Here is a 46,883-nt window from a genome sequence, read left to right on the forward strand (position 1 = left end):
CCGGGTCGATCCGGTGCAGCTGGAACAGGTCGATGCGGTCCACACCGAGACGGCGCAGCGACAACTCCGCCTGCTGGCGGAGGTATGCGGGACGACCGACCGGGGTCCACTGCCCGGGGCCCTGCCGGGTGAGCCCGGCCTTGGTCGCGATCACGATGTCGTCGGCGTAGGGACGCAGCGCCTCGGCGAGCAGGTCCTCGGCCACCTCGGGGCCGTAGCTGTCTGCGGTGTCGAAGAAAGTCACGCCCAACTCGACCGATCGCCGCAGCACGCGGATCGCCTCGTCGCGGTCACGCGGCGGCCCCCAGACGCCTTCTCCGGGCAGCTGCATGGTGCCGTAACCGAGCCGGGTGATCTCGAGGTCTCCACCGAGCAGGAAGGTGCCGCTCGCGTCGGCGGGGCGGGAAGTCGTCGATGTCGTCATGGCGAGTACGACGCCGTGGGGGTCGCAGGTATTCCTGCTCGTGATCGTCCCGCGCGCCACCACCGGTGGGCTCCGCACTACCACTGGGTAACATCGGGGCGATCCAGCGCGGCACGACGCCGCGACAGGCGAGAGTCAAGTGAGGGGCTGTGATGACGGAACGCGTCCAGGTCGGCGATCTGCAGGTGGCGGCAGTGCTGCACGAGTTCGTGGAGAAGCAGGCTCTGCCCGGCACGGGTGTGGATCAGGATGCGTTCTGGGCGGGTGTGCAGTCCCTCCTCGAGGATCTCGCGCCCCGTAACCGGGCGCTCCTCGAGGCCCGCGACGAGATCCAGGGCAAGCTCGACGCCTGGCACTCCGAGCACCCCGGAGCCGGCTACGACCGCGCGCAGTACAAGGCGTTCCTGAAGGAGATCGGGTACCTGCAGGACGAGCCTGCCGCATTCGCGATCACGACCGAGGGCGTCGACACCGAGATCACCACGACGGCCGGCCCGCAGCTGGTCGTCCCCGTCCTCAACGCACGCTTCGCCATCAACGCCTCCAACGCCCGGTGGGGCTCGCTGTACGACGCGCTCTACGGCACCGACGCCATCTCCGAGGACGGCGGCGCGGAGAAGGGCACCAGCTACAACAAGGTGCGCGGCGACAAGGTCATCGCGTGGGCTCGCACGTTCCTCGACGACGCGGTGCCGCTGACGTCCGGCTCGCACGCGGACGCCACGTCGTACGTCGTCGACGGGTCCGCCCTGGCGGTCACCCTGTCCTCCGGCGACACCGTCGGTCTCGCGTCACCGGACTCGCTGCTCGGCTACACGGGTGAGCCGTCCGCACCGACCGGCATCCTGTTCGTCCACAACGGCTTGCACTTCGAACTGCAGATCGACGCCGAGAGTCCCATCGGCAGCACCGATGCCGCGGGCGTGAAGGACGTGCTGCTCGAGTCCGCGGTCACCGCGATCATGGACTTCGAGGACTCCGTCGCCGCCGTGGACGCCGACGACAAGGTGCTCGGCTATCACAACTGGCTCGGTCTGATGCGCGGCGATCTCGCCGAGGAGGTGTCGAAGAACGGGAAGACCTTCACCCGCACCATGAATCCGGATCGCGTCTACACCGCTCTGGACGGCTCCGAACTCGTGCTGCACGGCCGGTCGCTTCTGTTCGTCCGCAACGTCGGGCACCTGATGACCACCGATGCGATCCTCGACAAGGACGGCAACGAGATCCCCGAGGGCATTCTCGATGCCGTCATGACGTCCCTGACGGGTAAGCACAGCCTGCGAGACGACGTCGCGCTGAGCAACAGCCGCACCGGCTCGCTCTACATCGTGAAGCCCAAGATGCACGGTCCCGACGAGGTCGCCTTCACGAACGAGCTGTTCTCGCGGGTCGAGGACGTCGTGGGCCTCCCCCGCAACACCCTCAAGGTCGGCATCATGGACGAGGAGCGTCGCACGACGGTCAACCTCGCGGCCTGCATCCTCGCGGCGAAGGAACGCGTCGTGTTCATCAACACCGGCTTCCTCGACCGGACCGGCGACGAGATCCACACCTCCATGGAAGCCGGAGCCGTCGTGCGCAAGGCCGAGATGAAGAAGCAGAAGTGGATCGCCGCCTACGAGGACTGGAACGTCGACACCGGTCTCGCGGCGGGCCTCGAGGGCAAGGCGCAGATCGGCAAGGGAATGTGGGCGATGCCCGATCTCATGCACGACATGCTCGAGCAGAAGATCGGTCACCCGCGCGCGGGTGCGAACACCGCCTGGGTCCCGTCGCCCACCGCGGCCACGCTGCATGCCACCCACTACCACCAGGTCGACGTCTTCGCCCGCCAGGAGGAGATCGCGAAGGCTCGCCGAGCCACGGTCGACGACATCCTCGAGATCCCACTGGCTGCCGACACCTCCTGGAGCGACGAGGACAAGCAGCGTGAGCTCGACAACAACTGCCAGTCGATCCTGGGATACGTCGTCCGGTGGATCGACCACGGCGTCGGCTGCTCGAAAGTTCCGGACATCGAGGACGTCGCGCTCATGGAGGACCGTGCGACGCTGCGCATCTCGAGCCAGCTGCTGGCCAACTGGGTCCATCACGGCGTCGTGACCGAGCAGGACGTCGTCGCCTCGCTGGCACGCATGGCGCCGGTGGTCGATCGGCAGAACGCCGACGACCCGACCTACCGACCGCTCGCCGAGAACTCGGATTCCAACATCGCCTTCAACGCCGCCAAGGACCTCATCCTCGAGGGAACCCGGCAACCGAACGGGTACACGGAGCCGATCCTCCACGCGCGCCGTCGCGAGTACAAGGCAGCGAACCAGGCATCCTGACTGGGAGGCCGGGAGCAGCACGAGAGAGGACGGGTACCGAGGGTGGGAGAGCATCGTCGCACCGCGTCCACGTCGGGTGGTCGTCGCGGTGTGAGCCGCGGACCCGTCGTGGTCGTCGTCGTCCTCGTGCTGCTCGTCGCGGCCGTCCTGGGCTGGTTCGCCCTGCGCGATCGGATCACCGACGAGGGTGAGCAGGCCGCGAAGGCCTGTGTGGAGGGTGACGCCGTGCTGGCCGTCACGGCCGATCCCGACATCGCCGACGCCGTGCGTACGGTCGCCGCGACGTGGGACGCCACGGCGCCGGTGGTGCGCGATCACTGCGTCACCACGACGGTGACCGAGACGGCGTCGGACGTCGCGGCAGCGGCCCTCGCGGCCGATCCGTACGACGCGGCGGCCGGTCCTCGTCCGTCGCTGTGGATCCCGGCGACCTCGGCGGATGCGGCGCCGCTGATCGACGCGCGGCGGGTCGACAGCACCCCGCGGTCTCTCGCCACCAGTCCCGTCGTCCTCGGCGTCGCGCCGACGCTCGCCGACACCCTGGGAGCGGCGGCCGTGGGGTGGGCCGACCTACCTCGTCTCGCCGCCACCCCCGAGTCGCTCGACGCCATCGGCGCCGTGGGCTGGGGATCCCTGCGACCGGCACTGCCGGCGGGGTCGACCACCACCGCGGCTCTGGTGTCGGTGGCTGCGGCGGTCGTCGATCCCACCGCCTCCACCGCGTCGCTGACCGCCGATCAGGCTGCGTCCGCGCCCGTCGTGTCGGCGGTCTCCGCGCTCTCCCGCGCGGCGACGGACGCGTCTCCCACACCGCCCGCCGATGCTGCGGCCGCTCTCGATGCGATGGTGCAGGGCGGCGACCCCGCGGCCGCCCCGGTCCACGCCGTCCCGGTCACCGAACAGCAGTTGTACAACCGAATCACGGAGGGCCAGCAGCTGGCCGCCTTCCGCCCGGCCGGTTCGACGCCGAGTGCCGACCATCCTGCAGTGGTGCTCTCGGACGGTGATGCGACCGGACGCGCGGCTGCGGCCGCGTTCGCGGAGTTCGCCCGCGGAGCCGATCAGCAGCAGGCGTTCCTGCGACAGGGATTCCGCGTTCCCACCGCCGAAGGAACCACCGAGGCGACACCTCCGTCGGTGGCGGGACTGACGTTCCCGGCGATCGGTCAGCCCGCCGCATCGCCCGAGCCGGCGGCGCGCACGGCGGTGCTCGACACCCTCGCGTCACCCACCCGCCCGTCGAGCACCACCGTCCTGCTCGACGTGTCGGGATCGATGGAGTCGATCGACGGGTCCGCCACGCGCCTGACCAACGTGACGTCCGCCCTGCGTCAGGTGATCGGCGCGGTTCCCGACACCAGCCGGATCGGCCTGTGGACGTACAGCCGGGCACTGGACGGATCACGGCCGTACCGGGTGGAGGTACCGCTCACGGAGGCGAACTCCGAGTCTCGCGCCGCACTGGACAGCTCTCTCGCCGGTCTGTCTCCCGCCACCGCCACCTCGACCTACGCCTCCGTGCAGGCGGCCTACGAATCGGCGGTGCAGAACTGGTCGGGCGACGGGACCAACTCGGTTCTTCTCGTCACCGACGGCCCGAACGACGACACCTCGATCTCCGCCGCGTCCTTCCTCCAGTCGATCGCGGCCGCGTCGGACCCTGCTCGTCCGGTCCGCATCGACGTGGTGTCGCTGACCCAGAACTCGGACATCGCGACGCTGCGCAGCCTCGCGGGCCAGACCGGAGGCGACCTCGTCGAGGTGTCCTCCTCCGACCCCACACTCACCGCCACGCTCGACCGATTGTCCTCCGACCGGTGACGATCTCCACCGAATGCCGAAGGGCTTCCCCGTGATTCGCATGCTGACGTTCGCCGTGCTCCTGGCGATCGTGACGTTCGTCCTGCACCGCCGTCTGGTGGTGGCCACCGGACTCACCGGCGCCGCACGCCTCGCCGCAGATGCCGTTCTCGTGGCGTTCTGGGCCGCCGCGGTGGTCGGGATCGGCAGCGGTGAGGTACTGGATCCCTCGTGGGCCCGCTACGTCGCGTACCCGGGTCTGACCTGGCTCGCCGCACTCCTGTACCTCTGCCTCGGTTCCCTGCTGATCGCCGTGGGCGCCCTGGTGGTGCGGATCGGAGCGCGTGTCGCCCACCGCGACGGGGTGTCCGCACGGCGCACCTTCGTGCGTCCCGCCACCGCCGTTCTCGTCCTCGGCACCGTGGTGGCCGTCGCGTACGGAGTCGTCGCGGCCGCCACCCCGAAGGTGACCCGGACGACAGTCGAACTCGCAGCACTGCCCGCGTCGTTCGACGGTGTGCGGGTGGGACTGGTGTCCGACCTGCACGTCGGCCCGGCGCGCGGCGAGGAGTTCGTGCAGGGGGTCGTCGACACCCTCATGGCGGAGAAGCCGGATCTCGTCATCATCGCCGGGGACCTCGTCGACGGAACCGTGGACCTCGTGGGCCCGGCACTGGCTCCGCTGAGCGAACTGTCGGCGCCGCTGGGTGTCGTGGTCACCAGCGGCAACCACGAGTTCTATGCGGGCGACGGCGGCGCGTGGCTCGACCTGTACGACTCGCTGGGACTGCGGGTCCTGCGCAACGAGACGGTCCCGCTCACCCGCGGCGTCGACACGATCGACCTGGTCGGCATCGAGGACCTCACGGCGCCGGAACCGTACGAGCCGGATCTGGCGGCAGCCCTCGAGGGCACCGACCCGGCCCGTTTCCAGCTGCTCTCGGCGCACCAGCCCAAGCAGGCGACGCAGGCGTCCGATCTCGGTGTGGACATGCAGGTCTCCGGCCACACTCACGGCGGACAGATCTGGCCGATCGTGTATCTCGTACCGCTGCAACAGCCCTCGGTCCAGGGCCTCGACACCATCGGCGACACCACGCTCTACACCACCCGCGGCGCCGGCGCCTGGGGTCCCCCGGTACGCATCGGCGCGCCGCCCGAGATCTCTCTGCTGGAGCTCCGGACGGCGCGCTGATCACATCGCGTCAGTGTCAGTAGGTCAGGCGAAGGCCTCGATCGGCGGGCACGAGCACACGAGGTTGCGATCGCCGTGTGCGCCGTCGATCCGCCGCACCGACGGCCACACCTTGGCGCGCGAGGTGCCGGCCGGGTAGACGGCCTCCTCGCGCGAGTACGGGTGCGTCCAGTCCGTGACGAGGCAGTGCGCCGTGTGCGGCGCGCCCCGGAGCGGGTTGTCGTCCACGGTCCACTCCCCCGACGCCACTCGTTCGATCTCCGCGCGGATGGCGATCATGGCGTCGACGAAGGCGTCGATCTCGTCGAGATTCTCGCTCTCGGTCGGCTCGATCATGAGGGTGCCCGACACCGGGAAGCTCATCGTCGGTGCGTGGAAACCGTAGTCCGCCAACCGCTTCGCGACATCGTCGACCGTCACCCCGGTCCGCTTGGTGATGGGCCGCAGATCGAGGATGCACTCGTGCGCGACCATCGAGCGATCGCCGGTGTAGAGCACCGGGAAGTACTCGTCGAGTCGGCGGGCGATGTAGTTCGCCGACGCGATCGCGGTGAGGGTCGCGCGCCGTAGACCGGCGGCACCCATCATGCGGATGTAGGCCCACGTGATCGGCAGGATCGACGCCGAACCGTACGGTGCGGCCGAGATCGCACCGGTCTCACCGAGACCCTCCACGAACGGGTGTCCGGGCAGGAACTGCGCGAGGTGGGAGCGGACGCCGATCGGACCGACGCCGGGGCCGCCGCCGCCGTGCGGGATGCAGAACGTCTTGTGCAGGTTCAGGTGGCTGACGTCGCCGCCGAAGCGGCCGGGGCGCGCCACGCCGACCAGAGCGTTGAGGTTCGCGCCGTCGACGTACACCTGGCCACCCGCGTCGTGCACCGCGGCGCAGATGTCGCCGATCTCGTGTTCGTAGACGCCGTGGGTCGAGGGGTAGGTGATCATGATGGCGGCCAGCGACTCGGCGTGCTCGGCCACCTTGGCGCGCAGGTCGTCGACGTCCACGTCACCGTTGGTGCGGCACGCCACCACCACGACCTTCATCCCGGCCATCACGGCGGACGCCGCGTTGGTGCCGTGGGCACTGGACGGGATGAGGCAGATGGTGCGTGCGTCGTCCCCGCGGCTGCGGTGATAGTTGCGGATCGCCAGCAGGCCTGCGTACTCGCCCTGGCTGCCCGCGTTCGGCTGGAGGGACACCGCGTCGTAGCCGGTGACCGCGACGAGCCACTCCTCGAGGTCGCTGATGATGCGCGCCATGCCGGGAGCATCGTCCGCGGGCGCGAAGGGGTGCAGGGCGTTGAAGCCCGGCCACGTGATGGGCTCCATCTCCGCGGTGGCGTTGAGCTTCATGGTGCACGAGCCCAACGGGATCATGCTGCGGTCGAGGGCGATGTCCTTGTCGGACAGCGCGCGGAGGTACCGGAGCATGGCGGTCTCGGTGCGGTACCGCGTGAACGCCGGGTGCGTCAGGAACTCCGACGTACGGGAGAGGGCGTCGGGAACGGCGATCGGCGCGGAGCCGGAGGCCGGCTCGACACCGAAGGCCTGCAGCACGGCCTCCACATGAGCGTCGATCGTGGCCTCGTCGCAGGAGATGCCGACGTGGTCGTCGTCGACGAGGCGGAGGTTGATCGCGGCGGTCGTCTTCGCGGCGGCGACCACCTCGGCCGCGCGGCCGGGTACGCGGGCGAGGACGGTGTCGAAGTAGTTCTCGTGCACCACGGTGACGCCACCGGCGCGCAGCGCGGCACCCAGCGAGGCCGCGTGGCCGGCGACGCGCCGCGCGATGGCGGTGAGCCCGTCGGCACCGTGGTAGCTCGCGTACATCGCGGCGACGACGGCGAGGAGCACCTGCGCGGTACAGATGTTGGACGTCGCCTTCTCGCGGCGGATGTGCTGCTCACGTGTCTGCAGAGCCAGGCGGTAGGCGGGCGATCCGTCGGCGTCGACGGAGACGCCGACGAGGCGGCCCGGCAACTGACGAGCGTGGGAGGTGCGCACGGCAAGGTATCCCGCATGCGGTCCACCGAAGCCCATCGGGACGCCGAACCGCTGCGACGTGCCGAAGCACGCGTCGGCCCCCTGCTCGCCGGGCGAGGTGACGAGAGTGGCGGCGAGGAGGTCCGCGCCGACGGCCACGAGGGCGCCCCGATCGTGCGCCTCGGCGATCACCGACGTGAGGTCGACGATGCGGCCCGATGCTCCCGGCGTCTGCGACACGACACCGAAGAACTCGCCCTCGGGCAGGCCCGCCGCGAGGTCGGCGTCGACGAGCTCGATGCCGAGCGGCTCTGCGCGCGTCGCGATGACGGCGCGGGTCTGCGGGAACAGGTCGGTGTCGAGGACCAGGCGGGCCGACTTCGACTTGCCGGCTCGGCGCAGCAGCGTCATGGCCTCCGCCGCGGCGGTGCCCTCGTCGAGCATCGAGGAGTTGGCGATGTCCATACCCGTCAGGTCGGACACCATGGTCTGGAAGTTGAGCAGTGCCTCGAGTCGGCCCTGGCTGATCTCGGGCTGGTACGGCGTGTACGCGGTGTACCAGGCCGGGTTCTCGAGGATGTTGCGCACCAGGACGGGCGGGGTGAGCGTGGCGCTGTAACCCTGGCCGATCATGGACGTCGCGACGGTGTTGCTCGCGGTCAGCGCGGCCAGTTCGGCGAGTGCCTCGTGCTCGGAGACCGGCGCGGGCAAAGCGTCCAGGCCGTCCGCGATGCCGTCGACGGCCGCGTCGAGGATGTCGGCGGGAACCGCGGCGGCAGCGAGATCGTCCAGGCTCGCCACACCGATGACGTCGAGAAGTCGCGCGGTCTGCTCCGCGTCGGGCCCGATGTGGCGGTCGACGAAGGTACGGAGTCCGGAGGTCGAGCGGGGTTCGGCGGTCACGTGATCTCCCGTGGTGGTGGCGAGGTGCACGCCCCACACGCAGGGAGGGACGCCCCTCTCCCTCTGTCGTGATGCCCGAGACCACCGGGCGCCTGAGAGATTCGGCCGCCGTGTACGGCGCCTTTCCCCGTGGGCGGGTGGACGATTCCACCACTTTCCAGAGGCGTCGGAGCCCGCACGGTCCCGGGTGCCTGAGAGATTGACGGAGAGGTGCTGCTCCTTCGGCGCTCGTCGGGCTCGGTCCTGTGACGGACCGTGTCCCGGCGAAGCTCTCCCGTGCGGCGTCGACGCTTACTCAGTATATGGGAGTGCGCGCCGGCAGGTCAGCCGGTCTTGCGGCTCGCGCGATTCTTGCGGCGGGAGGCGAGCTCGTCCTCGGGCGTCGGCTGGCTCTCGCCGCCGTCGGCACGCTCGGCGGGGAAGTCGGCGATGGCACCGGTCAGTTCACGCATGGCTCCGCTGACCGCGATCCCGAAGACGCCCTGTCCGCCCTGCAGCAGGTCGACGACCTCTTCGGCGGACGTGCACTCGTAGACGGTGGTGCCGTCCGAGAACAGCGTGATGCGGGCCAGATCCGCCACGCCACGACGACGGAGGTGGTCGACGGCGACGCGGATGTTCTGGAGCGAGATGCCGGTGTCGAGCAGTCGCTTGACGATCTTGAGTACCAGGATGTCCTTGAAGGAGTACAGCCGCTGGCTGCCGGATCCTGCCGCGCCGCGGATGGACGGCACCACGAGGCCGGTGCGGGCCCAGTAGTCCAGCTGCCGATAGGTGATGCCGGCGATCTGGCACGCACTGGGGACGCGGTAGCCGACCAACTCGTCCGGAACCGAATCGTCGGGGAAGAGACCGGGTTGCACCTCGTCCACGTCGTTCGATGCCAGCAGGCTCATCTGCTCCGGCTCCTGCGGCTGATCTGCCACGTGTTTCTCTCCCTCTCGGATGGTCCGCCTGGAGTCCTCGTCCGCGGACCTGTGCGGTACGCGCGGTGAGAACGACGATGACATCCGTGACGCTCGGCGAGGTCGAGAATACGCCCTCACCGCGGTGAGCGGCACGTCCTTCATCGACCCGAACGCTATGGACCGCGGAGCCGTGAGGCAACGCGCCACGCGGTAAGCCTCAACCTCAACTCAAGGGTGAGACTCGATCGTTATCTAACCGTCGGTCGCCTTGAAGTCGTCCGGCGAGATGGTGTCCAGGAATTCCTTGAACTTCTCCACCTCGTCCTCGCGCTCGTCGGGCATGACCAGACCGGCTTCGGCCAGAACGGGCTCCTCCGCGAAGATCGGCACGCCGGCTCGCAGGGCGATGGCGACCGAGTCCGACGGGCGTGCCGAGACACGCACGTCCTGGTCGAAGACCAGGTCGGCGTAGAAGGTGCCCTCCTGGAGATCGACGATGCGGACTTCCTTCAGGGATCGCCCGAGGGCCGTGACGATGTCACCGATGAGATCGTGGGTCAGCGGACGCGGCGGTTGCACGCCCTGCTGCTCCAGTGCGATCGCCGTGGCTTCCGTCTGGCCGATCCAGATCGGCAGGTACCGTTCGCCGTCCGACTCCCGCAATAGCAGAACAGGTTGATTCTGTGGCTGCTCCACCCGGATACCGATCACGCGCATCTCGCCCATCGCGCCGCCTCCCAGCTGCTGTGACTCGTCGCCCGCGCACTCGACGGGGCGGACGTGCTCTCCAGTGTATTGACCCGCGGCGCCGACGACCGGCCGTGCGAGCGGCCGACGCACGCCCTCGGGACTACTTGTCCAGTATCCCGTGCACCGCGGACTTGACCAACGACGTGTGCAAGGACAGCGACAACGCGGCCAGCTCCCGGACGAGCTCCTCGGCGCGGTCTCGCGCACCCGCGTCACGGCCCAGGGCCACCGGCCCGGCGACCTGAGCCAGCAGGTTCGCCTCGCGGTCCGCGGCGAGCTTGAACGCGCGCAGATGCCGCACCTCGAGCCCGTACTGCGCCATCGCCCACGCGGTGCGCACGAGCACCACGGCTTCCTCGTCGTAGAAGCCGGCCGGACCCGCCGAGACGAGGCCGCTCTTCTGCAGTTCGAGCAGGAACGGCTCGTCCACGCCCGCACGCTCGAGCAGGTCGGCACGACTCATCCGGACGCGCCGCTCCCCGAGAAACTCGGTGGGCGAGACACTTCCGGGCGCCAGAGCCAGGACACGAGGCCCCTTGGGCGCCGCGGCGACACCGTCGGGACCCACGGAACGGATGCCGTTGTCCAGCGCGTCCAGCTGCTCCTTGATGACCTTCAGCGGAAGGTAGTGATCACGCTGCGCCGTGAGGACGTAGCGCAGGCGCTCGCAGTCCTCGACGGAGAATCTCCGGTAACCCGACGCCGTTCGTTCCGGGGAGATCAGTCCCTCGGCCTCGAGAAAACGGATCTTCGAAATGGTGACGTCGGGGAAGTCCGGGCGCAGTCGATCGAGTACGGACCCGATCGACATGCCGCCACCGGACTGCTGCCCGACTGCCGTCATCAGCTACCTGCGCCGGCAGACGTCTCGCCGAGCTGACCGCCTGCGGACTGGCCCTTCGGACCGGTCAGGAACACGAGGCGGAACTTGCCGATCTGCACCTCGTCGCCGTTCGCCAGAACGGCGGAGTCGACGGGCTCACGGTTGACGTAGGTGCCGTTGAGGCTGCCGACGTCGACGACCTGGAAGTCCTCGTCGTCCTGACGGAACTCCGCGTGGCGACGGCTCACGGTCACGTCGTCGAGGAAGATGTCGCTGTCCGGGTGGCGTCCCGCGGACGTCGTGGGCTGGTCCAGCAGGAAGCGCGAGCCCGCGTTGGGGCCCCGCTTGACGACGAGCAGGGCGGAACCGACGGGCAGACCCTCGACCCCGGAGACCGGTGCGTCGGAGGAGCCCTGGGGCGCCGCTGCGGAATCGATCTCGTTCAGGAAGTCCGCTCGGAAGACCGAGGTGGTCTCCGCGGGGGACTCTCCGTAGACGCCGTCGTTGCCGTTATCGCTCACGTTTCTCCTCCTCGATCTGATCGCCCCTCACCCACGAGGCGATTCAGCACATTCTCTTGTCACGCTTGTCTGACGGTTCCGCGGTTCCCCGACCGGGGTGCCGCCGAACCACGTGAGGACCTTACCGACCGTACCTTGCACACACCGTCGCCCGGGCGTGCTTGCCCGCCCGCCGGGCACGGCTGTTACGTGGTCGTGATCGACGCGTACCCCTCGGCGTCCATCATCGCCTCGAGGGCGTCGTCGAGATCGCTCTCGGAGTCGACGGACAGGTCCACGAGCCAGCCGGCGCCGTACGGATCGCTGTTCACCAGTTCGGGGTCGCCGTCCAGTTCACCGTTCACCGCAACCACTTTGGCCGACAGCGGGGCGTAGATGTCGGAGACGCTCTTGGTGGACTCCACCTCGCCGAGCGACTCACCGGCCGACACCGCATCGTCCTCGGTGGGCAGCTGAACGAAGACGACGTCGCCGAGCTGCGACTGTGCGTAGTCGGTGACGCCCACGCGCACGGTGGTGGGGCCGGTCCGCTGGACCCATTCGTGCTCGGCCGTGTACCGCAACTCGGTGGGGATATCGGTCTGGCTCACGTGAACCGGGTCCTTTCGCAGGCGTTGTCGCGGTGCGGACGAGGAGAACCGCACTCGCGCTGAGCGTATTGGCGAGCTTTCCGCCTCCGCAAGGCGGGCGCTCCCCGGCTCATCGTGCGGCGAGCGGGAGGCGTCGGACCGGACCGAGCGCCAGGCCGAGGTACAGCGCGCCCGTGTAGAGGTACAGCGCGGTCCCCCACACCAGCAGGGCCTGCGCGGGAACCGCGATCACGTCGGCGCCGACCCAGTCCACCCGCGCGGCGAGGAGGAACGGCAGGGCGCTCATCAGAACGAACGTCGCGGCCTTGCCGAGGTAGATCACCTCGGGCGGAGCGAGTCCCCGCCGCCGGTAGAGCAGCAGGGTGAGTGCGAGGATGCCGTCCCGCGCGATCAGGACCACGGCCACCCACCACGGGAGGATGCCCGCGAGGGCGAACCCCACCAGTGTGGTGACGACGTACAGGCGATCGACGAACGGGTCGAGCAGAGCACCCAGGGCCGACGACTGGTCGAGCAGCCGGGCGAGCTTGCCGTCCAACCAGTCCGTGGCCCCGCTGAGCAGGAGCAGCAGCAGCGCCCAGCCGTACGCCTGCTCCCCCAGCAACAACCACAGGAACACCGGCACCCCGAGCAGACGAACGACACTCAGAGCATTGGGCACCGTCAGGATGCGATCGCCGACGACACCGGCGACCACGTCGCGAGGGCTGTCGGACGCCGGATCGGTCATCCCCCGAGCTTTCCACACGGGCGCGCCGTCCGGACCCGACGAGCCGCTACCGCCAGGCGAAGACCGGCTGCTCGTAGTCGTGCACGCGGGTGTGCCGCCCACCGAGCACCACCTCGCGGAACTGGTGCACCACCGCGCCCGTGGGCGCGTGCACCAGGCTCGAGCGGAAAGGCCACTGCACCACCGGTCGCGGCGACTCGGCGATCGACACGAACCGGGCGTCGACGTCGAGCTCGTCCGCGGTGACGCGGTAGAGGAACTCCACCTCGTCAGGATTGGGCACCGCGTCCCCGGTCCAGTCCGCGATCCACACCACGAACGGACGGATGACGTAGCCGGAGCGGGTCCGATAGTCGTCGAGCGTCCCGAGCACGGAGTCCGGGCCGACTCGGATGCCGACCTCCTCGTCGAGTTCGCGCAGGGCGGCATCGACCGGTGTCTCGCCGTCGTCGACACGCCCGCCAGGCAACGCGAACTGGCCCGGATGCGCGCGCATCCGGGAGGGCCGCTTCGTCAGCAGCACGTGCCGATCGCCGGGCTCCCCGCCGACGGCCACCACGACCGATGCGCGTCGTTCGTCACCGCCCTCGATGAGCCGACTCTCGAAACCGTTCAGCGTCCGCACGATCTCTGCACGTTCGAGGCGCGTGTCCATCAGGCGACACTAGCCAGGCTCACCGGGCCGGTGCGCGCAGCGCGCGCACGGCCGGCGCCGCCGAGTACGGCAAGATGCGCGAGCGATCCGCCGGAAGGGCCAGCTCCACGACAGCGGACTCGTCGATCCGGTACGGCTGCGCGAGCACCACGCCGGCGAAGGCCTTGCGCAGCCGTGACATCTCGGCCCGGACCGTGATGGCACGGCCGTTGTCGCCGAACAGTTCCGTCGCGAGTTCTGCCGCGGTGCGCCCGTCCCTCCTCGCGGCGAGCAGGAAGAGGATCTCCGCGTGCCGAGGTGTCGGCTCGTGGGACCAGGTTCCGAAGGGACTCGACACCTCGACCACGGTGCGCGAGGGGTCGGACACGTCGATGCGGATGTTCGTCGGCGTCGACTCCCCGTCGACCACTCCGTCGCGTTGCGAGGACGCCGGTCGCACCATCCAGCCACCGGGCAGCGGCTCCAGATCGCACACGCCGAGCGTCGGTACCCACAGTCGGCCCGGCGCCACCTCGTCGGGGAGCAGCACCCGATTGCGCACCGGGACCGACGCCACCGCCGCGACCCACCCGTGCCCGTCGACGGCCAGCGCGGGCGTCTCCGACCGAGCCAGCATCGGCGCCGCCACCGAGCGCAGGTTGTCGAGCGTGCGTCGATGCTGTTCACGCAGTTGAGCTTCGGCGAGTCGAGACACGGCATCGATCAGCGCCAGCGTGGTCGGGTGCACCGAACTCGCGGGTCCGCTGACGTCGACGAGGCCCAGCACCCGGCCGGTACGCGGATCCTTGATGGGACTGCTCGCGCAGGTCCACGCGTGGTGAGTGCGCACGAAGTGCTCGGCGGAGAAGATCTGCACCGCCGAGCGCGAGACCAGTGCCGTGCCGATGGCGTTGGTTCCCACACTGTCCTCGGCCCAGTCGGCCCCCTCGACGAAGCCGAGCCGATTGGCGCGGTCGAGCACCGAGGGTGCCCCGCTGCGCCACAGCACCCGCCCGAGCCGGTCCGCGACCACCAGTAGGTTGTCGGAGTCCTGCAGAACCGAACGCAGGCTCCCGGTCAACTCCGGCAGGATCTCCACGAGCCCCGAGTCCCGACGCATCTGCTCGAGTGCCGCGGCGTCGACAGCATCTGCGGGTCCGCGGTTCTCCGGATCGACACCCAGGTTCATCACGCGCTGCCACGAGTCACCGATGACGTCGCGGGGGCGAGCGGGCGCGCGGGCACCCGACATGGTCGCGTCGTACACGGCGGACAGCAGCTGCGCGTATCGACGTGGGTCCTCACCTGCCGCGACGGCGGGCTCGGGTTCGGAGGTTCGAGTCATCGACACCGATTGTGCTCCACATCACAGTGCGCGTCATGCCCGGGTCTGTCCCGATCGGTCATCGGTAGACGAGTCCGCCGTCGATGAGACCGGCCTGACCGGTCATGTACGCCGCGTCGGGCCCGGCGAGGTAGGACACGTATCCCGCGACGTCGTCGGGAGTCTCGGCTCGGCCCAACGCGATACCGCCCACGAACTTCTCGTAGGTCGCACCCTCCTCCGCGCCGGTCAGTTCGGCGAACCGCTTGTCGATGGTGACCCACATGTCCGTGCCGACCACACCCGGGCAGTAGGCGTTCACGGTGATCCCGGCGGACGCGTACTCCTTGGCGGCGGCCTGCGTGAGACCGCGCACGGCGAACTTGGTGGCGCTGTACACACCGAGCATCTCGAACCCGTCGTGCCCTGCGATGGACGACGCGTTGATGATGCGGCCGGGCCGACCGAGTTCGATGAACGTCGCGGCGGCCGCCTGGATACCCCACAGCACACCTTCGACGTTGATCGACAGGATGCGGCCGACCTCCTCCGGCGTGGCCTCGGACAGCGGGCCGACGAGTGCGATCCCGGCATTGTTGACCATGATGTCGAGACCTCCCAGCTCGGCGGCGGCCCGGTTCACGGCGTCGAACACCTGGCGGCGATCGCTGACGTCGGCGACGATCGTCGTGGCTGCGCGACCGAGCTCCCGCACCTCGTCGGCGACCTGGCCGATGCCGTCGGGGTGCACGTCGACGAGGGCGATGTCCGCGCCGTCCCGCGCGAGTCGGAGGGCGATTCCCCTCCCGATTCCCTGTCCTGCGCCGGTGACGAGTGCGACCTGTCCGTCGATGCTCATGCGTGTCTCCTTCATGTGATGGTGGACGTCCGGGACGGAGGTCAGAGCGACGGATCGACGAGAACCTTCATCTTCGTGCCGGCATGCAGTGCCTCGAAGCCGTCGTCGATCACCGCGTCCATCCCGATGCGCGACACCCACCCGGTGGGGTCGTACACGCCGTCGGCCATCAGAGCGATGACGGCGTCGTAGTCGGCGGAGGTGTAGCAGAGCGACCCCTGGATGCGGGCCTCCTTCATCACCAGATCGAGAAGCGGTGTGGTGAGCGGCTTCTCGTAGATCGCCACGCTGACCATCGGCTTGCGGGACCCGACGCACGCCAGCGCGGTCGCCACCGCCGGCGCGACACCGGCCGCGTCGTACACGGCGTCGGCGCCGCGCCCGCCGGTCTCGTCGGCCACCAAAGCGGGGACGTCGACGGACGTGGGGTCGAGAGTGCGTGCACCGAGCGCCTCGATCGCTGCCCGCCGGGTCGCGGACGGCTCCACCACGAGGATGTCGTCGAGCCCCTTGCCGCGCAGCGCGAACCAGAGTCCGATGCCGATCGGTCCCGCCCCGAACACCATCGCGGTGTCGCCTTCGCGCACCTCACCCAGAGTCGCCGCGTGGTAGGCCACCGACATCGGCTCGACCAGCGCACCCAGATCGAGGGACACGGAGTCCGGCAGCGCGTGCAGCATGTCGGTCGGCACCACCGTGTACTCGGCCATACCGCCGTCGGACATCAGTCCGTGGAAGCCGATCGACTGGCACACGTTGTAGTTGCCGGCTCGACACGGACCACAGTGCCCGCAGCGGTACAGCGGTTCGATGGCGACACGGTCGCCGATCGACCATCCCGTCACTCCCGCGCCGAGCTCGGTGATGGTGCCGGAGAACTCGTGGCCGAGAATCAGCGGCATCTGCTGACCGGTCAGGGCGTGCGGCTCAGTGGGAATGAAGATCGGACCGGCGTAGTACTCGTGCAGGTCGGTACCGCAGATGCCGTTGGCACCGACGGCGATCTTCACCTGATCCGGTCCCGGGTCGGGCTCCGGAACATCGGCGATCTCGACCTTGCCGGGCCCGTGGTACACCGCTGCGCGCATCGTTCGACTCCTCACCGGCCGTCCCAGCGACGGCCGTGATCACCGTTCTATGTGACACGCGGCACAGCTCGACAGGGTTGCAGTCGGTTGCACCTGCGACTGCAACCCGCTGCAACTCTTCCTCGGACCGCGTCCACGGCGTGTGCTGTGCATCACACGAGCACGACCACGGAACGACGAAGACGGAGTTGTCATGACCCAGACCCTCGAGCCACCCACGCAGAGCATCTCGCCGCAGCAGCGGGTCGACGCATGGTTGGCCGATTTCGAAGCGGGGCTCGCTGCGCGGGACATCGATCGAGTCGTCGCGATGTTCGCCGTCGACAGCTTCTGGCGCGACCTGGTGACGTTCACCTGGAACCTCAAGACGGTGGAGGGACGCGACGGTATCGCCGACATGCTGACGGCACGGCTCGCCGACGTCGCTCCGCAGGGTTTCCGCACGACCGAGACACCCGACGAGGCCGACGGTGTCACCTCCGCATGGATCGAGTTCGAGACCGCGACGGCACGCGGCAAGGGACATCTGCGGCTACGCACCGACGCGGAGTCCGGTGAGTCGCTCGCCTGGACCTTGCTGACGACGATGCAGGAACTGAAGGGGTACGAGGAACCGCGCGGGCACGCGCGACCGATGGGGGCTGTGCACGGCTCGAACAAGGAGACGAAGACCTGGGCCGAGCGACGCGAGGCGGAGGAGAAGGAACTGGGATACGGCATCCAGCCCTACGCCCTCGTCGTCGGCGGCGGTCAGGGTGGCATCGCTCTGGGCGCTCGCCTGCGTCAGATGGGCGTCCCGGCCATCGTCGTCGATCGCGGCGAGCGCCCCGGTGATCAATGGCGAGGACGCTACAAGTCGCTGTGCCTCCACGATCCGGTCTGGTACGACCACCTCCCCTACCTGCCGTTCCCGGACAACTGGCCGGTGTTCGCCCCGAAGGACAAGATCGGCGACTGGCTCGAGATGTACACGAAGGTCATGGAGGTGCCGTACTGGTCGAAGACGACGGCCCTGTCGGCGACCTTCGACGAGGCGGCCGGGGAATGGACCGTGGTGGTCGATCGTGACGGCGAGGAGGTGACGCTGCGACCGAAGCAGCTGGTGATGGCGACGGGCATGTCCGGCAAGGCCTCCATCCCCGACTTCCCGGGAATGGACGTCTTCCGGGGCGAGCAGCATCACTCGAGTCAGCATCCCGGTCCGGACGCCTACGTCGGCAAGAAGGTCGTGGTGGTGGGCTCGAACAACTCGGCGCACGACATCTGCAAGGCGCTGTTCGAGACGGGCGCCGACGTCACGATGCTCCAGCGATCGTCCACTCACATCGTCAAGTCCGACTCGCTGTGCGAGATCGCGCTGGGCGACCTGTACTCCGAGCGCGCCGTCGAATCCGGAATGACCACGCAGAAAGCGGATCTCACCTTCGCCTCACTGCCGTACCGCATCATGCACGAGTTCCAGATCCCGGTGTACCAGCAGATCGCCGAGAAGGACAGGGACTTCTACGACCGCCTCGAGAAGGCCGGCTTCCAGCACGACTTCGGAGACGACGGCTCCGGACTCTTCATGAAGTACCTGCGGCGCGGCTCCGGCTACTACATCGATGTCGGCGCCTCGGAGCTGGTGGCGGACGGCAGCATCCACCTCGTCGGCGGCCAGGTCGACCACCTGACGGAGAACGCGGTGGTGCTGTCCGACGGGACGGAACTCGAGGCCGATCTCGTCGTGTACGCGACGGGCTACGGATCGATGAACGGCTGGGTGGCCGACCTGGTGGACCAGGAGACGGCCGACAAGGTGGGCAAGTGCTGGGGTCTCGGTTCCGACACCACCAAGGACCCCGGCCCGTGGGAGGGCGAGCAGCGCAACATGTGGAAGCCGACGCAGCAGGACAACCTGTGGTTCCACGGCGGCAACCTGCACCAGTCGCGGCACTACTCGCTCTACCTCGGCCTACAGCTGAAGGCTCGGTACGAAGGCCTGGACACCCCCGTGTACGGGCTGCAGGAGGTCCATCACCTGCGCTGACAGACGCGTGCGCCGTGTGCGTGTCCCTCGACACGCACACGGCGGTCGTCGGAGCGAGAGAACGTCACTTCACGGTCGGTGTGAGGCCGGTCGTCACTGACCGAGCCAGAGCCGCTTCCGGCAGACGGCGAGCATGGGCTCGACCAGCGCGCGGTCGGTGACCCGAACGCCGTTCTCCAGCAACACCTTCACACGACCGAAGAACTCGTGGGGCGTGAGTCCGAACTCCACCAGGATGTCCTCGGCGCGGCCGCCGCCGTAGACGTACCACCGTCGCAGGAAGGCGACCATCGCGAGGTCGGTCTCCGACGGATCCGTCGGATCGGTGGACAGGGGTGCTGCGCCGGGCGTCGTCGACCGGGAGGCTGCGGGGAAGGGTGTGCGTGTCACGACGCGAGTATTGCCCATCGATCCGACAGTGCGGTGACGGATCGGTGAACATGCCGACGAGTCACAGCAATTTCTCAGCGGCTGTTCACTCCGGGACAGCGTGATCACCGGGCCGCGCGGGTATGTGATCCCCACCACGCCACCGCGGCGTCGTCCACCGTTCCGGTAGCGGAGGCAATAGATTCGACGGTGTTCGTCGTTCGTCGGCGGCACGACCGCCGGAGGGGCAGCACGATGAACGTTCGACACAGACGACCGGCCACCTGGTTCGCGACCGCCGCAGTGGGCGTCGCACTGGTCACCGCACTCGCGGCCCCCGCGAGCGCCGCGCCCGCACCGGGCGACTTCTCCGGCGTCCCGGAGCGGACCTCCCTGTCGTACACCTCGCTCTCCACGGGCGTCCACGTCGGCACTGCCAACGAGAACGAGGCACGGCCGGGACTCTCCACGGTCAAGCTCTACCTGGCGGATCACGTGCTCCGACACGGTGATTCGTCCGCGGAGGACCGCGACCTCACCGCTCGCATGATCCAGGTGAGCGACGACTGGGCCGCCTCGCTGCTCGACAGCAAGTACCCCGGCGCCATCGACGCCGCGGCGCGCCAGTACGGACTGACCGCGACCTCGCGAGGCAGTTTCTGGGGCGACTCCTACACCAGCACGGCCGACACCGTGCGCTTCCTCGACACCAAGAAGCGCACCGATCCCGGCAGCCCCGTCCTCACGTGGATGACCACGGCGCTACCGGTCGCGGCCGACGGCACGGTCCAGGACTGGGGCACCGGTCGACTCGCCGCCGCCACCGGAACGAAGTGGGGCTGGGCGGACGACGGGTCCAGCGTCGTCGCCTCGGCCTCCATCGGCGACGACTTCACGGTCGCGGCCAACACCTACGGCGGCCCGGCGACCCAGAGCGACGACGTACTCACCGCGCTCGGGGCGTTCGATCTGGCGACCCCGACGATCGTGACCGCGCCGAGTGTTCCGTCGCTGCTGGACGCCATCCTCGGCATTCGCTGACGCCGACATCGACCGGCCTCACGCCGACTTCTTGCGACTCCGATTACCGGATCGAGCGGAGACCGCACCACCGAGCAGGATCATGCGCATGGTCCGTTCGGCGGCGTCGGTGAGCAACCGCTCGCCGTTCGCGACCGCCTCGGACAACGGCATCGGCACCGTGATGATGGACGCGATGGCAGCGATGCCCACGTCGTGCACAGCCGGCGCTCCGCGACCGAGTGATCCCGCCAACGCGATCACCGGCACGCCGAACTGCTGGCAGCGCCGCGCCACCTCCGCCGGGACCTTGCCACGCGGGGTCTGGAAGTCGATGGACCCTTCGGCAGTGATGACGAGGTCCGCCTTGCGGATTCGGCGGTCGAGGTCGATTCCCGACAGGCCCGAGTCCAGCAACGCATCGAAGCGGGACCGCAACTGCGCCCCGACCCCGGCCTCGAGTCCTGCACCCAGTCCGCCCGACGCTCCCGTGCCCGCTCCGGTCGCCACATCGCCGGCGGCCACACCGTCCCGCTCGAGGATACGAGCCCAATTGTCAAAGGCAGCAGAGAGTTCCTCGACCTGATCCGGGGACGCCCCCTTCTGCGGTCCGAACACGCGGGCGACACCGCTGGGTCCGCACAGTACGTTGTGCGGATTGCACGCGAGCACGACGTCGACCTCGGCGAGACGGGGATGCAGCGCCGTCAGATCGAGGTGGTGCGCCCGGATCAGTTCTCGACCGCCGCGGCCGATCTCACGGCCCTGCACGTCGAGGATCCTGGCGCCGAGCGCCTGCAGTGCTCCGGCTCCCCCGTCGCAGGTGCCGGAATCGCCGCAACCCACCAGGATCGTGTCCGCGCCCGCGTCGAGCGCCGCGGCCATGAGCTGGCCGACACCGTAGGTGGTGGTCGCGCCGGGATCGCGCCGATCGTGCGGTACGAGGGAGAGCCCCGCCGCAGCCGCCATCTCCACCACGGCGACGGAGCGCTCGGAGCCACCGAGTCGGGCCCAGTGCGAGGGCACCGGCTCCCCCACCGGTCCGACGACCGTCGTCTCGTGGAGGGTGCCGCGCGTCGCGGCCGCCAGTGTGCGTGCCGTTCCCTCACCGCCGTCGGCGATGGGCGCGGTGTCGACCCGAACTCCGGGTAGTGCGCGCCGCACCCCCGATGCGATGGCGGACGCGACGGACTCGGCGCAGAGGCTCTCCTTGAAACCGCTGGGGGCGACGAGGATGCGCTGGGGAACTCGTGTGGACATGGTTCTCCTGAGATAGGGGTGGGAGCAGTCAGGGCAGGTACAGCGGAAGACCGAGGGCAGGCCACAGCCATACCGAGCAGACGAGAACGAGAGCGACGGACACCGGGGCGACCGCGGCGGACAGGCGGAGAAGGTGGCCTGTCGAGAACCCCGGGACGGAGTCGCTCGCGGCGAACATCGCCACCGGTTTGGCCGAACTGGTGAGGGTGAGGCAGAAGCCGGCGGCAGCGGTGGAAGCGAACGCCGCGGCGGCGGGATCGATGCCGAGCACCGGCGCAGTGGCGACGACGACGGGGACGAGCACCGCGGAGCGGGCGGACCGTGACTGGACCACGAGGTGGGACAGCAGCGACACCAGCACCAGTACGACCACGAACACGGTCGCGGCGGACGACCCGAGCGCGCTGATGGGCCCGAAGACCAGGTCGGCGAACCACTCGGCGGCACCCGTCGTGGTCAGCGCCACTCCGAGACACAGTGTTCCGGCCATGAAGAGCAGCAGGCTCCACGGGATGGTGCGGACGGCAGCAGGCAGCGTGGTGGCCCCGACGAACGGTGCCGACGCGAGCAGTGCGCCGATCATCGCGACGATGGCCGGTTCGACACCGTGCACCGGCTCGGTGCACCACAGGGTCACGACGGCGACCAGGACGAGCAGGACACGCTTCTGCGGGACGGTGAGTGGTCCGGCGGACCCGCCGAACGCGTCGCGTGTCACCGAGAGCGGTCGGCGTCGCTCCGCTCGATCGGTGAACAGGGACAGCGCGATCTCCGCCGCGAGATGCGACCACACGATCGCGAGCGGCAGTCCGAGAATCGCCCACTGCAGGAACCCGATGCCCGATCCGGTCGTCGTGCGCACGATCTCGCTGGTGATGAGGTGCGCGCCGGCCCCCAGCAGCGACCCGACCGCGGAGCAGAGGATCACCGCGGGGAAGACCAGGGACAGCGTCAGCACCACTCGGGGCCGTTCACGCAGAACGGTCGCCAGAGCGAGGAACACCGGCAGCGCGAGCGCAGCCCGGCCCGACGTCGACGGGATCGCGAAGGTCGTCAGGAGCAGCACGAGGGTGACCAGATGGACGAGCTGCCGCGGCGACCGGGCGACCGACAGCACGCGTGCCGCAACCCGAGCGGACAGGCCGCTGGCCGTCACCGCCGCGGCGATGACGAACGACCCGACCAACAGCCAGATCACGGTGTCACCCAGTGTGCGCGTGAAGGTCTCGGTGGACACGGGACCCAGGATCACCAACGTCAGAGCGGCGCCCAGAGCGACGTGGGTGTCGTCGAGGGGCGAGAAGATCCACATCCACACCGCGACGAGGAAGACCAGCACCGTGATGGTCCCGTGTGCGGTCAGATCGCCGGCCACTCCTGCCAGGACGACACCGACGGCGAGCACCGCGAGAATGACGGCACTGACGAGGGTCCGCGGCGACGGCGTCGGAACTCGCCGCGGCGTCCGGGTCCGGACAGGACTGGTGGGAGTACGCCGCCCGGGCGGCGTCGTCGCGAACTCGGTGACGGTCATCGGACGCGGTATCCCATCCCGCGCACGGTCTCCACACGCTCGGCGCCGATCTTCGCGCGCAACGCACGCACGTAGACGTCGACCACGTTCGAGGCCGGATCGAAGTCGTATCCCCACACCTGCCCGAGGATCTGCTCACGGGACAGCACCTGGTCGGGGTGGCGCAGGAACGTCTCGAGCAGAGCGAACTCGCGCGCCGTCAGATCGACGACCGACTCCCCCACGTGCACACGGCGTGACCGCAGATCGAGACGAAGGTCCCCCGAGGTCAGCGAGTTGTCCGCCGAACCTGCGGTGTCGTCCTGCAACCGCAGGCGTACCCGTGCGAGGAGCTCGGCGAACTGGAAGGGCTTGGTCATGTAGTCGTTGGCGCCGCCCTCGAGCCCGGCAACGGTGTCGCGCACGCTGTCCCGAGCGGTCAGGACCACCACGGGTGTCGACACACCCTCGCCGCGCAACTGTCGGAGCACCGTGAACCCGTCCATCGCCGGCAGGCCGATGTCGAGCACCACCATGTCGAAGCCACCGCCACGCGCCATCATGAGCGCGGTCTCGCCATCGGCGACGTGCTCGGTGGTGTACCCGGCGGCCCGCAGACCCTTGCCGACGAAGGAGGCGATGTGGATGTCGTCCTCCGCGATCAGGATTCGGCTCATCGGATCTCCTTCGTGAGTGCATCGTCTGTCGTGGGCGCCGGGCCGGTCTCGGACCGCGGGCTGTGGCCCGGAGCCGGGAGGTCGAGGCCGAACGTCGCCCCCTCGCCGTGCACACTGCGCACCCAGGCGGAGCCGCCGTGGGCGTCGGCGATGGCACGGACGATGGCGAGTCCGAGGCCGGCTCCCGACCGCGCTGCCGGTGACGTCCGGTCGGCGGGCGATCCGCGTTGGAAACGGTCGAAGATGACGGGCGCGTCCTCGGGGCGGACACCGGGCCCGTCGTCGGCGATCCACAGCGACAACCGTCGAGCGTCCCCGTCGTCGTGGAAGGTCGATCCGAGCCGGATGCGGCTCCCGTCCTGGGTGTGTCCGACGGCGTTGGCCGCGAGCTGGACCATGGCCTGCGTGACGCGCTGGGCGTCCAGAACACACGAGCCCTCCGCGACCTGCATCAGCAACCACTGCCGATCGCCGAGCGTCTGCACCTTCGACTCGATGTCGAGGACGAGTTGCGCCGCATCGACGGGGGCGGGCACGACGAAATCGGGCTGCTCGGCCTTGGCCAACATGAGCAGATCGCTGACGATCCGCCCCATGCGGGCGAGCTCGCTGTCGACGAGCGCCAACGTACGCCGCCGCTCCTCCGGGTCCTCCGACATGAGCTCGAGATGCCCCCGGACGATCGTGATCGGCGTGCGCAGTTCGTGTCCGGCATCGTCGACGAACTGTCGCTGGGTGGTGTACGCCTGCTCCAGCCGGTCGAGCATCGCATTGAACGTCTCGGCGAGATCGGAGATGTCGTCGCGCCCGTGGACCGGGACGCGCGCGGTCAGATCCGTCTCCCCGATCTCGGCCGCGACCGTGCGCACCGTGCGGACGGGAGCGAGAATGCGACCGGCGACGAGATACGCGATTCCTGTCGTCAGCAGCAGTCCGACGGCGCCGACCACTGCCATGGTTCGCATGGTCCGATCGACGAGATCACGGTTCGCACCGGTGAACGCCGTGACGACGAACGTGCCGGCGCGGCCGGTCGCGTCGTCGATGACGACGTGCCCCCACCGCATCTCGCCGTTGTCGGTGTCCAGCACTCCGGCGGGTTCGGCCGACTGCACGATCGTCGTCAGGATCGGTGACCCCGGTGCGAGCACGGTCGGCACATCGACGCCGGGCTGAGTCAGTACCGAGTCGCCCACGACGCCGAACATCACTTCACCCGTGCCGGCCGACTGCCGGGCGAGGTACACCTCGAGAAGCCGCTCCACCGAGACGAACGGCTGCGTCGTCGTGGGATCGACCCCCTCGGACGCGAAGGTCCGGAACTCCTCGGCTTCCTGCGCGACGTCCCCGTTGGCGCGCACGTCGACGTCGCGCAACAGCAGATTGCGGGCGGTCACCAGCACGACCACCAACAGAAGAAGGGTCGTCAACATGATCCAGGCGGTGATCTTCCACCGTGCCGGAAGTGCCGATCCACGGCGAGCCGAGACACCGGCGGCGTCACTCATCGTCGTCACCGCCGTCGACGTCGTCGACGTCGTCGGCGCCGTCATTGCCGTCGTCCGCGTCGTCCGCGTCGTCGTCGGAGAAGTCGACGATCGGCGGTGCCTGCACTGGAGCCTGAACTGGCGGCGGTGTGATCGGAGCGGGAGCGGCCGGCGCGGGCGCGGGAGAGGCAGACGGGACATCAAGTGTGGGAGCGATCACCTCGGGCGTCGGCTCCGGCGCCACACTCACCACGACGGGCGAGGGGTCGAGGCGTGGCGCCGGTGATCGCGTCACCAGGACCCCGGCGACGAGAACGCACGCGATGGCCACCAGGACGGCGGCCGCGGCGAGTGGGCGGGAGGAGCGCATGACAGCAACTATGCCGGGGGTCCATGACCGTCCCATGAGACGACGATGAAGGTTCCTTCATGTTCGACACGCCGCGAGTGGCGTCAACGGCCGAGCAGGACACCGATCTGCATCTCGATCTCTGCCGCCACGTCCGCGACACTCTTGGTCGCGTTCGCCGTCAGAGCCATGCTGAGAAACAGGATGGCGGAGACGATGTGGGCCTGCACCTGCCGGTCCGGGTGGTGCGTCGCGTCGTCGTCGTCGCGGCCGAGGATCTCCGCGACGACCGCCTCGGTCCGCGCGGCGAGTGACAACGCTTCACGACGATGAGGTTCCGTGTCTTCACCGAACACGACCTCTCGCTGATAGGTCCGGCCGTTCTCGATCTGCTTGCGGTTGCACTCGACGACCGGCCTGAGGACGGCCATGACGGCCTCGACCGGGTCCACGACGTGGGCGGCCGCGGCGATGCCCCGCTCGAGCGCGCGCGCATAATCCGAGTTCTGCACCAGAAGAAGCAGTTCACCCTTGTTCTTCGCGTACAGGAAGACCGTTCCGGTTCCCACGTCGGCGCGGTCGGCGACCTGTTGTGTGGTCACCTCACTCACGCCGTACTCGGCGAAGAGGTCGCGTGCCGCCGTGGTGATGCGGTCGAGCTTGTCCTGCTTGTTCCGTTCTCGACGGCTCATCGCCGGGGAGGAAGACACCGCCGCTGCCCTCCTTCGCGCACTCCTGACGGGTGATGTACGCCCGTCATTCTCCCACGGCAGGCTCTCTCAGCTGCCGAGGAAGTCGACGACCACGGGCGCGGCCTCCGCGCGCACCGCACTGGACGCGAACATGGAAAATGGCCCCGGACAACCGTCCGGAGCCATTTCTGTGTCGGGCTGACAGGATTTGAACCTGCGACCACCTGACCCCCAGTCAGGTGCGCTACCAAGCTGCGCCACAGCCCGCGATCCCTCGAAAGGGATCGTGTGTGCCCCGAAGGGAACGAGCAAACACTACCCCAGTGGCGACGCTGGACGCCAATCGCCTCAGCAGCACCACCGGGGCAGTCGCCTACTTCTTCTTGCGGTCCCGCTTCTCCCGGATACGCACCGAGATCCGCACCGGACTGCCGTCGAAGTTGAACTCCTCACGCAGTCGGCGCTCGAGGAACCGGCGGTACCCGGCCTCGAGGAAACCGGTGGTGAACAGCACGAACGTCGGCGGCCGCGTGCTCGCCTGCGTGGCGAACATGACGCGCGGCAGTCGACCACCACGCATCGGCGGCGGCGTCGCGGCCACGACCTCCTTGAGCCAGGAGTTCAGCTGACCGGTCGAGATGCGCTTGTCCCACGACGCGAGCGACGTCTCCAGAGCGGGCACGAGCTTCTGCACCGCACGACCGGTCTTGGCCGAGACGTTGACGCGCTGCGCCCACGGCACGCGCATCAGGTCCCGGTCGATCTCCTTCTCGAGCTGGCCACGACGGTCGTCGTCGACGAGGTCCCACTTGTTGAACGCGATGACCAGCGCGCGGCCGGCGTCGGCGACCATCGAGAGCACCCGCAGGTCCTGCTCGGAGATGACCTCGGACGCGTCGAGCAGCAGGATCGCGACCTCGGCCGCGTCGATGGCGCCCTTGGTGCGGAGCGAGGCGTAGAACTCGGCGCCGCTGGCGTGACTGACGCGTTTGCGCAACCCCGCGGTGTCGACGAAACGCCACACCTTGCCGCCCAGTTCCACCAGTGAGTCCACCGGGTCGACGGTGGTGCCGGCGACGTCGTGCACGACCGATCGCTCGTCGCCGGTGAGCTTGTTCAGCAGGCTGGACTTGCCCACGTTCGGCTTGCCGACCAGGGCGACACGACGAGGGCCGGCGACACCGGTTCCCTCGCGGGGCGTCTCGGGCAGGACTGCCAGGACGTCGTCGAGCAGATCGCCCGTACCGCGGCCGTGCGTCGCACTGACCGGACGGGGCTCACCGAGACCCAGCGACCACAGCAGTGCCGCTTCGGATTCCGTGCGCTCGTCGTCGACCTTGTTGGCCACCAGGATGACCGGCGTCTTCGACCGACGCAGGACTCGTGCCACGGCCTCGTCCGTCGCCGTCGCACCGACGACGGCGTCGACGACGAGCAGGATGGCGTCCGCTGTCTGCATCGCCATCTCGGCCTGCCGGGCGATCGACTGCTGCATCCCCTTGGCGTCGGGCTCCCAGCCGCCGGTGTCCTGCACCATGAATCGACGTCCGGACCAGTTGGCCTCGTACGAGACACGGTCGCGGGTGACGCCGGGAACGTCCTCCACCACGGCCTCGCGGCGGCCGATGATGCGGTTGACGAGCGTGGACTTGCCCACGTTGGGCCGACCGACGACGGCGAGGGTGGGAACGGCGACCTCGGCCTCGGCCTCGCCGTCACCCTCGAAGTCGATGTCCTCCCAGTCCGACTCCTCGGACCAGATGCCGTCCGAGGCGTAGACCTCGGTCGCGTCGAGCGTGTCGAATGTGTTGTCGCTCATGAGCGTGCTCCTTCCGGGGCATGAGTCGGACGCCGGATGTCCAGACGCTCGGTGACCAGACGCATCAATTCGTCGATCACCGCGTCCTTGTCGAGGTCGCTGGTGTCCACGGTGACCGCGTCGTCCGCGGGTCGCAGCGGGGACGTGGCACGTGTGGAGTCCGCGTGGTCCCGACGCTGGACGTCGGCGAGCACGGCGTCGTAGTCGTCCCCGCGGCCCTCGGCGATGTTCTGGTCGTTACGACGCGTGGCGCGCGTCTCCGCGGACGCGGTCAGATAGATCTTGATGTGTGCGTCGGTGAGGACGACGGTGCCGATGTCGCGACCCTCCACGACGATCCGACCGGCAGTGTCCGCGATCTCTCGTTGCAGCGCAACGAGTTTCTCGCGCACTGCGGGAACGGCGGACACCGCGGAGACGGCCGCCGTCACGGCGGACCCGCGGATCGGACCGGTGACGTCCTCGCCCGACACCTCGACCCGCTCCCCCGTGGGATCGGTGCCGATGGAGAGGTCGATGGACTCGGTGAGCGCAGCGACGGCGTCCGCGTCTCCGGGATCGACGTCGTTCGTCAGCACCCATGCCGTCGCCGCGCGGTACATCGCACCGGTGTCGAGGTAGGACGCACCGAGCCGGGTCGCCAACAGGCGGGAGACGGACGACTTGCCGGTACCGGACGGGCCGTCCATCGCGACGATCAGTCGATCCTCCGACGCGGTCACAGGCCGACCGCCCCGTACAGGCTGCCGACCTCGCCGCGACCGAGCACCCGCAGCGTGCCGGGTCGCTGGTCGCCGAGAGCGACGGCCCCGATGTCGGTGCGCACCAGGCGTTTCACCGGGAACCCGACCGAGTCGAACAGTCGGCGCACGATGTGCTTGCGACCCTCGTGCAGCACGACCTTCACGAGCGTCTTGCCCTCGTTCACGTCGAGCACCGCGTAGGAGTCCACCTTCGCCGGTCCGTCGTCGAGTTCGACTCCGGAACGCAGCTTCTTGCCCGCGTCGCGGTCCAGGACACCCTGCACCGTGGCGAGGTACGTCTTGGACACCTCGAAGGAGGGATGCATCAGCCGGTGGGCCAGATCGCCGTCGTTGGTGAGCAGGATCAAGCCTTCGGTGTCGGCATCGAGTCGGCCGACGTGGAAGAGCCGCTGTCCTGCCTGGACCCGCTCCGAGACGATGTCGCCGATGCAGGGCCGACCGAGGTCGTCCGACATCGTGGACTGCCATCCGCGCGGCTTGTTCAGCGCGATGTGGACCAGATCGGCCTTGATGACGACACGGGTGCCGTCCACCCGCACGACCGCGACCTCGGGGTCGACGCGGACACCCTGCTCGGTGACGATGCGGCCGTCGACCTCGACGCGTCCCTCGTCGATGAGCTGCTCGGCGGCGCGACGCGACGCGACACCTGCCTGGGCGAGCACCTTCTGCAAGCGCACACCGTCCTCAGGAGCCACGTGCGGCCGCGGGCCGTCGGTGTGCTGGTGGCGGGCGGGCTTGGCGTTGCTGATGGTCGGAGCAGCCGTCGTCTTGCGCTCCGGCTTCGGCGACTTGCCGGGCTTGGAGCCGCTGTTCTTGGGAGCCACCCGGGGGTACCCGGATTTGCCGCCGGGCTTACGGCTCTCGGTGCGCTTGCTGTACGCAGCAGCGGCGACCTTCTTGTTGGGGCGCTTCTTCTGTCGTTCGGGAGTGGAGGCGTCGGATGCGCCGTCCCGGTCCGGTGTGCCATCACGGCGAGCGGAGTCGTTCACGTTTCTTACCTATTCGTCTGTGGTGTCGGTGCCGAACTCGGTGGTCGAGTTCGACTCGGTGTTCTCTCGTCGACGCTCGGCACGCAGGACCCGCGGATCGGAGTCCATGCTGTCGCTGATGTCGTCGATCATGTCCACGCCCGGAAGCAGCGGAGCAAGTTCGGGGAGGTCGGACAGTGACGCCAACCCCAACCGTTCGAGGAACATTTCCGTGGTGACGTACTGCGTCGCCGCAGAGTCCGGGTCGGGACCCGCCTCGGCGATGAGACCTCTCGCGAGGAGAGTGCGCATCACGCCGTCCACGTTCACTCCGCGCACAGCACTGACTCGTGCGCGGGTAACCGGTTGACGATAGGCGATCACAGCGAGGGTTTCCAGTGCCGCTCGGGTGAGCTTGGACCGCGCACCGTCGAGGAGGAGCCGTTCGACATAGGGCGCGTACTCGGTGCGGGTGTAGAAACGCCACCCGTCGCCGGCGAACCGCAGGTCGATGCCACTGCCGCGGGCGGTGAGGTCGGCGGCCATGGCGGTCAGCGCCTGGCCGGATGCGCGTTTCGTCACAGTCCAGGGCGGAGGCGAGCTGCGCGACGGATGCCGGAGTGTCGACGACGAGCAGCACCGACTCGAGCGCCGCGCGCACCTCGGCGTCCGACAGGGCGTCGGGAGCGTCCTCGCTCGCTGTCATCCGTAGTCCTCCATCCTCGAGACGTCCATCCGGTCGATGTCGGCAGCGTCGTCGTCGCCGGTCCAGGTGACCGCGAGATCGCCCAGCGCCTCGGGTTGTTCGAACGCGACGACCTTCTCGCGATACAGCTCGAGCAGCGCGAGGAACCGTGCGACCACCTCGACGGTGACCTCGCAGTCGCGGACCAGGTCGGCGAACGTCGCCCACTCACCCATTCCGCGGTCGCGCAGCATCGCCAGGATCGCCCGCGCGTGTTCCGGGACCGACACCGCCGACGCGTGGAGATGGCCGAGACCGACCGTCGGCACCTCGCGCGGGGTGAACGCCGCCGCGGCGATCTCGGCGAAGCGGCGCGGATCCACACCGAGCAACACCTCCGGCAGCAGCGACGCGAACGAGTCCTCGAGCGAGACCGATCGCGGATAGCGCCGCAGCGCGGCGTTCTCCAGTTCGCCGAACAACTGAGCCACCTGTTTGTAGGCCCGATACTGCAGCAGCCGGGCGAACAGCAGGTCCCGCACCTCGAGCAGTGCCAGGTCCTCGGCGTCGTCCACCTCGCCCGACGGCAGGAGGCGAGCGGCCTTGAGGTCCAGCAGGGTCGCCGCGACCACCAGGAACTCGGTGGTCTGGTCGAGACCCATCTCCGCGCCCATCGCGCGGGTGTACGCGATGAAGTCGTCGGTGACGGTGTGCAGTGCGACCTCGGTGACGTCGAGTCGGTGCTGCCCGATCAGGGTCAGCAACAGGTCGAACGGGCCTTCGAAGTTGGTGAGCCGCACCTGGAATCCGGTGGGCGTCGGCGCGTCCCCGACCGGCGTGTCCGTCACGACCGTCCCGTCGGTCAAGACTGGGGTGCGGGTGTCCCGGTGGATGACCTCGCGGGCCAACGACCGGTACGCGTCGGCACCCGCGGACTTCGGCGCCCACGTGGTGATCGGCTCGCCGGCGACGCTCGTCTCCGGGAAACGCACGGTGCGCGTGATGACGGTGTCGAAGACGACGTCACCGAACACCTCGACCACGCGATTCATGACCTCTCGCGAGTGCAGCGTGCGGGCGTCGAACATCGTGACCACGATGCCCTCGAGCTTCAGCCGCGGATTGAGACGATCGCGCACCTTGTCGACGGTGTCGTTGAGCAACGCGAGTCCGCGCAGACTGAAGTACTCGCACTCCATCGGGATGAGCACGGAATCGGCGCACGCGAGGGCATTGACGGTCAACAGGCCGAGCGACGGCTGGCAGTCGATGAGGACGTAGTCGTAGCGATCGAGAATCGGGTGCAGCACGCGTCCCAGCGTCTGCTCGCGGCCGACCTCGGTGACCAGTTGGATCTCGGCCGCGGAGAGGTCGATGTTGCTGGGGAGCAGGTCCATCCCGTCCACCCGCGTACGCATGAGGACGTCGTCGATCGCTACCCGCGGCTCCACCAGCAGGTTGTGCACCGTGAGGTCCAACTCGTGGTGTGGCACACCGAGACCCGCGGAGAGCGCGCCCTGCGGATCGAGGTCGACCAGCAGGACTCGGCGTCCGTACTCGGCCAGCGACGCACCCAGATTGATGGTCGACGTGGTCTTGCCGACGCCGCCCTTCTGGTTGCACATCGCGATGACCGTCGCCGGTCCGTGCGAGGACAGCGGCTGCGGATCCGGGATGTCGCGATACGGGCGCCCCGTCGGACCCATGCCCGACGGGTGGGCCAGGGTCGGATGTTCCGGTTCGGGCTGACGAGTGCGGAACAGTGCTCCGTCGTCGTGCGCCGCTGACACCACCGGACCTCCATCCTCACCTCGTGCTGCAGTTCCCCTGAACGCTACCGCGTGTCGGGTGCAGCTTCGTGCGGACACGCTACCGTGCGCGCGGATGCGCCTCGGCCCACACTTCGCGCAACGTCGTGACGGTGACCAGTGTGTAGATCTGCGTGGTGGTCACCGAGGCGTGACCCAGAAGTTCCTGCACCACACGTACGTCCGCGCCGCCGTCGAGCAGGTGGGTCGCGAAGGAGTGCCGCAACGTGTGCGGGGAGACGCTGGCTCCGATCCCGGCGCGCTCCGCCGCGGTCTGCAGGACCTGCCACGCGCTCTGGCGTGACAACCGGCCGCCCCGCACGTTCAGCAGAAGCGCGGGCGTGCCCTGTGACACCAGTGCGGGTCGACCACGGACGAGGTACGCGTCGACGGCGTCGAGTGCGGGACGGCCGATGGGCACGATGCGCTCCTTGCCGCCCTTGCCGTGCAGGACCACGGACCGCGAGTCGGAGTCGATGTCGTCGACGTCGAGTCCCACGGCCTCGGAGATGCGCGCACCGGTGGAGTAGAGGAGCTCGAGCAGCGCCCGGTCGCGAAGACCGCGCGGGGTGTCCGCGGCCTCCCCGGCGACGGCATCGAGGAGCGCGAACACCTGCTCGACGGAGAGCGACTTCGGGAGCCGGCGGCCCGGCGCCGGCGGTTTGACCCCGGCAGCGACGTCGACGTCGACGATGCCCTCGGCCAGCGCGAAGCGGTGGACTCCGCGAACCGCGATGACCGTGCGCGCGGCGCTGCTCGCCGCGAGCGGCGGGAACAGCTCGTTGCCGGACCGGAGGGCCGTCACGAACTCCGCGACGTCCACCTCGGTGACGTCGCGGAGACTGTTCCGGTCGAGTTCACCCAGATGGCTGGCGTAGCGCGAGAGGTCGCGGCGGTACGAGGTGATGGTGTTGCGAGCTGACCCGCGCTCGACGGCGAGGTGATCGAGATAGGTCGCGATCACCTCGCCCGGCGAGTCAGCTGCCATGCGCGCCCTTGCGCTTCTCGAACGCGGTGGGTCGATCACGCCAGGGTGCATCGCTCGGCCGCAACGGAACCGAGCGTGACCGCACCGCCGCCAGCGCCAGGATTCCAGCCACCGCCGACGCGTTCACGATCTCGCCGCTGAACACGCGCGACACCGCCTCGTCCACCGGGACGCGGACGAGCTCGATGTCGGCTTCCTCGTCGTGAGCCTCCGGTCGATCGACCTCGGTCACCTCGTCGGCCAGGTAGATCCGCACGGTCTCGTCCGTGAACCCGGGTGACGCCGCCACGTCGACCAGCAACGACAGGGACGCCGCGGCGAGCCCCGTCTCCTCGGTCAGCTCACGCTTCGCGGCCTCGACGGGATCCTCCCCCGGCTCGTCCAACAGACCCGCGGGAAGCTCGAGCAGGCGACGCCCCAGAGGGTGCCGGTACTGGCTGATCAGCACGATGCGCTCGTCGTCGTCCAGCGCGACCACGGCGACCGCACCGTGATGCTCGACGACCTCACGTTCGGCCCGACGACCGCCGGGCATCGTCACCTGGTCGAGCCGGAGCGCGAGAATCGCACCCTGGTACTCGACGGACGATTCGAGGATCTCGAACTCGTGACGATCGGCCATGGTCAGGCCTTCGTCGCGGCGGGTTCGGCCGGCTGCGCCGTGTCGGACTCGTCGCCGTGGACGTCGACGGGCAGCCGCTCCTCGGACTTGTACGAGAGCGCAGCGGAGATCAGCGACGCGAAGAGCGGGTGCGGCCGCGTCGGCCGGCTCTTGAGTTCGGGATGCGCCTGCGTGCCGACGAAGAACGGATGCGCGCTCCGCGGCAGTTCGACGAACTCGACCAGGTGGCCGTCCGGGGACGTGCCGCTGAACTGCAGTCCACTCTCCGCGATGCGGTCGCGGTAGCTGTTGTTGACCTCGTAGCGATGGCGGTGACGCTCGGAGACGGACTCGCTGCCGTAGGCCTGCGACACCACCGATCCCTTGGTGAGCGTGGCGGGGTAGGCCCCGAGGCGCATCGTGCCGCCCAGGTCCGCCTCGCCGGCGACCGCCTGCTCCTGGTCCGCCATCGTCGAGATGACCGGCTGTGTCGTCTCGGGCTCGAACTCGGCCGAGTTGGCATCGGTGAGACCGACGGACCGCGCCGCCTCGATGACCATGCACTGCAGACCCAGGCAGAGCCCGAGCGTCGGGATCTTGTGCGTCCGGGCGTGGGTGATCGCGCCGAGCTTGCCCTCGATACCGCGGATGCCGAAGCCGCCGGGAATCACCACGGCGTCGATGTCGGCGAGCGCCAGCTTGGCGCCGGCCGCGGTGTCGCAGTCGTCGGACTGCACCCACACGAGTTCGACCTTCGCGCGGTTGGCGAAACCGCCGGCCCGCAGCGCCTCGGTCACCGACAGGTAGGCGTCGGGCAGATCGACGTACTTGCCGACCAGGGCGACGCGCACCGTCTCACGAGGCTGGTGCACTCGCTCGAGGAGGGTTCCCCACACGGTCCAGTCGACGTCCCGGAACGGCAGTCCGAGCTGCCGCACGACGTACGCGTCGAGACCCTCGCCGTGCAGCACGCGCGGGATGTCGTAGATGGAGGGCGCGTCGGGTGTGGAGATGCACCCGTCGACGTCCACGTCGCACATGAGCGCGATCTTCGCCTTGAGGGCCTGCGGCACGTCGCGGTCTGATCGCAGGATCAGCGCGTCGGGCTGAATACCGATGCTGCGCAACGCCGCCACCGAGTGCTGCGTCGGCTTGGTCTTGAGCTCACCCGAGGGCGCGAGGAACGGAACGAGCGAGACGTGGAGGAAGAAGACGTTCTCCCGGCCGACGTCGTGGCGGACCTGACGCGCCGCTTCGAGGAAGGGCTGCGACTCGATGTCGCCGACGGTGCCACCGATCTCGGTGATGACGACGTCGGGCTCCTGGCCCTGCAGATCCGGTCCGCGCATCGCGAGGATGCGGGCCTTGATCTCGTCGGTGATGTGCGGGATGACCTGGACGGTGTCGCCGAGGTACTCGCCGCGACGCTCCTTGGCGATCACCGTGGAGTACACCTGGCCGGTGGTCACGTTGGCGTATCCGGAGAGATCCCGATCGAGGAACCGCTCGTAGTGGCCGACGTCGAGGTCGGTCTCCGCGCCGTCCTCGGTGACGAAGACCTCGCCGTGCTGGAACGGGTTCATCGTTCCGGGATCGACGTTGAGGTAGGGATCGAGCTTCTGCATCGTGACGCGAAGGCCACGTGAGGTGAGAAGCTGACCGAGGCTCGAGGCCGTGAGCCCCTTGCCGAGCGACGACGCGACGCCGCCGCTGACGAAGATGTGCTTGATGTCGGCCCGCGTGTGAATGCGTGACTGCAAAGAGACTCCCGTGACGGTGCGACCCGATGGTGACAGCGAGCGAATCGCTCAACATCGAGTGGTTCGGAACCTGGCCGACCCACGGGACTTCACGGTAACACCTTCACGCGAGTTCGGTCGACACCACGCGGGCGACGACGGCTGGAGTACCTAGCTCGGGGTCGCCCCCACCGTCACGGCCGTCGCGGCAGGACCCGTTCCGTACCGACCCGTACCACCGGCGAGCTGCTCACCGAGTGCCAAGGCGACGGTGATGCGCCCCGACGTGCGATCGACGTCGTCGACGGTGCTGGTCCCGGCTGCGAGGGCGGAATCCGACCGCACCACCGCGATGGGACCGCTGCCCTCGGCCGAACCGGCACGGCCCGCGAGCACGGTTCCGGCTCCGCGTCCGTCCAGAGCGCCGGCGAAGCGAGCCACGATCGCGCCGCGGTTGCCGTCCTCACCCGAGTCGGCGGCCTGTCCGGAGACCACCACCGCGAGCTGTGCCGGTGCCACGGCACCGTCGTCGTACGTGATGAAGCCGCCGCCGCGCAGGGTGTCGAGGGCCAGGCCCAGTTCCTCCGGCGTGCTCTGCGGTTGGGCGGTCTGTGCGTTCAGCAACAGCACCGTACCGAGCAGATCGCCCGCGAGGCTGCCCTGATCCACCGATCCCGTACGCAGTTGCGCGCCCGCGGGAACCACGTTGGTGAGGCGCGTGCGGAGATCGTCGCCGCTGGCGGCGGACACGAACGCCTCGGTGAGCCCCACTCGTCCGGTCACCGACCCGCCCGCGTCGGCGATGGTGCGCTGCACACCCTCCACGTCGGCGGGGTCTGCGTCGGGCGTGGTGACCAGCACGACGGTGCGGTCGGCCAGCGCTCCCGCGACCACCCGGGTCGCGACGGCCGCGTCGAAACCGTCGGCGGCGTTGAGTTGCTCACCGAGTGCGTTGTTCGCCGACTGCAGGTCGTTCACCTCGGTCTGCAGATCGTCCCGGTCGTCGCGCAGTCCGGACAGCACTCGACCGGACAGCAGGCCGGAGCCGAGGACGACTCCGACCGCGAGCGCCAGGAACACCGCGATCAACGAGATGGTGTGCTGACGAAGCGAAATCACTGAAGCAGCCCCTGCACCCACAGGGCGAAGCTGTTCCAGGTCTCGATCGCCCAGTCCAGAGTCGCACCGCTGCCGTTGGTCACGACGAGCGCCGCGATGACGGCGATGAGGGCTGCGAGGACGAGCAGCGCCACCGCGCCACCGGAGACCCGGCTGCGGTACAACGTCGCCATGGCCTTGGCGTCCACCAGTTTCGGACCGACCTTGAGTCGGGTCATGAACGTCGACGGTGTGTCCGCGCGCTTGCTGGCGTCGAAGAACTCGTCGAGCGACGCGGCACATCCGACCGTGACGATGAGTGAGGCGCCGTGGTGGTCGGCGAGCAGGAGCGCGAGGTCCGCCGGGGTGCCCGTGGCCGGGAACGTCATGGCTCCGATGCCCAGGTCCTGGATGCGCTCGAGGCCTTTGGCGTGGCCGTCGGAATCGGCGGGGAGCACCACCTCGGCGCCGGACTTCAGCGTGCGGCTGCTCACGTCGTCCGGGTCGCCGACGATCAGGTCGGGGCGGTATCCCGCCTCCGACAGCGTGTCGGCGCCGGCGCCGACACCGATGAGGATCGGCGAGTACTCCTTGATGAACGGCTTGAGCGACTTGAGATCGGCCACGTGGTCGGTGCCCTCGGCGACGACCACGACGTGACGACCGTTCATGTCGACGTCCACCTCGGGCACTCCGACGCCGTCGATCAGCAGCGGCGACTCGGTGCGGATGAACTCGATCGTGTTGCCCGAGAACGCTTCCAGGTGATCGATCAGACCGGACTTGGCCTCGATCATGCGGTCGGAGATGTCGGCCTCGGACTGCTCGGTGCCGGTGGCGAGACGTCGCTCCCCGGCGTACACGTTGCCGTCGTGCAGGCGGATCTTCGAACCGTCCTTGACCTTCTTGAAGACGTCGGAGCCCACCTCGTCGATGAGCTCGATGCCGTTGGCGACGAGCACCTCCGGACCGAGATTGGGGTAGCGCCCCGAGATCGAGGCGGAGGCGTTGACCACGGCCGTCACGCCGGCCTGTACCAGCAGGTCGGCGGTGATCCGGTCGAGGTCGAGTTCGTCGAGAACGACGATGTCTCCGGGACCGACACGGCGCAGGAGCTTGGCCGTGGAGCGATCGACCCGAGCGATTCCCGTGACTCCGGGAAGTGAGTCATGACTACGCGAGAGCAGAGCCGGCATCTTCATGCACACGATGATGGACAACAACACGGCAGCATCGGCGGAGGCGCGCCGTAACAATTACCACATCATTCACATGAGTCACACCAGCACATCGCTCTCAGGCGGTCGCGGACTCCCGTTCCGCCGTCGCGGTGCGCAACAGTTCCTCGGCATGTGCCCGGCCGGTCTCGGTGTCGTCGAGCCCGGCGAGCATGCGCGCGAGTTCCACGACACGCTCGGAATCCGTCAGAGTGCGCACACCACTGTTGGGGCCGCCGCGTTTTCCGTCGGTCTTGTTCACCACCAGGTGCGTGTCGGCGAACGCCGCGACCTGCGGGAGGTGCGTCACGACGATGACCTGGTGCGTCCTGGCCAGGCGTGCCAGCCGCTTGCCGATCTCCACGGCGGCGCGACCACCCACGCCGGCATCGACCTCGTCGAAGACCATGGTCGCTCCGGCATCCGATCGCGCGAGGACCACCTCGAGCGCCAACATCACGCGGGAGAGCTCACCGCCGGACGCGCTCTTGTTGAGCGGCAGCGACTGCGCACCGCTGTGCGCGGACAGACGGAACTCGATCTCGTCGGTGCCGGTCGACCCGGCGTGCAGCGCGGTTCCGTCGACGGACAGCGCCGACCGATCGTCCGCACCCGCAGCGCGGGGGCGCACCTCGACGTCCAGCTTGGCCTTGCCCATCGCCAGGCCGGCGAGTTCGGCGCTGACCGCCTTGGACAGTTTCGCCGCAGCCTTCGCCCGCGCGGCCGACAGCTTGCGTGCGACCTCGGCGGTCGCTGCACCGGTGGTGGAGACGCGCTCGGTCAGCGCTGCCACGGCGTCGGCGGAGACGTCCAGTCCCGTCAGGCGGGTTCGTGCGTCCTCCGCCCACGCGAGCACTCCGTCCACGTCGGCGGCGTACTTGCGAGTCAGACTCTTGAGCTCCGCTTGACGCGAGAGCAGCGTGTCCAGTGACTCCGGATCGGCGGGCAGATCCTCGAGGTACGAGGTGAGCTCGGCTCCGACGTCGGTCACCACCGCGATAGCCTCGGCGAGACGTGGGCCGACGGCCGAGAGAATCTCGTCGTCGGTCGAGGCGAGTCGATCGCGGGCCTCGCCCAACAGCGCCATGACGGACACGTCGCCGGGGTCGTCGCCACCGGTGAGCGCCGTGTGCGCGGCGGACGCCGCATCGCGGAGCGAGTCGAGATCGCTGAGCCGCCGGACGGTCGCCGCGATGTCGGTGTCCTCGTGCGGTGCCGGTGCGACCGCGTCGATCTCGTTCAGGGCGAACGTGAGCTGGTCCGCCTCGCGCGCGAGTTCGCGAGCCTTCTCCGTCCGCTCCCGCAGTTCGGTCACCGCAGCGACCCACTGCGAGCGGCGAGTGCGGTACGTCTCGAGCAGCGGCCCGATGGCGTCCGCAGCGAAGCGGTCCAGAGCGGCCAACTGCTGATCGCTGCGTTGCAGACGCAGTTGATCGTTCTGTCCGTGCACCGTGAGCAACGATCCGGTGAACTCCGACAGGACGCCTGCGGGCACACTGCGGCCGCCGAGATGAGCACGTGATCGGCCGTCGCTGCCGACCGTCCGGAGGGCGATGATGCTGTCGTCCTCGTCGCGCCGACCGCCGGTGGACTCGAGCAACTGCTCCACGTCGCCGCGGACCTGGTCGGTGACGTGGTCGGTGGTGAAACGACCCTCGACCACCGCGCGGTCGGCGCCGACACGGACACGCCCGGCGTCGGCGCGCGCGCCGGAGAGCAGATGCAGGCTGGTGACGACCATCGTCTTGCCGGCACCGGTCTCACCGGTGAGCACCGTCAGGCCCTCCGAGAACGACGCCGTCGCCTCGGCGATGACTCCCAGGCCGTCGATACGAATTTCGGACAACACGTCGGTTACGTCACCCTCCCCCGCCAGCCGGTGACCGGCAAGGCGAACTTGTGTACGAGTCGATCGGCGAACGGCGCGGAGTCGAGCCGGATCCACTTGATCGGCTCACATCCTCGCACCACCTCGACGCGAGCACCGGCGGGCAGGCGCAGGGTGCGCCTGCCGTCGCAGAAGACCACCGCGTCGTGTCCACCGTCGAAGGTCTCGATGGCGATGTGTGACTCGGGACTGGTCACCAGCGGCCGCGCGAACAGCGCGTGGGCGTTACTGGGGATGACGAGGATCGCCTCGAGCTCCGGCCACACGACCGGACCACCGGCCGAGAACGCATAGGCGGTGGACCCGGTGGGGGTCGACAGCAGAACACCGTCGCACCCGAACGAGGACACCGGACGGTCGTCCACCTCGAGCACCACCTCGAGCACCCCGAGCCGCGACCCGTTCTCGATACTGGCCTCGTTCAGCGCCCACCCACGTTCGATGATCTCGCCGTCGACGTGCACGGTGATGTCCAGCGTCATCCGCGGTTCGATGCGGTACTCGCGGCGCACCACGATGGCCAGGGTCTCCTCGAGATCGTCGGCCTCCGCCTCGGCGAGGAATCCGATGCGTCCCAGGTTCACGCCGAGCACCGGGATGGACGCCACCCGCGCGAGTTCCGCAGCGCGCAGAAAGGTTCCGTCGCCGCCGAGGACCAGGACGAGCTCGCAGCCCACCGCCGCCGACGGACCGAACTCCACGACGGAGACGTCGGACTGCGGTGTGGAGAGCGCGTCGATCCCCGACGTCGACTCCAACCGCGACGTGTCGTGCTCGTCGACGAGCACGCGCAGGGCGATCCCGTGATCGTGGAACACCTTCGCCGCGCGCAGAGCCGTCTGCTCGATGTCCGGGCGACCCGGATGCGCGACGAGCAGGATGGTGCGCTCGGGCACGGTCGACTCGCTCACTGAGGCCCCTTCTCCACGGCGTCGGACACCAGTTGCTCGACGGACGTCGACTGGGCTGTGCTGGGATCGTCGTCCGGACCCGGAACGGTGAGCCACAGGAAGTACTCGACGTTGCCGGACGGACCGGGCAGTGGGCTCGGCTCCACACCGGACGTGACCAGGCCCAGGTCGGCCGCGGCGCGCGCGACTCCCAGCACCGCATCTGCGCGCAGGGCGGGATCGCGGACCACTCCCCCTGCACCGACGCGATCCTTGCCGACCTCGAACTGGGGCTTGACCATCGGGAGGATGCTGGCACCCGGACGGGCACACGCGGCGAACGCCGGGAGTACGAGAGCCAACGAGATGAAGGACAGGTCGGCGACCACGAGGTCGACCGGCCCGCCGATGGCCTCGGCATCGATGCCGCGGACGTTCGTACGGTCGAGGACTCGCACCCGCTCGTCGGTCCGTAGCCGCCACACCAACTGTCCGTAGCCTACGTCGACCGCCACGACCTCGCGTGCACCCTTGGACAACAGCACGTCGGTGAACCCACCGGTGGACGCACCCGCGTCGAGACACCGCGCGCCCTCCACCGTGACACCGCGCGGCTCGAAGGCGGCGAGCGCGCCCAGTAGCTTGTGTGCACCTCGAGAGGCCCACGACACCTCGTCGGAGACCTCGGTGACCCGTAGCGCCGTGCCGGGCTCGACCGCGGTGGCGGGCTTCGTGGCCACGGTGCCGGCGATCAGCACTCGACCGTCCGAGATGAGCTCCGAGGCGTGATCCCGAGATCGGGCCAGACCGCGGCGGACGAGTTCCGCGTCCACCCGAGCGCGACGAGCCATGTCAGTTCTTGTCCACGGACGCGAGCGCGTCGACGAGTACCTCGTGCGCGCGGTCGAGGATGCGGGCCTGCCGCGTCAGCGTGACCAGGCCGTGCGGGTCGTCCGTACCCTCGCCGAACGGCGCCGACGCCGCCACGTCAGCCTCGGCGACCAGCGCGTCGACAGCCGAGACGACGGCGTCGGGATCGACGGACGTGCCCTCGACATCGGAGTGCGACGGCAAATGCTGACCGGGGCGGGGAACGGGCGTGCTCATCGCGGACAACGCTAGCCGATACCCCCGACGACGTCGGTCGGCGGTGGTGACCGTCAGTGTCAGGCGGTCCACCGCGCGACGACATCCGCAGCCGCACCGGACGCGCCCTCGACGGTGTCGAAGCCGCCGAGCGCCCAGACCGCGGGGAGAACGTCGCGCAGTGCCTCGATCCAGAGGTCGCCGTCGGCGTCGACGTCGCCCGTGGTCTCGACTCGCAGCACGGAACCGGACAGCGACACCGACCAGGTGTCGGAAGGCTCGGAGGGAACGAGAGACGCGGCCGGCTCCTCGAGCAGAGCCGACAGGGACGACGCGAGGTACGTGGGGCGCTCGTGCGGGACGGCAGTGAGCACGTCGTGCACGGTGCTCACTCCGGTGAGCACGAGGAGTGACGGCACACCCACCTCGTTGGCTCCCGCGATGTCCGTGTCCAGACGGTCACCCACCACCAGCGGCGTGGTCGACCCGCTGCGCTCGAGCGCGTCCTTCATGAGAGGTGCCTCGGGCTTGCCCGCCACGATCGGGGTGGCCCCCGTCGCTGCGGCGACCGCCGCGACCATGGCACCGTTTCCCGGCCCGAGACCGCGAGGCGTCGGCAGGCTGGTGTCGGCATTCGTGGCCACCCAGCGTGCGCCGGCACGGACCGCGTAGGTCGCCTCGGCGATGTTCGCCCACCCCGTCTCGGGGGAATGTCCCTGGACGACCGCGGACGGGGTGGGGTCCGCTGTACGAACCGGCACCAGGCCGGCGGCGGACACCTCTGCCTCGAGGGCCTCGGTTCCGACGACCAGCACGGACGCACCTGCGGGCAGGAGACCAGCGAGAAGCCGCCCCGCCGCCTGGGAACTCGTCACCACCGACTCGTCGGGCGCACGGAAACCGAGATCGCGTAGGTGCTCGGCCACCTGAGCGGGAGACCGACTGGCGTTGTTGGTGACGTAGCAGAGCTGAGAGGAGCACTCGCGGAGAATGTCGACGGCACCGTCGATCGGATCGGGACCCCGGTACAGAGTCCCGTCGAGATCGAGCAGCAGGGCGTCGTGAGCGTCGGTCAGACGGGTCACTGACCGGTCAGTTCGTCGACTCGGTCCTCGGCGTCCGTCTCACCCTCGACGTCGGCGGCGGCGGCACGGAGGAACCACTGCACCCCGTCGTCCGCTCGACCGGCGGCCACGAGAGCGTCGGCGTAGGCGTAGTACAGCCGCGCTGCAGCCGACCCCGTGCGATCTCCCTCGAGATCCGGAGTCTGCAGCGTCACCACCGCCTGGTCGTACTGCCCCATGTCCATGCGGGCACCCGCGACGACGATGCGCAGTTCGGACGCATCGTCACCCGTCAGCTGGCGAGCCTCGTCGCTGCGTCCGAGCTCGATGGCGCGCTCCGGCCGACCGAGGCCCCGCTCACAATCAGCCATGACGGACAGCAGGCCTGGCCCACCGGCCATACGGCGGGCGGCGCGGAGCTCGGACAGAGCCTCCGCCCACTCTCCTGCGTGATACGCGGCGATGCCGGCCGTCTCTCGGACCACGGCGATGCGGCCGGCACGCTGCCGCGCCGCTCGCGCGTGCAGCAGTGCTGCGGCGGGATCGTCTCCGATCAGCTGACTGACCATGACCATGTGTCGTGCAACAGCTTCCGCGTTGCTCTTGTCGAGGCTCAACAGGTCTCGACGGACCCCGGGTTCGAGATCTTTCGCGTCGACGTCGTCCGGCAGATCGGGCTCGACCGGACGAGGAGCGCGAGAATCAGGGCCTCGCCCACCGCCGGCGCGCGGACCTGCGCTCCCTTCACCGCCGCGACGACGGGGAGGTGCACCCTGTCCTCGAGTGCGGTCGGGTGCCTGGCCCCTGCCGGAACCCTGCCGACGGTCGCCGGACGTCGATCGATCCCCGGAGCGCCCACGGTCGCCGGTGTGGCGACGTTCGTCCTGGCTCCCGGAACGGTCACCGGAGCGAGGGGCCGATGATCGGAACGACCCGCGTTCCCCCGCGCTGTCGCGGCGAGGTGCCCGGTTGTCGCGCGCGGGCGGCCGGCGGTCCGAATCGGACGTACGACCTTCCGATGACGGCTCTTCCGGCACGGTGGTTCCTTTCGATCGATCGGCGACCGAGCTCTCCCGCTCGTCACCGGTGGTGTCATCATGCCGCACTCACGATCGGAGTGCAGAAACACGAAAGGGGACCCATGTGAATGGGTCCCCTTTCGGAACGGATTGTTCGGCGGTGTCCTACTCTCCCACACCCTGTCGGGTGCAGTACCATCGGCGCTGGAGGGCTTAGCTTCCGGGTTCGGAATGGGTCCGGGCGTTTCCCCTCCGCTATGGCCACCGAAACTCTGTGAAACAACAGAGCACGAGGCACACACGTTTCCTGTCACCGGTGCTGCTGGTGATGGATCGGTGGTGCGGGTTTCAGTTATCTGCTGACCAACTCGTGTGTTGTCTCAGATACTGCACAGTGGACGCGTAGCTTCTTTGTGGTAAGTCCTCGGCCTATTAGTACCAGTCACCTGCACCCATTGCTGGGCTTCCAGTTCTGGCCTATCAACCCGGTGGTCTGCCGGGGGCCTTACCCCCTCGAGGGGGTGAGAAACCTCATCTTGGAACAGGCTTCCCGCTTAGATGCTTTCAGCGGTTATCCCTTCCGAACGTAGCTAACCAGCGGTGCTCCTGGTGGAACAACTGGCACACCAGAGGTTCGTCCGTCCCGGTCCTCTCGTACTAGGGACAGCCTTCCTCAAGTTTCTGACGCGCGCGGCGGATAGAGACCGAACTGTCTCACGACGTTCTAAACCCAGCTCGCGTGCCGCTTTAATGGGCGAACAGCCCAACCCTTGGGACCTACTCCAGCCCCAGGATGCGACGAGCCGACATCGAGGTGCCAAACCATCCCGTCGATATGGACTCTTGGGGAAGATCAGCCTGTTATCCCCGGGGTACCTTTTATCCGTTGAGCGACACCGCTTCCACTTGCCGGTGCCGGATCACTAGTCCCGACTTTCGTCCCTGCTCGACTTGTCAGTCTCACAGTCAAGCTCCCTTGTGCACTTGCACTCGACACCTGATTGCCAACCAGGCTGAGGGAACCTTTGGGCGCCTCCGTTACATTTTGGGAGGCAACCGCCCCAGTTAAACTACCCACCAGGCACTGTCCCTGAACCAGATCATGGTCCGAGGTTGAGGTATCCAATACGATCAGAGTGGTATTTCAACAACGACTCCACACACACTGGCGTGCATGCTTCACAGTCTCCCACCTATCCTACACAAACCGAACCGAACACCAATACCAAGCTGTAGTGAAGGTCCCGGGGTCTTTTCGTCCTGCCGCGCGTAACGAGCATCTTTACTCGTAATGCAATTTCGCCGAGTCTATGGTTGAGACAGCTGAGAAGTCGTTACGCCATTCGTGCAGGTCGGAACTTACCCGACAAGGAATTTCGCTACCTTAGGATGGTTATAGTTACCACCGCCGTTTACTGGGGCTTAAATTCTCAGCTTCGCTCCCGAAGGAACTAACCGGTCCTCTTAACCTTCCAGCACCGGGGCAGGCGTCAGTCCGTATACATCGTCTTACGACTTCGCACGGACCTGTGTTTTTAGTAAACAGTCGCTTCTCACTGGTCTCTGCGACCCACACCAGCTCACACTGCAAGAGTGATCACCAGCAGGGGTCCCCCTTCTCCCGAAGTTACGGGGGCATTTTGCCGAGTTCCTTAACCATAGTTATCTCGATCGCCTTGGTATTCTCTACCTGATCACCTGTGTCGGTTTGGGGTACGGGCCGTGTACCAGCTCGCTAGAGGCTTTTCTCGGCAGCATAGGATCACTGAATTCGCCTCATTCGGCTATGCATCACCTCTCAGGCTGTGTGAGACCCGGATTTGCCTAGGTCTCGCCCTACAGGCTTACACCAGTGTTACCACTGACTGGCTCAGCTACCTTCCTGCGTCACCCCATCGCTTGACTACTACCAGGAAAGGTCCCGTGCATCACCACACCCGGCACCCGAAGGTGCTCCTGGCGGCTCTGGACGGTTAGTACTCCTGATTCATCATGGGCGCGGATACACGGGTACGGGAATATCAACCCGTTGTCCATCGACTACGCCTGTCGGCCTCGCCTTAGGTCCCGACTCACCCTGGGCGGATTAACCTGGCCCAGGAACCCTTGATCATTCGGCGGACGAGTTTCTCACTCGTCTTTCGCTACTCATGCCTGCATTCTCACTCGCGTGGCCTCCACACCTGGATCACTCCGGCGCTTCCCTGGCCACACGACGCTCCCCTACCCACCCACACACCTGCCGGAACCCTCGCAAGGGAACCGGGGGCTGTTGTGTGAGTGCCGCGGCTTCGGCGGTGTACTTGAGCCCCGCTACATTGTCGGCGCAAAATCACTTGACCAGTGAGCTATTACGCACTCTTTCAAGGGTGGCTGCTTCTAAGCCAACCTCCTGGTTGTCTTCGCGACTTCACATCCTTTTCCACTTAGTACACGCTTGGGGGCCTTAGCCGGCGATCTGGGCTGTTTCCCTCTCGACTACGAACCTTATCGCCCGCAGTCTCACTGCCGCGCTCTCACATCCTGGCATTCGGAGTTTGGCTGATTTCGATAAGCTTGTGGGCCCTCTAGACCATCCAGTAGCTCTACCTCCAGGATGAAACACGCGACGCTGCACCTAAATGCATTTCGGGGAGAACCAGCTATCACGGAGTTTGATTGGCCTTTCACCCCTACCCACAACTCATCCCCTCAGTTTTCAACCTAAGTGGGTTCGGGCCTCCACGACGTCTTACCGTCGCTTCACCCTGGCCATGGGTAGATCACTCCGCTTCGGGTCTAGAGCATGCGACTGAAACGCCCTATTCGGACTCGCTTTCGCTACGGCTACCCCACACGGGTTAACCTCGCCACATACCACTAACTCGCAGGCTCATTCTTCAAAAGGCACGCCATCACCCCCAGCGACAAGTCACTCGAAGGCTCTGACGGATTGTAAGCGCACGGTTTCAGGTACTATTTCACTCCCCTCCCGGGGTACTTTTC

Annotated in this window: 39 protein-coding genes, 1 tRNA gene, 2 rRNA genes, 2 pseudogenes and 1 riboswitch (2 of these 45 running past the window's edge); of the genes and pseudogenes, 5 read left to right on the forward strand and 39 right to left on the reverse strand. The window is 68.4% G+C overall.

Annotated elements, in window-relative coordinates; genetic code table 11:
• A protein-coding gene (locus QE449_RS12490) for an aldo/keto reductase (RefSeq protein WP_027505433.1) crosses the window boundary here: on the reverse strand, positions 1-424 show its beginning. Its footprint begins 452 nt before the window's first position; 424 of the gene's 876 nt are visible here — the first part of the coding sequence; it begins with the start codon at positions 422-424; its stop codon lies beyond the left edge, outside the window.
• A gap of 152 nt (positions 425-576) precedes the next feature.
• On the opposite strand from QE449_RS12490, the gene QE449_RS12495 reads away from it, so the two are divergent.
• Genes QE449_RS12495 through QE449_RS12505 form a run of 3 tightly spaced genes read left to right on the forward strand, consistent with a single transcriptional unit; the run spans position 577 to position 5,752 of the window.
• Positions 577-2,757, forward strand: a complete 2,181-nt coding sequence (locus QE449_RS12495; RefSeq protein WP_307108905.1) for a malate synthase G — start codon at positions 577-579, stop codon at positions 2,755-2,757.
• Positions 2,758-2,799: 42 nt separating this feature from the next.
• Positions 2,800-4,578 (forward strand): VWA domain-containing protein, encoded by a 1,779-nt coding sequence (locus tag QE449_RS12500; RefSeq protein ID WP_307108906.1) that lies wholly within the window; start codon positions 2,800-2,802, stop codon positions 4,576-4,578.
• Between the two features lie 31 nt (positions 4,579-4,609).
• Positions 4,610-5,752 carry a metallophosphoesterase gene (locus QE449_RS12505; RefSeq protein ID WP_307108907.1) on the forward strand — a complete coding sequence of 381 codons (1,143 nt, stop codon included), beginning with the start codon at positions 4,610-4,612 and terminating at the stop codon, positions 5,750-5,752.
• A gap of 24 nt (positions 5,753-5,776) precedes the next feature.
• Here the strand turns inward: QE449_RS12505 and gcvP are convergent, their stop codons facing one another.
• From gcvP to QE449_RS12560, 11 genes are all read right to left on the reverse strand, one after another.
• Positions 5,777-8,638, reverse strand: coding sequence for an aminomethyl-transferring glycine dehydrogenase (gene gcvP / locus QE449_RS12510; RefSeq protein WP_307108908.1), 2,862 nt, complete (start codon positions 8,636-8,638; stop codon positions 5,777-5,779).
• A gap of 168 nt (positions 8,639-8,806) precedes the next feature.
• Positions 8,807-8,925: riboswitch (glycine riboswitch) on the reverse strand.
• A gap of 36 nt (positions 8,926-8,961) precedes the next feature.
• Positions 8,962-9,564 carry a MerR family transcriptional regulator gene (locus QE449_RS12515; RefSeq protein WP_027505438.1) on the reverse strand — a complete coding sequence of 201 codons (603 nt, stop codon included), beginning with the start codon at positions 9,562-9,564 and terminating at the stop codon, positions 8,962-8,964.
• Between the two features lie 234 nt (positions 9,565-9,798).
• On the reverse strand, positions 9,799-10,272 hold the full coding sequence (locus QE449_RS12520) for a bifunctional nuclease family protein (protein ID WP_027505439.1): 474 nt from the start codon (positions 10,270-10,272) through the stop codon (positions 9,799-9,801).
• Positions 10,273-10,396: 124 nt separating this feature from the next.
• Positions 10,397-11,140: a MerR family transcriptional regulator gene (locus tag QE449_RS12525; RefSeq protein ID WP_027505440.1), complete on the reverse strand. Its 744-nt coding sequence runs from the start codon at positions 11,138-11,140 to the stop codon at positions 10,397-10,399.
• On the reverse strand, positions 11,140-11,640 hold the full coding sequence (garA, locus tag QE449_RS12530; RefSeq protein ID WP_027505441.1) for a glycogen accumulation regulator GarA: 501 nt from the start codon (positions 11,638-11,640) through the stop codon (positions 11,140-11,142). Before garA ends, QE449_RS12525 begins: the two co-directional genes overlap by 1 nt.
• Before the next feature lie 185 nt (positions 11,641-11,825).
• Positions 11,826-12,230, reverse strand: a complete 405-nt coding sequence (gcvH, locus tag QE449_RS12535) for a glycine cleavage system protein GcvH (RefSeq protein WP_027505442.1) — start codon at positions 12,228-12,230, stop codon at positions 11,826-11,828.
• A gap of 109 nt (positions 12,231-12,339) precedes the next feature.
• The gene (locus QE449_RS12540; RefSeq protein ID WP_051613241.1) at positions 12,340-12,960 is read right to left on the reverse strand and encodes a CDP-alcohol phosphatidyltransferase family protein; all 621 of its coding nucleotides are present in this window, start codon (positions 12,958-12,960) and stop codon (positions 12,340-12,342) included.
• A gap of 46 nt (positions 12,961-13,006) precedes the next feature.
• Positions 13,007-13,615, reverse strand: a complete 609-nt coding sequence (locus QE449_RS12545) for a CoA pyrophosphatase (protein ID WP_222631300.1) — start codon at positions 13,613-13,615, stop codon at positions 13,007-13,009.
• Positions 13,616-13,634: 19 nt separating this feature from the next.
• Positions 13,635-14,939 (reverse strand): GAF domain-containing protein, encoded by a 1,305-nt coding sequence (locus QE449_RS12550; RefSeq protein WP_307108909.1) that lies wholly within the window; start codon positions 14,937-14,939, stop codon positions 13,635-13,637.
• A 58-nt stretch (positions 14,940-14,997) separates the two neighbouring features.
• The gene (locus QE449_RS12555; protein WP_222631303.1) at positions 14,998-15,777 is read right to left on the reverse strand and encodes an acetoin reductase; all 780 of its coding nucleotides are present in this window, start codon (positions 15,775-15,777) and stop codon (positions 14,998-15,000) included.
• 41 nt (positions 15,778-15,818) lie between these two features.
• Positions 15,819-16,865 (reverse strand): 2,3-butanediol dehydrogenase, encoded by a 1,047-nt coding sequence (locus tag QE449_RS12560; RefSeq protein ID WP_307108910.1) that lies wholly within the window; start codon positions 16,863-16,865, stop codon positions 15,819-15,821.
• A gap of 193 nt (positions 16,866-17,058) precedes the next feature.
• On the opposite strand from QE449_RS12560, the gene QE449_RS12565 reads away from it, so the two are divergent.
• A complete protein-coding gene (locus QE449_RS12565) occupies positions 17,059-18,894 on the forward strand; it encodes an NAD(P)/FAD-dependent oxidoreductase (protein ID WP_285184699.1) in 1,836 nt (611 codons plus the stop codon).
• Between the two features lie 93 nt (positions 18,895-18,987).
• Here the strand turns inward: QE449_RS12565 and QE449_RS12570 are convergent, their stop codons facing one another.
• Positions 18,988-19,284, reverse strand: a complete 297-nt coding sequence (locus QE449_RS12570; protein WP_156380489.1) for a DUF3263 domain-containing protein — start codon at positions 19,282-19,284, stop codon at positions 18,988-18,990.
• A 234-nt stretch (positions 19,285-19,518) separates the two neighbouring features.
• Here QE449_RS12570 and QE449_RS12575 point away from each other — a divergent pair, with 234 nt between their 5' ends.
• Entirely contained in the window at positions 19,519-20,304 is a 786-nt protein-coding gene (locus tag QE449_RS12575) for a hypothetical protein (protein WP_307108911.1), read from the forward strand.
• Between the two features lie 18 nt (positions 20,305-20,322).
• On the opposite strand, the gene QE449_RS12580 is transcribed toward QE449_RS12575, so the two are convergent.
• From QE449_RS12580 to QE449_RS12705, 26 genes and pseudogenes are all read right to left on the reverse strand, one after another.
• Positions 20,323-21,543 (reverse strand): glycerate kinase, encoded by a 1,221-nt coding sequence (locus tag QE449_RS12580; RefSeq protein WP_307108912.1) that lies wholly within the window; start codon positions 21,541-21,543, stop codon positions 20,323-20,325.
• Positions 21,544-21,571: 28 nt separating this feature from the next.
• Positions 21,572-23,077, reverse strand: coding sequence for an SLC13 family permease (locus QE449_RS12585; RefSeq protein ID WP_307108913.1), 1,506 nt, complete (start codon positions 23,075-23,077; stop codon positions 21,572-21,574).
• Complete coding sequence (locus QE449_RS12590; protein WP_056444417.1) at positions 23,074-23,733, reverse strand: response regulator transcription factor; 660 nt, start codon at positions 23,731-23,733, stop codon at positions 23,074-23,076. The genes QE449_RS12585 and QE449_RS12590 overlap by 4 nt, the downstream gene beginning before the upstream one ends.
• Entirely contained in the window at positions 23,730-25,241 is a 1,512-nt protein-coding gene (locus QE449_RS12595) for an ATP-binding protein (RefSeq protein ID WP_307109716.1), read from the reverse strand. Before QE449_RS12595 ends, QE449_RS12590 begins: the two co-directional genes overlap by 4 nt.
• Positions 25,234-25,590 carry a hypothetical protein gene (locus tag QE449_RS12600; protein ID WP_307108914.1) on the reverse strand — a complete coding sequence of 119 codons (357 nt, stop codon included), beginning with the start codon at positions 25,588-25,590 and terminating at the stop codon, positions 25,234-25,236. Before QE449_RS12600 ends, QE449_RS12595 begins: the two co-directional genes overlap by 8 nt.
• 83 nt (positions 25,591-25,673) lie before the next feature.
• Positions 25,674-26,279: a TetR/AcrR family transcriptional regulator gene (locus QE449_RS12605; RefSeq protein ID WP_307108915.1), complete on the reverse strand. Its 606-nt coding sequence runs from the start codon at positions 26,277-26,279 to the stop codon at positions 25,674-25,676.
• A 175-nt stretch (positions 26,280-26,454) separates the two neighbouring features.
• Positions 26,455-26,528, reverse strand: a tRNA-Pro gene (locus QE449_RS12610).
• Between the two features lie 106 nt (positions 26,529-26,634).
• A complete protein-coding gene (der, locus tag QE449_RS12615; RefSeq protein ID WP_056444408.1) occupies positions 26,635-28,080 on the reverse strand; it encodes a ribosome biogenesis GTPase Der in 1,446 nt (481 codons plus the stop codon).
• Positions 28,077-28,769 carry a (d)CMP kinase gene (gene cmk, locus QE449_RS12620; RefSeq protein WP_307109717.1) on the reverse strand — a complete coding sequence of 231 codons (693 nt, stop codon included), beginning with the start codon at positions 28,767-28,769 and terminating at the stop codon, positions 28,077-28,079. Before cmk ends, der begins: the two co-directional genes overlap by 4 nt.
• 29 nt (positions 28,770-28,798) lie before the next feature.
• Positions 28,799-29,836 carry a pseudouridine synthase gene (locus tag QE449_RS12625; RefSeq protein ID WP_081821205.1) on the reverse strand — a complete coding sequence of 346 codons (1,038 nt, stop codon included), beginning with the start codon at positions 29,834-29,836 and terminating at the stop codon, positions 28,799-28,801.
• A 9-nt stretch (positions 29,837-29,845) separates the two neighbouring features.
• Positions 29,846-30,521 (reverse strand): annotated as a pseudogene (gene scpB, locus QE449_RS12630) (SMC-Scp complex subunit ScpB).
• Positions 30,518-31,348, reverse strand: coding sequence for a ScpA family protein (locus QE449_RS12635; RefSeq protein WP_307109718.1), 831 nt, complete (start codon positions 31,346-31,348; stop codon positions 30,518-30,520). Before QE449_RS12635 ends, scpB begins: the two are co-directional and overlap by 4 nt.
• A gap of 27 nt (positions 31,349-31,375) precedes the next feature.
• Positions 31,376-32,263: pseudogene (locus QE449_RS12640) on the reverse strand (ParA family protein); the annotation flags it as partial.
• Between the two features lie 106 nt (positions 32,264-32,369).
• A complete protein-coding gene (gene xerD / locus QE449_RS12645; protein ID WP_222631321.1) occupies positions 32,370-33,296 on the reverse strand; it encodes a site-specific tyrosine recombinase XerD in 927 nt (308 codons plus the stop codon).
• Positions 33,286-33,924 carry an NUDIX hydrolase gene (locus QE449_RS12650; RefSeq protein ID WP_056444399.1) on the reverse strand — a complete coding sequence of 213 codons (639 nt, stop codon included), beginning with the start codon at positions 33,922-33,924 and terminating at the stop codon, positions 33,286-33,288. The genes xerD and QE449_RS12650 overlap by 11 nt, the downstream gene beginning before the upstream one ends.
• Positions 33,921-35,657 carry a CTP synthase gene (locus QE449_RS12655; protein WP_222632474.1) on the reverse strand — a complete coding sequence of 579 codons (1,737 nt, stop codon included), beginning with the start codon at positions 35,655-35,657 and terminating at the stop codon, positions 33,921-33,923. Before QE449_RS12655 ends, QE449_RS12650 begins: the two co-directional genes overlap by 4 nt.
• Before the next feature lie 150 nt (positions 35,658-35,807).
• Entirely contained in the window at positions 35,808-36,755 is a 948-nt protein-coding gene (locus QE449_RS12660; RefSeq protein WP_027505464.1) for a copper transporter, read from the reverse strand.
• The gene (steA, locus tag QE449_RS12665; RefSeq protein WP_027505465.1) at positions 36,752-37,936 is read right to left on the reverse strand and encodes a putative cytokinetic ring protein SteA; all 1,185 of its coding nucleotides are present in this window, start codon (positions 37,934-37,936) and stop codon (positions 36,752-36,754) included. The genes QE449_RS12660 and steA overlap by 4 nt, the downstream gene beginning before the upstream one ends.
• 94 nt (positions 37,937-38,030) lie before the next feature.
• A complete protein-coding gene (recN, locus tag QE449_RS12670; RefSeq protein ID WP_307108916.1) occupies positions 38,031-39,800 on the reverse strand; it encodes a DNA repair protein RecN in 1,770 nt (589 codons plus the stop codon).
• A gap of 5 nt (positions 39,801-39,805) precedes the next feature.
• Positions 39,806-40,750 (reverse strand): NAD kinase, encoded by a 945-nt coding sequence (locus QE449_RS12675; protein ID WP_027505467.1) that lies wholly within the window; start codon positions 40,748-40,750, stop codon positions 39,806-39,808.
• A complete protein-coding gene (locus tag QE449_RS12680; protein WP_056444390.1) occupies positions 40,747-41,580 on the reverse strand; it encodes a TlyA family RNA methyltransferase in 834 nt (277 codons plus the stop codon). The genes QE449_RS12675 and QE449_RS12680 overlap by 4 nt, the downstream gene beginning before the upstream one ends.
• A 1-nt stretch (position 41,581) precedes the next feature.
• Positions 41,582-41,836, reverse strand: a complete 255-nt coding sequence (locus tag QE449_RS12685; protein ID WP_222631329.1) for a hypothetical protein — start codon at positions 41,834-41,836, stop codon at positions 41,582-41,584.
• Positions 41,837-41,895: 59 nt separating this feature from the next.
• Positions 41,896-42,900 (reverse strand): HAD-IIA family hydrolase, encoded by a 1,005-nt coding sequence (locus QE449_RS12690; RefSeq protein WP_307108917.1) that lies wholly within the window; start codon positions 42,898-42,900, stop codon positions 41,896-41,898.
• Entirely contained in the window at positions 42,897-43,916 is a 1,020-nt protein-coding gene (locus QE449_RS12695; RefSeq protein ID WP_373425223.1) for a hypothetical protein, read from the reverse strand. The genes QE449_RS12690 and QE449_RS12695 overlap by 4 nt, the downstream gene beginning before the upstream one ends.
• Positions 43,917-44,050: 134 nt before the next feature.
• Positions 44,051-44,167 (reverse strand): 5S ribosomal RNA (gene rrf / locus QE449_RS12700).
• Positions 44,168-44,310: 143 nt separating this feature from the next.
• Positions 44,311-46,883, reverse strand: a 23S ribosomal RNA gene (locus QE449_RS12705); it runs 563 nt beyond the window's last position.

It is taken from the genome of Rhodococcus sp. SORGH_AS_0303 (assembly GCF_030819335.1).
In the GTDB taxonomy this organism is placed as follows: domain Bacteria; phylum Actinomycetota; class Actinomycetes; order Mycobacteriales; family Mycobacteriaceae; genus Rhodococcoides.

Coding starts and splice junctions, on each gene's coding strand:
- QE449_RS12555 (WP_222631303.1), bottom strand. CDS start 15,777: ATGAGCATCGACGGACAGGTCGCACTCGTCACCGGCGCAGGACAGGGA.
- steA (WP_027505465.1), bottom strand. CDS start 37,936: ATGAAGATGCCGGCTCTGCTCTCGCGTAGTCATGACTCACTTCCCGGA.
- cmk (WP_307109717.1), bottom strand. CDS start 28,769: ATGGACGGCCCGTCCGGTACCGGCAAGTCGTCCGTCTCCCGCCTGTTG.
- QE449_RS12680 (WP_056444390.1), bottom strand. CDS start 41,580: ATGGCTCGTCGCGCTCGGGTGGACGCGGAACTCGTCCGCCGCGGTCTG.
- QE449_RS12600 (WP_307108914.1), bottom strand. CDS start 25,590: ATGCGCTCCTCCCGCCCACTCGCCGCGGCCGCCGTCCTGGTGGCCATC.
- QE449_RS12545 (WP_222631300.1), bottom strand. CDS start 13,615: ATGGACACGCGCCTCGAACGTGCAGAGATCGTGCGGACGCTGAACGGT.
- QE449_RS12685 (WP_222631329.1), bottom strand. CDS start 41,836: ATGAGCACGCCCGTTCCCCGCCCCGGTCAGCATTTGCCGTCGCACTCC.
- QE449_RS12575 (WP_307108911.1), top strand. CDS start 19,519: ATGAACGTTCGACACAGACGACCGGCCACCTGGTTCGCGACCGCCGCA.
- QE449_RS12565 (WP_285184699.1), top strand. CDS start 17,059: ATGACCCAGACCCTCGAGCCACCCACGCAGAGCATCTCGCCGCAGCAG.
- QE449_RS12595 (WP_307109716.1), bottom strand. CDS start 25,241: ATGAGTGACGCCGCCGGTGTCTCGGCTCGCCGTGGATCGGCACTTCCG.
- QE449_RS12495 (WP_307108905.1), top strand. CDS start 577: ATGACGGAACGCGTCCAGGTCGGCGATCTGCAGGTGGCGGCAGTGCTG.
- QE449_RS12560 (WP_307108910.1), bottom strand. CDS start 16,865: ATGCGCGCAGCGGTGTACCACGGGCCCGGCAAGGTCGAGATCGCCGAT.
- QE449_RS12585 (WP_307108913.1), bottom strand. CDS start 23,077: ATGACCGTCACCGAGTTCGCGACGACGCCGCCCGGGCGGCGTACTCCC.
- QE449_RS12580 (WP_307108912.1), bottom strand. CDS start 21,543: ATGTCCACACGAGTTCCCCAGCGCATCCTCGTCGCCCCCAGCGGTTTC.
- QE449_RS12525 (WP_027505440.1), bottom strand. CDS start 11,140: ATGACGGCAGTCGGGCAGCAGTCCGGTGGCGGCATGTCGATCGGGTCC.
- QE449_RS12550 (WP_307108909.1), bottom strand. CDS start 14,939: ATGACTCGAACCTCCGAACCCGAGCCCGCCGTCGCGGCAGGTGAGGAC.
- der (WP_056444408.1), bottom strand. CDS start 28,080: ATGAGCGACAACACATTCGACACGCTCGACGCGACCGAGGTCTACGCC.
- QE449_RS12540 (WP_051613241.1), bottom strand. CDS start 12,960: ATGACCGATCCGGCGTCCGACAGCCCTCGCGACGTGGTCGCCGGTGTC.
- xerD (WP_222631321.1), bottom strand. CDS start 33,296: ATGGCAGCTGACTCGCCGGGCGAGGTGATCGCGACCTATCTCGATCAC.
- QE449_RS12590 (WP_056444417.1), bottom strand. CDS start 23,733: ATGAGCCGAATCCTGATCGCGGAGGACGACATCCACATCGCCTCCTTC.
- QE449_RS12520 (WP_027505439.1), bottom strand. CDS start 10,272: ATGGGCGAGATGCGCGTGATCGGTATCCGGGTGGAGCAGCCACAGAAT.